Source organism: Myxococcales bacterium, assembly GCA_022184915.1.
Classification (GTDB): domain Bacteria; phylum Myxococcota_A; class Polyangia; order Fen-1088; family Fen-1088; genus JAGTJU01.
In genome coordinates, this window is record JAGTJU010000003.1 from 115344 (window position 1) to 173014 (window position 57671).

General features: G+C 62.4%; 45 protein-coding genes, 1 pseudogene and 1 CRISPR repeat array (2 of these 47 cut by a window edge). Of the genes and pseudogenes, 27 read left to right on the top strand and 19 right to left on the bottom strand.

What is annotated here, in order from left to right:
* The 5 genes from KA712_11980 to KA712_12000 all read left to right on the top strand — a co-directional run.
* Positions 1 to 863: the 3' end of a metallophosphoesterase gene (locus KA712_11980; protein ID MCG5053672.1), read on the top strand. 994 nt of this gene lie to the left of the window's left edge; only the last 863 of its 1857 coding nucleotides appear in the window; its start codon lies off the left edge, out of view; its stop codon occupies positions 861 to 863.
* Between the two features lie 211 nt (positions 864 to 1074).
* A complete protein-coding gene (locus tag KA712_11985; GenBank protein MCG5053673.1) occupies positions 1075 to 1920 on the top strand; it encodes a hypothetical protein in 846 nt (281 codons plus the stop codon).
* 654 nt (positions 1921 to 2574) lie between these two features.
* Positions 2575 to 3876: a hypothetical protein gene (locus KA712_11990; GenBank protein ID MCG5053674.1), complete on the top strand. Its 1302-nt coding sequence runs from the start codon at positions 2575 to 2577 to the stop codon at positions 3874 to 3876.
* A complete protein-coding gene (locus tag KA712_11995) occupies positions 3869 to 7600 on the top strand; it encodes a hypothetical protein (GenBank protein MCG5053675.1) in 3732 nt (1243 codons plus the stop codon). Before KA712_11990 ends, KA712_11995 begins: the two co-directional genes overlap by 8 nt.
* 4 nt (positions 7601 to 7604) lie before the next feature.
* Positions 7605 to 8933, top strand: a complete 1329-nt coding sequence (locus tag KA712_12000; GenBank protein ID MCG5053676.1) for an ankyrin repeat domain-containing protein — start codon at positions 7605 to 7607, stop codon at positions 8931 to 8933.
* Positions 8934 to 9058: 125 nt separating this feature from the next.
* On the opposite strand, the gene KA712_12005 is transcribed toward KA712_12000, so the two are convergent.
* Positions 9059 to 9427: a hypothetical protein gene (locus KA712_12005; GenBank protein MCG5053677.1), complete on the bottom strand. Its 369-nt coding sequence runs from the start codon at positions 9425 to 9427 to the stop codon at positions 9059 to 9061.
* 814 nt (positions 9428 to 10241) lie between these two features.
* On the opposite strand from KA712_12005, the gene KA712_12010 reads away from it, so the two are divergent.
* The 6 genes from KA712_12010 to KA712_12035 all read left to right on the top strand — a co-directional run bounded on the left by KA712_12010 (position 10242) and on the right by KA712_12035 (position 16977).
* On the top strand, positions 10242 to 12035 hold the full coding sequence (locus KA712_12010) for a hypothetical protein (GenBank protein MCG5053678.1): 1794 nt from the start codon (positions 10242 to 10244) through the stop codon (positions 12033 to 12035).
* A gap of 312 nt (positions 12036 to 12347) precedes the next feature.
* Positions 12348 to 13304 (top strand): PEGA domain-containing protein, encoded by a 957-nt coding sequence (locus KA712_12015; protein ID MCG5053679.1) that lies wholly within the window; start codon positions 12348 to 12350, stop codon positions 13302 to 13304.
* The gene (locus KA712_12020; GenBank protein MCG5053680.1) at positions 13301 to 13750 is read left to right on the top strand and encodes a hypothetical protein; all 450 of its coding nucleotides are present in this window, start codon (positions 13301 to 13303) and stop codon (positions 13748 to 13750) included. Before KA712_12015 ends, KA712_12020 begins: the two co-directional genes overlap by 4 nt.
* 5 nt (positions 13751 to 13755) lie before the next feature.
* Positions 13756 to 14577, top strand: coding sequence for a collagen-like protein (locus tag KA712_12025; protein ID MCG5053681.1), 822 nt, complete (start codon positions 13756 to 13758; stop codon positions 14575 to 14577).
* Between the two features lie 34 nt (positions 14578 to 14611).
* The gene (locus tag KA712_12030) at positions 14612 to 15718 is read left to right on the top strand and encodes a DUF4185 domain-containing protein (GenBank protein ID MCG5053682.1); all 1107 of its coding nucleotides are present in this window, start codon (positions 14612 to 14614) and stop codon (positions 15716 to 15718) included.
* A gap of 242 nt (positions 15719 to 15960) precedes the next feature.
* Positions 15961 to 16977: a hypothetical protein gene (locus tag KA712_12035; protein MCG5053683.1), complete on the top strand. Its 1017-nt coding sequence runs from the start codon at positions 15961 to 15963 to the stop codon at positions 16975 to 16977.
* A gap of 679 nt (positions 16978 to 17656) precedes the next feature.
* Here KA712_12035 and KA712_12040 read toward each other — a convergent pair.
* From KA712_12040 to KA712_12085, 10 genes and pseudogenes are all read right to left on the bottom strand, one after another.
* Complete coding sequence (locus KA712_12040; protein ID MCG5053684.1) at positions 17657 to 17914, bottom strand: RHS repeat-associated core domain-containing protein; 258 nt, start codon at positions 17912 to 17914, stop codon at positions 17657 to 17659.
* Positions 17915 to 17982: 68 nt separating this feature from the next.
* On the bottom strand, positions 17983 to 18327 hold the full coding sequence (locus KA712_12045; GenBank protein ID MCG5053685.1) for a hypothetical protein: 345 nt from the start codon (positions 18325 to 18327) through the stop codon (positions 17983 to 17985).
* Positions 18328 to 18337: 10 nt separating this feature from the next.
* Positions 18338 to 20869 carry an RHS domain-containing protein gene (locus tag KA712_12050; GenBank protein ID MCG5053686.1) on the bottom strand — a complete coding sequence of 844 codons (2532 nt, stop codon included), beginning with the start codon at positions 20867 to 20869 and terminating at the stop codon, positions 18338 to 18340.
* A gap of 49 nt (positions 20870 to 20918) precedes the next feature.
* Positions 20919 to 21509: pseudogene (locus tag KA712_12055) on the bottom strand (DDE-type integrase/transposase/recombinase).
* A gap of 251 nt (positions 21510 to 21760) precedes the next feature.
* Complete coding sequence (locus tag KA712_12060) at positions 21761 to 22282, bottom strand: hypothetical protein (GenBank protein ID MCG5053687.1); 522 nt, start codon at positions 22280 to 22282, stop codon at positions 21761 to 21763.
* 132 nt (positions 22283 to 22414) lie between these two features.
* A CRISPR array of direct repeats spans positions 22415 to 22664; the repeat unit is 36 nt; unit sequence GTGCTCAACGCCGATGGGCATCACTGGGGCGGGCAC.
* Between the two features lie 218 nt (positions 22665 to 22882).
* Complete coding sequence (locus KA712_12065) at positions 22883 to 23137, bottom strand: hypothetical protein (GenBank protein ID MCG5053688.1); 255 nt, start codon at positions 23135 to 23137, stop codon at positions 22883 to 22885.
* Positions 23134 to 27534 (bottom strand): RHS domain-containing protein, encoded by a 4401-nt coding sequence (locus KA712_12070; protein MCG5053689.1) that lies wholly within the window; start codon positions 27532 to 27534, stop codon positions 23134 to 23136. The genes KA712_12065 and KA712_12070 overlap by 4 nt, the downstream gene beginning before the upstream one ends.
* A complete protein-coding gene (locus KA712_12075; protein ID MCG5053690.1) occupies positions 27534 to 28955 on the bottom strand; it encodes a hypothetical protein in 1422 nt (473 codons plus the stop codon). The genes KA712_12070 and KA712_12075 overlap by 1 nt, the downstream gene beginning before the upstream one ends.
* Positions 28956 to 28962: 7 nt before the next feature.
* Positions 28963 to 31872, bottom strand: a complete 2910-nt coding sequence (gene vgrG, locus KA712_12080; protein ID MCG5053691.1) for a type VI secretion system tip protein VgrG — start codon at positions 31870 to 31872, stop codon at positions 28963 to 28965.
* 228 nt (positions 31873 to 32100) lie between these two features.
* Positions 32101 to 32433, bottom strand: coding sequence for a hypothetical protein (locus tag KA712_12085; protein ID MCG5053692.1), 333 nt, complete (start codon positions 32431 to 32433; stop codon positions 32101 to 32103).
* 138 nt (positions 32434 to 32571) lie between these two features.
* Here KA712_12085 and KA712_12090 point away from each other — a divergent pair, with 138 nt between their 5' ends.
* The 10 genes from KA712_12090 to KA712_12135 all read left to right on the top strand — a co-directional run bounded on the left by KA712_12090 (position 32572) and on the right by KA712_12135 (position 43462).
* Entirely contained in the window at positions 32572 to 32910 is a 339-nt protein-coding gene (locus tag KA712_12090) for a hypothetical protein (protein MCG5053693.1), read from the top strand.
* On the top strand, positions 32907 to 34181 hold the full coding sequence (locus tag KA712_12095; protein MCG5053694.1) for a hypothetical protein: 1275 nt from the start codon (positions 32907 to 32909) through the stop codon (positions 34179 to 34181). Before KA712_12090 ends, KA712_12095 begins: the two co-directional genes overlap by 4 nt.
* Positions 34181 to 35839: a hypothetical protein gene (locus KA712_12100; GenBank protein ID MCG5053695.1), complete on the top strand. Its 1659-nt coding sequence runs from the start codon at positions 34181 to 34183 to the stop codon at positions 35837 to 35839. Before KA712_12095 ends, KA712_12100 begins: the two co-directional genes overlap by 1 nt.
* The gene (locus KA712_12105; GenBank protein ID MCG5053696.1) at positions 35836 to 36951 is read left to right on the top strand and encodes a radical SAM protein; all 1116 of its coding nucleotides are present in this window, start codon (positions 35836 to 35838) and stop codon (positions 36949 to 36951) included. The genes KA712_12100 and KA712_12105 overlap by 4 nt, the downstream gene beginning before the upstream one ends.
* Positions 36948 to 37907, top strand: coding sequence for a radical SAM protein (locus tag KA712_12110; protein ID MCG5053697.1), 960 nt, complete (start codon positions 36948 to 36950; stop codon positions 37905 to 37907). Before KA712_12105 ends, KA712_12110 begins: the two co-directional genes overlap by 4 nt.
* The gene (locus tag KA712_12115) at positions 37904 to 38857 is read left to right on the top strand and encodes a radical SAM protein (protein MCG5053698.1); all 954 of its coding nucleotides are present in this window, start codon (positions 37904 to 37906) and stop codon (positions 38855 to 38857) included. The genes KA712_12110 and KA712_12115 overlap by 4 nt, the downstream gene beginning before the upstream one ends.
* 32 nt (positions 38858 to 38889) lie before the next feature.
* A complete protein-coding gene (locus KA712_12120; GenBank protein ID MCG5053699.1) occupies positions 38890 to 39669 on the top strand; it encodes a hypothetical protein in 780 nt (259 codons plus the stop codon).
* Positions 39670 to 39797: 128 nt separating this feature from the next.
* Positions 39798 to 41756: a hypothetical protein gene (locus tag KA712_12125; protein MCG5053700.1), complete on the top strand. Its 1959-nt coding sequence runs from the start codon at positions 39798 to 39800 to the stop codon at positions 41754 to 41756.
* Positions 41757 to 42430: 674 nt separating this feature from the next.
* Positions 42431 to 42601, top strand: a complete 171-nt coding sequence (locus KA712_12130) for an SEC-C domain-containing protein (GenBank protein ID MCG5053701.1) — start codon at positions 42431 to 42433, stop codon at positions 42599 to 42601.
* 93 nt (positions 42602 to 42694) lie between these two features.
* The gene (locus KA712_12135) at positions 42695 to 43462 is read left to right on the top strand and encodes a nucleotidyltransferase family protein (protein MCG5053702.1); all 768 of its coding nucleotides are present in this window, start codon (positions 42695 to 42697) and stop codon (positions 43460 to 43462) included.
* Between the two features lie 308 nt (positions 43463 to 43770).
* Here the strand turns inward: KA712_12135 and KA712_12140 are convergent, their stop codons facing one another.
* From KA712_12140 to KA712_12175, 8 genes are all read right to left on the bottom strand, one after another.
* Positions 43771 to 44163, bottom strand: coding sequence for a hypothetical protein (locus KA712_12140; protein ID MCG5053703.1), 393 nt, complete (start codon positions 44161 to 44163; stop codon positions 43771 to 43773).
* A 95-nt stretch (positions 44164 to 44258) separates the two neighbouring features.
* Positions 44259 to 44777, bottom strand: coding sequence for a hypothetical protein (locus KA712_12145; protein MCG5053704.1), 519 nt, complete (start codon positions 44775 to 44777; stop codon positions 44259 to 44261).
* Positions 44662 to 45069 carry a hypothetical protein gene (locus KA712_12150; protein MCG5053705.1) on the bottom strand — a complete coding sequence of 136 codons (408 nt, stop codon included), beginning with the start codon at positions 45067 to 45069 and terminating at the stop codon, positions 44662 to 44664. Before KA712_12150 ends, KA712_12145 begins: the two co-directional genes overlap by 116 nt.
* Positions 45070 to 45177: 108 nt before the next feature.
* Complete coding sequence (locus tag KA712_12155) at positions 45178 to 46146, bottom strand: hypothetical protein (protein MCG5053706.1); 969 nt, start codon at positions 46144 to 46146, stop codon at positions 45178 to 45180.
* 100 nt (positions 46147 to 46246) lie between these two features.
* The gene (locus KA712_12160) at positions 46247 to 46717 is read right to left on the bottom strand and encodes a hypothetical protein (protein ID MCG5053707.1); all 471 of its coding nucleotides are present in this window, start codon (positions 46715 to 46717) and stop codon (positions 46247 to 46249) included.
* 137 nt (positions 46718 to 46854) lie between these two features.
* Positions 46855 to 47757 carry a hypothetical protein gene (locus tag KA712_12165; protein ID MCG5053708.1) on the bottom strand — a complete coding sequence of 301 codons (903 nt, stop codon included), beginning with the start codon at positions 47755 to 47757 and terminating at the stop codon, positions 46855 to 46857.
* A gap of 102 nt (positions 47758 to 47859) precedes the next feature.
* On the bottom strand, positions 47860 to 48810 hold the full coding sequence (locus KA712_12170; protein MCG5053709.1) for a hypothetical protein: 951 nt from the start codon (positions 48808 to 48810) through the stop codon (positions 47860 to 47862).
* A 1804-nt stretch (positions 48811 to 50614) separates the two neighbouring features.
* Positions 50615 to 51550, bottom strand: a complete 936-nt coding sequence (locus KA712_12175; protein MCG5053710.1) for an SDR family oxidoreductase — start codon at positions 51548 to 51550, stop codon at positions 50615 to 50617.
* Positions 51551 to 51720: 170 nt separating this feature from the next.
* On the opposite strand from KA712_12175, the gene KA712_12180 reads away from it, so the two are divergent.
* The 6 genes from KA712_12180 to KA712_12205 form a co-directional block, all read left to right on the top strand.
* Positions 51721 to 52854, top strand: a complete 1134-nt coding sequence (locus KA712_12180; GenBank protein MCG5053711.1) for a Gfo/Idh/MocA family oxidoreductase — start codon at positions 51721 to 51723, stop codon at positions 52852 to 52854.
* A gap of 104 nt (positions 52855 to 52958) precedes the next feature.
* Entirely contained in the window at positions 52959 to 54215 is a 1257-nt protein-coding gene (locus KA712_12185; GenBank protein ID MCG5053712.1) for a glycosyltransferase family 4 protein, read from the top strand.
* A gap of 45 nt (positions 54216 to 54260) precedes the next feature.
* The gene (locus KA712_12190; protein MCG5053713.1) at positions 54261 to 55325 is read left to right on the top strand and encodes a glycosyltransferase; all 1065 of its coding nucleotides are present in this window, start codon (positions 54261 to 54263) and stop codon (positions 55323 to 55325) included.
* 347 nt (positions 55326 to 55672) lie between these two features.
* A complete protein-coding gene (locus KA712_12195) occupies positions 55673 to 56317 on the top strand; it encodes a class I SAM-dependent methyltransferase (protein ID MCG5053714.1) in 645 nt (214 codons plus the stop codon).
* 284 nt (positions 56318 to 56601) lie between these two features.
* Positions 56602 to 57513, top strand: coding sequence for a glycosyltransferase (locus KA712_12200; GenBank protein ID MCG5053715.1), 912 nt, complete (start codon positions 56602 to 56604; stop codon positions 57511 to 57513).
* A protein-coding gene (locus tag KA712_12205) for a glycosyltransferase (GenBank protein MCG5053716.1) crosses the window boundary here: on the top strand, positions 57510 to 57671 show its 5' portion. 825 nt of this gene lie beyond the right edge of the window; only the first 162 of its 987 coding nucleotides appear in the window; it begins with the start codon at positions 57510 to 57512; its stop codon lies off the right edge, out of view. The genes KA712_12200 and KA712_12205 overlap by 4 nt, the downstream gene beginning before the upstream one ends.

Consider the following 57671-nt stretch of genomic DNA (forward strand, 5'->3'; position numbering starts at 1 on the left):
GCGGCCCCTTTGACGGCCCCAGCATCTTCCGTCGCCAAACATCCTGGGCGGCCGAAAACCTGGGGGCCCTCTCGACAATCATTCTCGTCAACGTGGGCGACATCGTCGAACGGAATGACGATGCCGAGTGGGCCGTCGCCGCCGGCGCGTTTGGTCTGCTTCCCCCAACCCAGCCCTTGCTTCTTTCCACGGGCAATCACGACCATGGACTCAACGGCGCGGGGGTCCCCCGCGGAACGAAGTTCGATCAATACTTCCCACTCAGCCGCTTTGCTGGCATGCCCACGTTTGGTGGCGCCCTCGATACGGCAGAGAACAGCTACCATCTCGTCGACATCAATGGCGAGCCTTGGGTGGTGCTGGGCTTGGAGTGGGCGCCCCGCGATACGACGTTGGCGTGGGCCAAAGGCGTGCTTGCCGCGCACGCCAACCGCCGGGCCATCGTCACCACGCACGCCTATATGTACTTCGACGAGACTCGCTACGACTTCCAACGCCGAAGCGCCTCCCAAGCCTGGAATCCTCACTGGTACTTTGGCCCCACGGCCGAGGGCGCCGCCATCAACGACGGCCAAGAGATCTGGGACGAGCTCATCCGCGTCTCACCGAACGTGCGCATCGTGCTGAGCGGACATGTTGCCAAGGATGGGCTTGGCCGCATGGTCAGCAAAAACGACGCGGGCATCGAGGTGCACCAGCTGGCCGTCAACTACCAAGAGCGCCCCCTCGGCGGCGGTGGGTTCCTCCGCATCTTCGAGTTCCTCGCCAACAGAGCCACCGTACGAGCCCGCTCCTACTCTCCCCATCTCAACACCTACCTGACCGACGACCAAAACCAGTTCGAGTTCACGATAGCGCCCTGAGTGGGGGACTCGGGGGGCGGGTCCTCTGCGAAACAACGTAAGCCACCTGTCGGAATGACCCCAGCAACTTCTTTCCAGAATGAGCCGACAATAGGGATTGGCGCCCGACGATGCCCTTGAAGGTCGACCTTGATGCGGCCATCACGTACCTTGCACAGAGAACTGCAGATGCTTCGACAGGTCCACACGCCTGATTGATGGGAGCTTCCGTATGGCCATACGCATCGAAAACATCTTCGGCTCGTTCGAGCTGCGGCGCCCGGTGAGGCCGGGCGAGGACAGTGCCGTGTCATTCAACCTTCCCGACAGGGCGCTCGAGCAAGCATTGCGACAGGCCGTGGACTGGCATCCCGGTGCGGCATGGGACCTTATCGACCAGCTCGGAGAGTTCAGTCCACGGATCGTGGCCGCCCCGGAGTTGATGGTAGGTGTCCTCGTGGAAGCGCTCCGCTGGGGCAGGTTGGTCCTTGCAGGTGAGGGCAACTCGGAATCAGACGATCCCGCCGATCGTAGCTGGGCCGCCTACGACACCTTCGTCGCCCTCTTCGGCCGCGAGTTCCTGGTCGGGATGCGCGCCCACCGGCTCGTCAGTCGCGAGTCCGCCATCGAGATTCGTCGCGGGGCGGACTACGACGTCGTTCCAGCGGCCGAGGCGCAGGCGATTGTCACGAACTCCGTCAAGACCAGCCGAAAGCCCATGGCCGCTCCCAAGCTCGAGTTGCTGACGAAGAGCATCGTCGACCTTCGAGCCCCCGCAGGTCAACTTGGTTTCGTCCTATTGCGTGCTCCTTCCGTCCAGGCAAGTAGACGGCTTTCGTCGGAGGAGGCAATAACTCCGGAGAAGCTAAAGAAGCTCGCCGCCAAGCAGTGGATAGAAGTAGAGATTGTCGATGAGGATGGACTGCCCTATCCGATGGATTTCGAAATGCGGTTGCCAGGTGGAGAGGTCAGGACCGGGTGCATCGAAGACAGCATATTTAAGCTCGACGGTATCCTTCCTGGTGACTGCCAGTTGCTGATCGAGTCAAATAACGATGCGGAGAGGTGGCGTCGTTGAGCGGAGGCTTTGCACGAGCAGGCGCTCACCTGTAGTCCCAGGCTGGCATGCCTATGATCTCCTGCACCAGCACCTACTGCCCCGCCCCGTTCCACTCGCACGCCCACTGCCACTCGGCCCCCAGCGTCTTCACCAGGTTGCCTTCCACGTCATACGCATACGCGGTACGAGCCCGCTCCTACTCGCCCCATCTCAACACCTACCTGACCAACGACCAAAACCAGTTCGAGTTCACGATAGCGCCCTGAGTGGGGAACTGGGGGCGGCCGATCCTCTGCAAAACAACGTAAGCCACGTTTCGTTCTGGCGCAAAATTAGCTACCGGGCAGGGCTCTTCGGGTGAAGAAGTTCGCCGCCGAATGGAACCGCGGAGATGCCGCCAGCCAACTTCGCAGGTATAAACCTGAGTCGTCCGCCTGGTAGCGCGTCCTTCAGGAATAATCCCAGCAACTTCTTTCCAGAATGAGCCGATAATCGAGATTTGGCGCCCGACGATGCCACAAGGAGGAAGCCCAGCTGCAAGTGCCTTCTGTGTTTTTGTTCTGCTTGCGGCAGATCTGTTGAAGGCAGCCTTGATGCGGTCATCACGTACCTTGCACAGAGAACTGCAGATGCTTCGACAGGTCCACACGCCTGATTGATGGGAGCTTCCGTATGGCCATACGCATCGAAAACATCTTCGGCTCGTTCGAGCTGCGGCGCCCGGTGAGGCCGGGCGAGGACAGTGCCGTGTCATTCAACCTTCCCGACAGGGCGCTCGAGCAAGCACTGCGACAGGCTGTGGACTGGCATCCCGGTGCGGCATGGGACCTTATCGACCAGCTCGGAGAGTTCAGTCCACGGATCGTGGCCGACTCAGAGTTGATGGTAGGGGTCCTCGTGAAAGCGCTCCGCTGGGGCAGGTTGGTCCTTGCACGTGAGGGCAACTCGGAATCAGACGATCCCGCCGATCGTAGCTGGGCCGCCTACGACACCTTCGTCGCCCTCTTCGGCCGCGAGTTCCTGGTCGGGATGCGTGCCCACCGGCTCGTCGGTCGCGAGTCCGCCATCGAGATTCGTCGCGAGGCGGACTACGACGTCGTTCCAGCGGCTGAGGCGCAGGCGATTGTCACGAACACCGTCAAGACCAGCCGAAAGCCCATGGCCGCGCCCAAGCTCGAGTTGCTGACGAAGAGCATCGTCGACCTTCGAGCCCCCGCAGGTCAGCTTGGTTTCGTCCTATTGCGTGCTCCTTCCGTCCAGGCCGCGAGGCCCATTTCCGTCGAGGAGGTAGTCACCCCCGCAAAGCTCAAGAAGCTTGCTGAGGAACGGCTGAAGGAGCCCCGGTGGCTCGCTGAGGAGCCTGTCGGAAGCCACGAACGGTCCGCGGCGACCGCATCCATAGACGATGAAGTCTACGTGCGTGTGACCACTTCGGGCTTCTCGAAGGGTACGGGCGTGACGTTCGTCATTACGGACGCAGCCACCCAGGATGTGGTCGAGGTCCTTTCGGGCTCCGTCGGTGACGGAGACACACCAGATATGGCTCACGCCAGTTGGCGGGTGCCTGAACACGTCGAAGCCGGCCGAGTGGTGCCGGACACACACGAGTTCATCATTTCAGCCGAGGCCGCGGGTCAACGGACCGAGGGGGGGTGCCTCAAGATCGTGCCTTCGATCTGGGAGATTCTACTGCAGTTCGATCCTGATGCGCCCGGGGCTAAAGACGACGAGCTCATTCTCCTTGACGGAGAGGGGAACGAAGTTGAGCGTGTGGGGCCTGCCGAGATGACGAAGCAGGGACGGGATTGGGTGCTAGTGAAGTTCAAGAATACGCGCCGACTGCGCCGCTACACGCTCATTCGGGATCATGGTCCCGACGAGGGCTGCGGTCCTGACGTTCTCTTTTGGGACATGTCGCCCGACGAGTTGGAGAACGAACAAAAGGAACTCACTCAGGGCGAAGCTCATGGCTGAAAAAGCACAGTTCGCTCGGCATTACCTCATCTCGGCCTTCCTGCATGGCGAGACCGGCCTGCCGATCTCAGGGACGCTTCGTCCCCTAAAGTATCGCTACTTCACCTTCAAAACGCCTCACGGCGTTTCTATGGTCGGAACAGATGACCGCGGGCTGACGAGCAGCGTCGACAAAACATTCAAACAGCTCAAGGAGATAAATCTTCCTGCGGCGAAACCGTGGGAAGTGAATCTCGCACCGCCTGGGCTCTTGCGACAGGCATACATCGCCCTGGGTGAAGGTTGGCAAGCCGAGCTTGTAAAACTGCTCCAGCAGGACAATTTCGATCACGCGCTCAAAACACTGCCGGCCAAGTTCGTGCGTAAAGATCTCCACCCAGAAGAGCTGGAGTTGCAGGAAATCAAGGCACATTTCAAAGATGGTGAAACCTACCAGGCGCAGATCGTCCCGTGCACTCGCTTGCTCTCTTTTCTAATCCCAGAAGATGTTCTTCAGGATGCGCCGTCGACCTTGAGCGTCTACAACGTCGCGGATCCAGATGAAAAGGTGGCCTTCTCTCGGGCACCAAATCCCGTTCACCTGGCGATTGGTCACAAAAGGCCGGCATCCTTCATCTCCTATTCGTCATCTGGGAGTCACCTCAAGCCGGGGACGTACGTCGTTGACTGCCCGGCATCGGCCTTTCGTCCAGATTTGCATCGGAGGTTCGATTCTGGGGCTAAGCTCAAGCGTTCTTTCGAGGTTGCGTTCGCCACAACGAACCTTTTCAGCGAGTTTGACTTCCACGTATTCGACCTTCCGTCAGTCGAGTCCGCTCTGCTCATAGACTTCCCGGAGAGATACCCCCACATTCTTACTCCCGAAGCGGTGAGCTCATCTGTTCCCACCGAGCCAGAATATGCGGCTGCCGCGCCGGCAACGCTAAGGTTCAAAGCCTCCTTCGCCGTAGCCTATGAAAAGCAGAAGATGGCTGTCGGTGCCATCAATGCAGAGCTCTCCGAGAATGCCAAGACAGTTGTAAAGGCCGCTTTGGAATCCGTTTCAAAGGCGGCCTTGGCCGAGGGCGATCAGAAGGTCGCCTCAGCCATCCTGTCCTTGCACACTGTTTACGAGTCGGCGAAGGAGACCGCCGAGAAGTGGAAGAAACTGAGGATCGCCAGCGAGAACGCCAAGGTGCTTGGACTCGTGGAATCCATGGTCGACGGCAACCTACTTCAGCGCCTGTTTCTAAGAACGAAGTGGCGAGATGCCGTCATAGATGCGATTGGGAGGACGGCGGATCGGGCGCACGACAATAGACTTGGTAACTACGTCGTCCGCTTCAAGGACAAAATCAATCCGGTCACGCTTAAAACCCTGGTCAAGTCAACAGCGTCGTCCAGACAGTCCGTACTCGACCAGATGGTGGGCGGAGGACAGCGGTCGTCAAGAGCACTCTCCGCACTCGATACGGCTGTAACCCTCGAGCAGACCATAGCTCTGTGGAATGAGCTCTGGGAAAAGGCGGGTGATGTTCGAGTCGCGAATGAACGCTTGTCTCAAGGGACACGAACCTACTCGAGAAGGTTCGGGAGCGCTCCTTGCCTGCCCGCCATCGAGCGTGTCGTGGCGCTACGGAAGCTGGCAGACGCAGAGCGTTTGGCTTACGACGAGAAACAGAAAGAAGCGCTCAAGCGTTCGATAACTCTTGCGCTAAAGGCGGCCGTGCACGTTCCGATCGCAAGCGAATTCGCCCAAGTGGCGTTGTTCGCGGTGGATACGTGGGACGCCATCTCCACGGTTGCCACCGAGATCGACAAGCTCATCGACTCGCATCTGTGGAGGCATCGGTCTGTGAACGCTCGGAACAGGGAAACGGCTCAGCTCCATGCCGCCCAGTGTGAGGCGATTGCCGAGATCAGGTCATCGAACCCAGATGCCGACCCGGCGGTTCAGCTTCGCTTGAGGACAATGGTCCTCATCGGATTGGTGCGTCTGATAGAGCGCTGTGGAACTCGGTTGCCGGATGAGGGCAGGTTCAAGAGGAAGGTAGAGCAGTACAGAATCTCCGAGTACATAGAGAACTTCATCACATCAGGTAAGAAGGTGTCGGTGCCAGTTCTCAGTGGCGTTCCTCTCGACGAGTTATGGCTATATGTCGCCGGGAACAAAAATCAAAGATGGACCGACGAGATTTACCAGGAGAATTTTCGCCATGGCCCGCCTCGGTGGCCCACGATGCTTCCGGAAATTCAGAGACATCTGGCGTTCCAGAGGTTCTTTCCCGTGCATGGCGTGGAGTCGAAGAATGCATTCGAGTTGGCGAAGGCATTCTCGCTGAACTTCGCGGGCGTTCTCGACCACGCTCTCTGTTATACGGAGGTGTACGTTCGCAGAAAGCCCGAAGACCCGTGGATTGCTCTGAAACAGGCTGATTTTGCGATCACACCGGTCACCCCTATTCGGGTGTGTGCCATCTTCAAGAGCAAGTCGGATCTCACGGGTACGCCCGTGTCGTTGCAGCTTCTTCGCCAAGAGCTCGTATTCTTCGAATCCGAAGGTCCTGTTTACAAGAGCGCACTGGAAAGAACGAGCTTGGGGGACAATGGCGCTGTCGCTGGAAAGTTCTACCTTCCTGGCACTCCCGAGGCACGGTACGCGTCGGACGACAGCGCTTATGCTTGCATCTTCTTTCCCTTCTACAACTTTCACGGTCACACCATTCAGGGCTTGAAGCCCTTCGGAGCGTTGTCGGTTTCAAGCTGCGCAGAGCTCAACTACACGTTTCGTCTGAAGGTGGGCGATGATGAAAAGACAATCAATATCGGGGGCGAAGGTAAACTCGTCAAGCTGGAGATCCCCATTCAGGTTCCCATGTTCGTGGACATGATCCTGGACAATGACTTTCAGGAGAATAGAACCTCAGCGGCGAAATACGGGAACCTGGTCCTGTCCAACGACAACAAGGACAAGGCGGGCATAGTCGGGGCGTTTGTGCGAGCAGGTGGACCGACGGCGTCATGGCATACGGCAATGCGATCCGCTTCTGATACCCCATTCTTCGCGAACCGGGTCGACGCGTACGATCGGGCCGTCCCTTGTGACTGGGGCGAACCCCTTGAGCTCGTTGTTGTGGCGTACGCGCGCTACCTCAACCAAAAGTCAGGATGGCCTGTCGACCACATTCGTTTCCCTGCATGGCTCCAGTTGAGCCAAGAAAAGGGCGGCATCCTGAAGGGGCTGCGGGAATTGGCCGACGCGATGCCTGCAGGCCCCGCGTATGGCGTCACGTTGTTGTCAGTAGACCTGGAGAGGCCTGTACGGGAGGTTACAGCCATGAGGCTTTCCCAGACGCTGCGAGATCCGAGACTACTCGGCCCCAAAGCACCGAACCTGGCTCGGGATAAGGACGGTCTCTTCCGGCTACCGTTCCCTGCCTATCTGTTCGTTGCACATGTGACTTTTGTGTACCAGCTGGAGAACCAAGATGGCCGCTTTTCCGTCATTCCAGGGCTGCGTCCATTTTCCAGCGACTACCCCACTATGACGGCCGAGACATACCGACTCCGATTGGTAAGCCCGGATCCTGTCTCGTTCGATACGAAAGACGACATGGCGATAGCCATGAAGCCGATCCCGAGGGATGTCTGGAGGGGCACTGCCTTCGCCGGGCATGCGGCCCTGATCTCCGGCGAGGTAGCCAGAAAGTCATTAAGCATCGAGCGCGCTTTGCTCACGAGGTAGACATATGCCGACGAAAGAAGAGCGCGAAGATGAAGATGCAGTCCGAGCCTTTCGGCCAAAATTCTGGTGGCTAACTCGCCGTAGGGTGGCGAGCGTTGGCGTGTTGGCGCTGCTCGTCGTCGTTCTTTGTGCCTACCTCCGCGGTCTTTACCGCAACCGCCACCAGATGATTGCGGACGCTGCGTATGCAGGTGATCTCCGACGAGTAGGGACCCTGCTTCGATGGGGACTGGATCCGAGAATGACTCGACCCCCGGCAATCAACATCGCCATCGAGGCTTGCAATTTCGACATGCTTAAGCTACTCGCCGACAGTGGCTCCGAGTTGAGGAGGACCTGGTACAACCCGGTCAGCTTAGTGGCGCACAAGTCTGCCGATTGTCCCGAGACTGCAATTAGAATGCTCGACTATCTCGTCTCTCGGGGCGCAGACTTGAACCTGCCTAGGGCCAAGGACAACCGCACTCAGGACTCCGTTCGGTCTTTGTTGCGAGTTACGTCGCCGGAAGTCTTGCGGTACTTCCTCGCGAGAGGGGTTCCTCCCGTTCAGTCCGACGACGTCATCTCGTTGCTGGATGTCCGAGCCCTTCGGTGTGAATGGAGGCTGATCCTCGAAAGCGGAGTCGATGTGAACTGGCGAGGGCCCTACGGGAATACTCCGCTTGCAGAAGTAGAGAGAGCAGAACGCGAAAATATCGATAGCGGATGTGAAATGAGCGATGTTGAGTATGCCCGAGTTCTTCTAGAGAACGGGGCCGACCCAAACATACCGGATAACGAGGGGTTGACTGCCCTTGATCATGCCTACGAGCGTGATGTCCAGAACGTGGAGTTGATTGCACTGCTTGAGAAGCACGGGGCGAAGAGCACTCGGTTCAAGGGCGCGGCTGAAGCTGCATCTCAATCACGATCCTTTCAACGCAGGGACCTCATTCGAACGTATTCGCAGCAGTTGTCGCCTCCCGATAGCCTGAATGGACTCAAGTGTGACTTCATATTCCGCGGTCAATTCGGAATGGAGACGCTGATCAGCGAAGACAGCTGGGTCCTTCCCCTCGGACAAAAGCGAGAGTTCGACGCAAACTGCAATGTCCCTTCATATCTCCACTTCGCTGTGCTGCGGAGGGATCAAACAAAAGACATTCCGATGAGCCTGAACAACCGCTCGAACAGAGGCCGAATATTCGTGCAGTTCTCTGAGCGCGCTCGAAATGAAGAGCTTGTCGTCTATCATTCTGCATCGCCTATCGATGACCTGGGGGAGGCATTGAGAAAGGGACAAGCCTACCCATTTCGACGGATAGACCTCACCGTGTGGGAAGGAAAGGACTGATTGCGGCGCCCCGTCCAAGCGCTACCTGCCCTCGCCATGAATTTCCCTAGACTTCGTTGTCGAACTCTGATCTTTCCGTGAGATGTCACCATTGCTTCAATGGCAAGGAATGGCGAGTCACCCGCTCAGGAATTTTGGTAGACAACCTTCTCCCACTTACGCAAATCGCGTTTGCCGCTTGCGATGTGGCCGTTTCGACTCCGCGGAATCTCCGTCCAGTTCTCGACCCTAGGCTTGAGGTCACTTTCTACCACTTGCCATAGGCCACTCGCCTCGAAAAGGGCAATTGCGGCCGCCAATTCCTTGGCCGATAACAGTACGTGCTGTTGACTATCAAAATACTCGACCATGGTGGCTAGAGGGACGTTGTTTTTCCCCTGAGACAATCGGGCCGATGCAACAAAAAAGCGGAGCATGGTTTCCCGGTCGATGTTCGAGGATGATCGGTCAAGGGAGGCCAAAGCTTCTTGCGCGAGTTTATTGTAGACTGTCAACGCTCTGGGACCTGTCGAATGGCGGGTTCAGCGGCACAATCGCATCTGCAGAGGTTTCCAGAATGACGTGATCGAGCTCGGCGAGCTCCGACGCTCGGAACTCCGAGAGCCTTCGTGCGAGAGACCGACGTGTGGCAAGCGGTCGAGCCCAGTGAGCCGACGCGCGACCGGAGCACCCTCAAGTCGACGCACATGGCGGAGTCGGCGGCCGCCGACGAGCAGTAGCGCGACCACAAGCAGAACCAAGCCCTTGAGCGGAAGGTCGCCGCACCAAACCCGGCGTCGTGCCCAGTCGGCGAGTCGCTCGCACAGCCTGCCATCGTGGTGGACGTACCGACAAACAAGCTCGAGGCCGGCGAAAGACGCCATCCTCATCGCCAAACTCGATGCGAAGATTGCCCTTGATCCGGGCCGCAAAACCGAGTTTTCCTATCCTCACTGGAAGTTACCTTTCGTCGCGCGGCCTTTCCAGACTTCGACAATCCGAAATGACCACAAAGCGTGGGCACTTCCAGTGTTTCTAACTCTCAGTCCGGCTCCAGCAACGTCCCTTTGGGGTTAGTTCGGAAGTGGCTCTGGATGTCTATGGTGATGGACGCATCGTCATCTGTCGGAAACTCGATGGGCGAGCCTCAGTAACGCAAGGAATGTTTCGCTGATGTTCCGGATTGGAGTGTTGAGCCTGGTGATCGTAGGAGTTTCCTTTGGGGTGTCCTGTCGAAGGAAGCTTCCCGGCACTACGCAAGAGACCTATGAACAGCAAGGTGTAGCGCCTACCCTACCATCGCTTCAACCGAATGCGGGCATTCGGCTCATGGATTTGTCAGTGGGGCAGCATCTGAACTGCGGCGTAACGCTAGACGGGCGAGTGCTAGCCTGGGGTGTAGGCGACTATGTTGAGATACCCAACTTCACTGTGAAATGGATCCTTTGCCGCGACGAAGGCTTTACCGCTGTGGCCGAGGACGGAACGAGTTATCACGGCAATCCTGAAGTTGTGACGAGCTTGGTGAATGGCCAGATCCCGTTGCGAGAGTTCTCTGGTTCAGCAATCACGGCCGACGCATTCGGCGAGATGGATGTTTGGGATATGGATCTTGATGGGACGACCTACTCTGACATGTCGAACAAAACGATCCTCCCGTTCAAGTTCAAGAAGATTGCCGGAGGTGACTGGGGTGTCTGTGGCATTCGGACGGACGACTCGATGTTCTGCGAAGTCTCCGAGCCTCTTGCGGGAAAGTTTGTCGACCTTGCAGTTGGCTGGAGACACTTGTGTGCAATCGACACAAAGGGCGCCGTGACCTGCCATGGCTCGAACACTCACGGGCAGGCGACACCACCCAAAGGCGAGTTCATGCAAGTGAGCGCCGGACGGTTTCACTCATGCGCCATTTCCGACACAGGGGAACTGTCGTGCTGGGGCGCGGGTCACGGTGCCAACGACTGTCGCGAGCCTTCATGGAGTTGCGGCCAGAGCGTTGTTCCGAAGGGCAAGTGGTCTCGGGTGGGAGCAGGGGCGTTCCATACTTGTGCTCTGCGAGATGACGGCCACATCGTCTGCTGGGGACGCAATGATCGGGGACAGGCCCGCGCGCCGCAGGCTCCCGAGGTCGACGAAAGCCCTCTTCGCTGCGGACTTGGCTCCGACGATCCCGACGGCGTTGCCCCACTGCTCTGTTGGAACAGCACGGAGAGTGCCGCCGAGGCGCCGTTCGAGCCGAAGGTGGTCCATATGGAGGGGGGCGAGAGCAACTTCTGCGCGCTGTTGGAAGACGGTCGCGTTGCCTGTATGCGAGGTCCGGCCGATAACGGAGAACCGTTGCCGCGCATGAGAGTGCCAGACCTTCGCTTCTCGACGATTCACGCGGACGACAAGCTTGCTTGCGGGCGAACGCATGAGGGAAAGCCGATTTGCTTCACGGTTGCAGGCTGGGCGCTACCCCCGTGGAACCCCGATGCAGTCGACGTGTATCCTGCGTCGCTAGCCACGCTTTCCCTAACGAAGGACGGATTCATTGATGCCAGGGGGCACGATTGGGCGAAGATGGGCGTCCCCCCGGGCAGCTACAAGAAACTCTGCGGAGGAGGTCAGTGGACGACGTCTACAACGAATCCACAACCGATCAATCGAAGAGGCCTATTCGCCTGTGGTTTGTCGAAAGACGGGGAAGTCCATTGCTGGGGCGACGCTCCTCGGCCGATCCTCGGCCGGTTCGAGGATATCGCATGTGGGAACGCGTTCGTCTGCGGCGTGCAACATGATCGGCATGCCCTGTGTACCGAACGAACCGGGGAACCGAAGAAGGGCGCAGCCGGCTCTCGTTTCCGTCAGATCTCTGCCTCGGGATACGAGGTGGAGGGCGCCCTGGAGGAATTGGACGACAACGGGTACGGCGTAGATGGTGTCCCGATGACGTTCGGGGAGATCGTGCCCGACACGCCCAAGGGCCCCTATTCGACCGTGTGGCTGGGCGCCAACCTGCACTGCGGGCAGCGGGATTCGCGAACCGTGTGCTGGGGCAAAGGAAAGGATCTCTTGAGAGCGCCTGCAGCAGTTCAAAGAACACGTGGGACAAGTGCGGGAAAGGCAAAGAAGTCGCCGTGAGCGGAAAGAGACGGTCGGCGCCTGGAAACTAAGGCGAGGTCGATGACCATACGGCTATCGGCCCCGTCGCTGACAGTAACTCGAAGGGTCAGCAAGTTGATGACGACGGTGCCCCGAACAACAGCTCGAATCGCGGAACAGATGAAAACTCGGGAGCGACCCTAGCCGGGTCTACCGGCCGACCTGTGACCCCCTGCGCGCTTCCCTTCGCGCCTCAAAGGTGCTTCCCTCCCCCCATTCGCTTTTTCACGGACTTGCATCTCCTAGCATTTACTGCTCATTTGTGATAGACGCGATGCTCTGAGATTCGTCATGAGGTTCCTGCTCGTTTCCGCCACGGTGCTCGCCGTTCTCGGCGCCGGCTTCCCACCTCGGGTACATGCCGCTGGCCGAGAGGAGCTCTTCATACGAAAGGGCGTCGAGCTGAGGCGAAAGGGCAAAGACCAAGACGCCCTGATTCAGTTCCGCCGCGCTTACGATATCGGCCGGACACCGAGAGCCGCCGCCCAACTTGGACTGTGCGAACAATCGCTTGAGGACTGGCTCGCAGCCCAGCAACACCTCGCAGAAGCGCTCACGGCGGAGTCCGACCCCTGGATCGCTCAGAACCGAAATGTTCTCGAGTCGGCCCGCGCCGAAACCGAGGCGCATTTGGTACGCGTCCGGGTAGATGGCACGCCAGACGGAGCGATGGTGGTTGTCAATGGAGAGGTTGCCGGCCCACTGCCAAGCGTATTGCCCATGTTTGTATCTCCGGGCGCGGTTTCGATCACCGTCTCGGCCGAAGGTCACGAGCCGTATCGAGAGACCAAGATGGGAACCGTTGGGCAAACGCTCGACTTCAGCGTCAGCCTTCCTCCGATGGGGAAGAGGCCATCTCTTCCCCCGAACGACGTGGAAATGGCTAAAGATGAGCCGCTCTCCCAGACGACCCAGTCCACGGAGACGCACAGGTCCGTTCAACCTCCGGCTTGGCCTGGCTGGACAGCTGTGGCCGCAGGCATCACCCTGATCGGAACTGGAGTGGCATTTGGAGCCAAGGCCTCAGGTGACGCGAGAGACGCCAGAGAATCACCAGTCTACGACGACGACTTGGTTTCTTCAGCCAATAGCGCTCGGACCCTCCAGTGGGTCTTGCTTGGAGCAGGTGCAGCGACTACGGCGGCCGGGGTGGCGCTACTACTTCGATCCAAGTTTGACGAATCAACAGACGTATCCGTTTCGCCTCGAGCCGGAGGCGGGTTGCTTCACTGGGGAGGTCGTTTTTGACTAAGCAATCAATTTTGGCGGCGGGGATCTTCATTGTTTCTGCGTGCAGCGTCGACGTAGCTCCGGAAAACGGTCGACAGGCATGCTCGGAAACTGCAACCAAGCGCTGTGCAGATGGCTTCTATTGCGCGATGGATGGTTTTTGCTGGCGTGAGGGCACCGGGCCCAACGAGACCTCTACCGTAGACGGGAGCCTGCCCGAGGACGCCGCACCCGTTTTGGGAGTGGCCGATGCCATCCCACCTGACGCATTCGTGCCACACACCTTCATTCCTTCTCCTTCCGGCAGGGCCGTCGTCCCAGGTGGCGTTCGGATGAAATCGACCAACTATCGCGCAGTGGTCACGGTCGGACAGGCACCAGGGGGCAATCGCACCTCGAGGAGTGCGAACTATCAATTCATCGGCGGTTTGGTGGGGTCCATTGGCGACCTCGAAAAGGAGTGACTTTCATGAATTCTCGGCTTTCGCTCTATGCGTTCGTCTTGTTTGGACTCACGGTGACGGCAATTCCTTGTGAGGTTGTAGCGGCGGTGCCGCAGCGCCTGACACAGCAGGGTCGACTTCTGGACAGTGCGGGGGTACCGATTGAGGGTACGGCCAGACTGCGTTTCGCCGTCTACGCAGAGCCAACCGGGGGAATGGCGCTCTGGGAAGAAACCTTTCAGGTCACGCTCGACAAGGGATACTTTTCCGTTCAGCTTGGCTCCACAATTCCATTCGGCGACAACGTATGGAATGGCTCTGTCCGCTACATCGGCCTACGGGTCAACGACGACGCGGAAATGGAACCGCGCGAGGAAACGGCCTCCAGTCCCTACGCTTTGGTCTGCGGTAACGTGTCTGGGAGCATTACTCCGGCGAGCGTAAGCATTGCAGGAAAAACCGTAATCGATGCGACCGGGAAATGGGTAGGCGATCCCACGACACTTCAAGGCCCCCCAGGGCCAAAGGGCGACCCAGGAGCTGCCGGGCCCAAAGGCGACCCAGGCCCGGCCGGCTTGACAGGTCCTGCAGGTCCCAAGGGCGACCCGGGCACTCCAGCACAAAATACGTTTCTGAACTGCTACGTGCAGGGCACGGACACGGCGACGCCCTGGACGGCAACCTGCCGCAGCGGTTATCTCGTGACGGGAGGCGGCTGCAAGGTGAAGGACAAGTTCGCGAGCTACGCGGTCAAGTTCAGCTACCCGGCTTCTGCCACGAGCTGGGCATGCGACGCCAACGAAGGTCTGGAGAGTGTCTATGCCGTATGCTGCAAAATCGGCGCCTAGGCAGATTACGGTAGAGATGCGGTTGTATCTATGTTTGGTCATCGCGGGGGCGATCCCGGCCTGCGAGCAAAACGCCGCTACGAAGGGCGACCCCAACTCTGATGCAGCCGCGTCTTCCTCCGAAGACGCCTTCGGTGGTCTCACTAACGACGGTGGAAGAGACGGGACCATTTGCAGGACCTTCGCCTTCGCCAAGAAGGATTTCGTAAGTCGCACTGGCTACAACTGGGCCGACAGTTGGATGATGTCCTGGGCCGCCGATGGAAAGACCTACACGAGCTTCAGTGATGGAAAGGTCAGTGTAGAAGCCCCAAAGGTCACGAACGCGATCCTTACGATTGACGACGACCTGCCCAATCTAACCGCGGCCTCCTTTCGTACCGTTTCCGAAGACGCAATGGGCGTGGGTATGCGGAACACGTGGAGCCACTACAACATCAGCACCATCTTCGTAGGTGACACCCTGTACGTTGGGATGGTTGATTTCAGCTATAACGGAGGCATCGCGCGGTCTGACGATGGAGGTCGCACACTCCAATACGATCGAAGTCGTCCGATGTGGCCTGGCTCCGCAGTCACGCGCTTCGTCTACCCGTCGTTTCTACAAAACGGGCGCGGTTACGAGGGCAACACGGACGGCTACATGTACGTCTACGGAACGGACGGTAGGTGGGGTGAGACCAACGCACTCCGCGTCGCGCGGATACCAAAGACAGCCGACTTTCGTGACGTCACGCAGTACCAGTACTACGATGGAAGCGGGTGGTCGGCATCTCTCGACAAGGCACTCAACGTCTTGGGTCCTTCGGCTGAACTGGGCGGAATGCAGTCCATAGTGTTCAACCCGCACTTCAACCGCTATTTTCTGATCACGTTCAGTAATCCTGGCAATGTGGGCGGGCCGGCACACATGACTGTCTTCGACGCTCCCGATCCCTGGGGGCCCTTCTTTGAGTGCGGGGTCATCTCGAGAAAGGACGCCCTTTTCAAGGAAGTTCCTGGCATCTTGCATGAGATCTACAACCCAAGCTTCAACGCGAAATGGATCGATGAAGACGGTGGTATGTGGATCTCGTATTCAAGCTGTTGCGAGGACTCTCAGTACACGTTCCAGTACGGAAAGATTAGCGTCGAACGATAGTCGTCGTTCATCTCGCGCAACGCCTCAGCCTTTCAGCTTTCGGCCAAGACATGACCCACGCGTTCCGCACCCTCGTCGACCTTATCGTTGGCATGGTTCCTCAATGGTACAGAGCGGAGGATGGCCCACACAGATACCAGCTGCGAAGCGCTGACCAGTCAGCTTGGTTTTTTAGTCGACGCCCCCTCACGCCAGACCTCGTACATTTGCTTGAGTGGGTCAACAGCCGGCTCGAGACCTGGATGAAGCAGTTCCCCGATCCGATCACTCCTTCCTCCCTCTCTCATGTATCGGGAGAAACGGCTCTTCAGTGGATGAAGATCAAGTCAGCGGATGTCGAGTGGCCACCACTGATTGCTCACCTTGAAGAGCTTGGAACAAAGACACATGAGAACAACCCCATCACCCGGAACTATATCGTCTCGCCGACTAAGAAGGGCGAGCACCGCATCACGGCTTCGTCCGTCGTAAAGGCGTTCTCAGGACTGGCTGGCAGCGGCTACACCTATTTCCAAATCGACAACTCGTTGAGGCTGGTCGACTATCGGGAAGTGCTTTGGAGCGAGGTCAAAGAGCCCGAGGATTACAAGCTCCACCCAGACTTTCTCCATCCATTTTCGTCGCAACTGCGACACGGTGAGTTCTCCGCGCACCTTACGACGCGCAAGGATATCGTCGTCATGAATGACTGCGGTCTAGTGGCCTCGAAGCGCAGAACTTCGTGGCACTTGTATGATGTACTTACATTCAAGAACTTCATCGCCGATGTCATTGACTCCTATCGTGTCGGTTGCAACTTGTTCGACATGGTGTTTGACCTCAGCTATCGGCGACACGGAGCACTTCTAATTTTCGACCCCGAGGGCGCAGTAGCGAAGAATATCGCCAACCGAGGATCTCTCTTCAGCTCTGGTGTCGAAGTTGACGCGCCCAGGGAAATACTGAGGCACGCAGTCAACGGAATATCGCTCAGTTCTGCCTCCCTCAAGGCAAGGAAAAAGCGGCTTCTGCTAGAACTTGCAAGCGTCGATGGGGCCATTCTCTTCGACGAACGATCGGTATTGGGATTTGGATGCATAGTCCAGTCGCATCCGTCCGCGGGGTCTCACGATGGGGCACGCACCACGGCCGCCCATTCTGCATTTCTGTGGGGAGGGAAACCGTTCAAGATTTCGGCGGATGGGGACATTACGGTCTTGTTCCACAGCCCGGACAAGGATGGCACAACTCAGCACAGCGCAGAGACTACGTTCCTCTGACCCTTCGGTGACGGATTCGCAACGCGTTGAGCTATATCAAACGGGCCATTGACCCGAGAGACAACATCATTTTTCCCCTTCAAGATGCTCTCGAAGAAGCGCTCGTTCAATTTCATGCAAGTACCCGGTGTGATCTCTGTTCAACGTCCTCGAACGACTCTAGAGGCGTCATTGTCGATCTCAGATACTGCCGTGACATGGCGCCATTACTTCGATGACAAGGAATGGCAAGTCACCCGCCCAGGGATTTTCAGGGAGTTTGGTAGACGATCTTCTCCCACCTACGCAAATCGCGCTTACCGCTTGCGATGTGGCCGTTTCGGCTCCGCGGAACCCCCATCCAATTTTCGAGCCTAGGTTTGAGTTCGCTTCCTACCACTTGCCATAGACCACTCGACTCAAAAAGGGCGATTGCGGCCGCCAATTCTTTGGCCGATGACGTCAGGTGCTACTGATTGTCAAAATACTCGACCAACGTGGCTAGAGGAATGTTGTTTTTACCTCCGGACAATCGGGCCGATGCAACGAAAAAGTGAAGCATGGTTTCCCGGTCAATGTTTGTGGGTGAGCGGTCGCGGGAGGCCAAAGCTGCTTGCACAACATTATCGTAGCCTGTCACTTGATTCTCCTGGTCTGACCCACTCGAAGACCGGCAGTTTCTCAACGCCAGTCGGTGTGCTTACCGCAATCTCGCCAGCGCTGCTGCCGGTTCAACCCTCGCTTTCATGGATTCACCAAGAACGATTGGCCGCGGTACGGTTGCCTTGCGGCACGACAGAGCTAAGGGATCGAAACTTGTAGTCGGGTCCTCAATGTAGGCGGCCGAACGCATCCCCCCCAACAACCCGATCGGATCCCGTGAAACGTACTGCCCCGCCTCCGGCGAATAATACCGAAACCGGTTGTAATACAGTCCGGTCTCCTCGACGAAACACATCCGCGGCCATCACCATCAAGCCTTGGGGATTGTGCACCGATGTTCTTGAACAGCATTGGCCCTAACACCTACTCCCAATGAGCTCTCGTGTTGTTCTCCTTAAGCCATTTCTCCAGTTTGGGTGCGATTTCATCTCTTTGCTGAGTCGTCATCGGCTCTTCCTTTTGGAGAATCCACGTAGCCGACGACCAGTAGAGCAAGATGTCGAATTCGGTATCGCCAGAGATTTCGTAGTAGATTTCGAGCACATGATCGCTTCTCTTGAGGTAAAGGCATCCGTCTCGCCCGGACTTCCGCCACGTGAATCCATCGCGCAGCTCAGCTACTCGATTTGCCTGCCAACGTTTCCGGTTCATCGCACTTTTTTGTGCGGGAGTCAGCTCTTCAGGAGGCAGGAAGACGTAGGTGGCCATAACGATTCCTTCAGTTGATAGCATGCACAATGATGCGCACGCTTGGGTTGCTGTTCAGTATAGGCTCCTCCGTCCGCTTCCACACGCTCGTAGGAGAAGGCCCCTTTTTCGCGTCGACGAATACATGGACGTCTCCTTCCTGTTCGGATGCTCTCTTTGCGAATATCCGTGACCTCTTGTCCCAAGCAGGTTGGACCTCTAGCCAATCCGAATTCTTCGAGTGCCGCTCAAGCTGATTGCCCTTACCCGTCATCTCCAATGTCTTTCCATTGTTGGTTCGGGCCCAATCTTCGGCGGCCTTTTTGACATTGGGATTTCCGTTACCGGACCAAAACACGAAAGTCTTCTTGCAACCTGCAAGACCGAACGGATCCGACCACGCCAGCGGATCAGGCACGTAGCTCGTCAACGCTATTCCGCCATCCAACCCAATCGGATCCCGCGACACATACTGCCCCGCTTCGGGCGCGTAGTACCGAAACCGGTTGTAGTACAGCCCCGTCTCTTCGTCCTCGTACTGCCCCGGCCACCTGAAGGGGCACGCCGCCTTCACGCCTTGAACGTCTCGTTGATCCCCCCACCCGCCGATCTGCGCCTGCCACACCACGCGGCCGAGCTCGTCCACCATGCTGGTGGGCACGCCCAGGTGGTCCGCGACGATGCTGAACTTATCGTCGCCCACGAGCTTCGCCATCGGCGTGAAGCTCTCGGGCTCGAATAGCCATGTGATGGGCTGCTGCGAAGTGCCCTCGGCCGCCGCTGCAACCTGAAACGGCTTCGCACCGGCCGGTGGTCCTTGCGCGGGCTGCGACACCAACAACGCCGCCTGCTGCGCCTCAGCCGCGGCACCCCCACCCTCGACGCGCGACACCTCCCCCTCCACCTCGACCCGCTCCGCCCACTCGTGTAGCGGCACGTTGCCGTCCCAGATCCAGCGCGTGCGTTTTCCCTTCCACTGCTTCCACACACGCCGCCCCAGCGCATCGTATCCAAACGTCACCGCCGTCCCATCCGGCCGCACCACGCGCACCAGACGCCCCGCCCCGTTCCACTCGTACCTCCACTCGCCGTCCGGCCCCACCTTCTTCACCAGGTTGCCCTCGACGTCGTACGCATACGTGGTCACCCCCTCAGCCCCCCGCGCCTCGAGCAGCTCGCCGCTCGGTCCGTACTTGCGATCGTTACGCTCCCGCGTGCGGAACAGGTTGCCCACCGCGTCCGGCATGCGCAGCTCCCGCAGCGTCCGCTCCGCGCTGTCCTGGAACGTGGCGCTCACCAGGCTTCCCAGCGCATCGTGCTCGAACGTGATCGGACCCGACACCGAGTCCAAGATCTGCTTCAACCGGTCATTCGGCTCCCACTTGTAAACCCGCGCCCGCACCTCCTGCCCGCGCACCTCCAGGCTCTGCCGCACCGGCCGCCCCAGGTTGTCGCGCTCCCAGCGCGCACTGACCCCGCCCGGCAGATGCCGCGCGATCTCCAACCCCACGCTGTCGCGCTGGAACTCAGCCTCATAGGCCCGCCCCCCGGCCCCATCCACATGGGCAAACTCGAAGGGCAGGTCGTGCCCTCCCGCTTCCACATACGCCGATAACCCCAGCACGTCCCCCATCCCATTGCGCCGGATCGTGTGACGGAGCCCCTTCGACGAGCGAATGCCGGTGCGGAAGCCGGCCCCGTCGAATGACGACGCCACCCATTCTTCCCCCTGCACCTCCTTCGTCACCCGCCCCAGCACGTCCCGCTCGAACTTCACCACCACGTCGGCATTGCCAGCCACCAACATGGCGCCATCCACGCGGTACGCGAAGCTTTCTTTCGTTCCGTCGCTGTGCTCGACCTCCACCACCCGTCCCGCCACGTCGTACGTGTACCCGATCGTCTCGCCCTGCGGCCGGATCACCTGCTGCACCCGCCCTACCGGATCCCGCAGGTACGTGCGCTTCCGCCGGTCGAAACCCCACTCTTCTTGCACCAAGCCCGTTGGTCCCAGCACGAACTGGTACACCATCCCGTGTTCGTTCTGCACCCCCAGAAGCTGCTCTTCCGTGTCGTACGCGAAGCGCACCGCCGTGCCCGCCTCTTCTCGCTTCCGCAGCCGGTTCATGCCCTGGTACGTGAACCGTACGTCGTGGTGCACGTCCTTCGCATGCACCACGTTGCCTTCGGCGTCGTAGGCCAGCCTCCGCTCGTTGCCGTCGGGTTCGCGCACCCGCACCAGCCGTCCCAGCGCATCCCACTCCCGGTGTTGCACGTTGCCCTTGGCGTCTGTCGCGGCGACCACGCGGCCCCACGGGTCGTGCGCCCAACGGGTCGTGGTGCCGTCCGGCGCACGCAAAGACGACAGATTCCCCTGTGCGTCGTACTCGAGGCGGCTCTGCTGGCCCAAGGCATCCGTCACACCCACCAGCTGGGGCCCTTGCCACTCGAACTGTTGCGCGCTGCCCAGCGGATCCCGGCGCCCCACCAGGTGCCCCAGACCGTCGTATGACCAATGCCACGCCGCGCCCTGCGCATCCACCACCTTCGTTGGCAGACCCAAGGGCCCATGCCTCGAGGATGGCGATGTCGAGTCCTTCGTGGCGCTGGGAGGGCGTCACGAACCGGATGCCGCTGTGCCGATGTTCCTCGTTGTACCAAGCCACAAATTCATCCACCCATGCTTGCGCAGCCTCCAGGCCCACGAAGGGACCGTCAGGGTAATTTGGACGGTACTTGAGCGTGCGAAAGAGAGATTCCAAGAAGGGGTTATCGTCGCTGACGTGCGGTCGACTGAACGCCGGTACAATGCTCAACGTCTGTATGGTCGCGAGCAGCGTCTTGCCCTTCATGGCGTTGCCGTTGTCGGCGTGGACGACCAGGCCGCCTCGTTCGATTCCCTCACGACGGCAGGCATCGTCGATGAGCGCGGCAGCAAGGACATCGCTCTCGTTCTCGTGCACCGTGGCGGCCACGACCTTGCGACTCCACACATCGACGACCATGTACAGAAGCCAAAACTTTCCTTGAATCGGTGAGCGAAGATTAGTTATGTCCCACGACCAGACTTGCCGGGGCCCAGTGGCACGATGTTCGGTGGGCCGCCGGACCTTTCGAGGTCGGCTCTTTCCCCTGTGTGCCAGAAGCTTTCTGCGCTTGAGAAGTCGGTACATCGTGCGCTCGGAGGCCTTATAGATACTCATGTCAGCGAGATTCGCGACGACCTGGTGAGGCGTCAGGTCCACGAATTCCGCAGAGGTGAGCAACGTGAGAATGTCTGCCTCATCGGCGGGGCTCAGCGCGTTTTCGGGTTTGGTCTTGGGACCACGTCTTGCATCTTCTGCATCAGGATTGACGGCCCAACGCTGAATCGTTCGTGCATCAATACCCAGTTCCTTACAAGCGCTCTCCAGGCGGGCCCCCGACGCCACGGCTTCCTCCACCAACGCGCTGATCACGGCTCGTTCCTCTCGTCCGTGCCGTCGGCCGCGTCCCCCCAGAGAGCATTGGCTTTTTTTCGCAGCACCAGCAGCGCTGCCGTTTCGGCCAACGCCTTCTCCTTATGCCGCAGCTCCTTCTCAAGTTCCTTGATCCTCTTACGCTCCCCCTTGGACTTCCGCCCAGAGCCGCGCGACTCAAGTGCCGACTCTGCGCTCTGCTGCCACTGCGCGAGTTGGTCCTGGTACAGACCACGGCGCCGCAGATATGCGCCCAACGCTTCCCCTTTGAGATCCATCGTCTCGACCACCGCGCGCAGCTTCTTCGCGGGGGTCCAGTCCTGAGCTCGTTTGCCTTCTTCCGGCCCCTCGGCGGCGGCAGGCGTGCCAGTGCCTGACCGGGCTCGAGGCGTTGGCTTCGTCTCCTTACCCATGGCCTGCACGCTAGCTGTCTCCCGCAGCCAGCGCGACAGCGTCGGTTGTGAAACCCCGGTTTCCTCGGCCAGAGCCATAGCGCTGATGGCCTTGGGGCCCAGCATCCGGCGCACCATCCGCGCCCGGAATGTATCTGAATACTGCATTGCGTTCTGTCATCGCCTTCTCGCCCCCCTGGTTCTGTGCTTGAAATGTTGGATAATCGAGCCAACTGCAGGCGGCAACTACCCTGTCACAGGGCGAACGCCGATGGGCATCACTGGGGCGGGCACAGTTGATCCCCTGATATGGCTTGCCGGTGGTGAGGCTGTGCTCAACGCCGATGGGCATCACTGGGGCGGGCACGAACACGAGCCAGAAGTCTTGGGGAACAAGTGACGTGCTCAACGCCGATGGGCATCACTGGGGCGGGCACGCTACGCAGTTGCTCACCCCATTTACAGAAGCATTGTGCTCAACGCCGATGGGCATCACTGCGGCGGGCGCTCGACAACGCGACGATCGACAACTCCGTCGCCTAAATCTAGAGCTTCATTTACGACGTCGACGGCGGTGACGGTCCACGTTTGATCGAGGGCATCAAGGTCCCCGCCGGCATATCGCATTGCCAGGGCATACAAGACCATAGGTTATCGCCGCGACATCTTCTTTTCTCAGAGCGGACAGCTCGCTCCTCTGAAGTCGAAACCCGGGGTTCATTCCTGTCACTCGAGCTCTACCTTGAATCTCACGCTACCTGCCCATTCCTCAACTGCACTCAATACCTTCTCCTTTTCGTCGGCCGTCATTGCCGCCGGCGTCGGATCGCTCCAAGAATGGATAGACGACGTATATACAACGTAATCAGGCTCGCCTTCCACATGAGCAAGCCCCTCACCGTCGAGTATTGTTCGACGGCCGTCACTTGCTTCGACGGTTAAATGCCCAGGTGTCACGTTCGTAACTAGGTATTTGGTCATCTCTCGAAAAGCACTTTCTCTGAGCCAGTAGCGGGATCTATTTGAACAAGCCTCGTCACTTTCTTGTTGTCAATCAACACGTTGAGCTCGGATTTCTGCCAAACGTTTCCTTGTCGAAGATCTTCGCCTATGACTGCGTGAACCTCGCCCGAGGCCCCTCGGGCATAAGATGCCGAGGCGTCGTTCCATGCCTTCTCTGACGCAGGGTCAGCTGGATCATACTTTGGCATCGTGATCCCGCGGTCCTCGATAATCTTCTCAAGTGTAACGCCGCCGCGTGACTCAGCAATGGCGCGCGCATTTGCTTCGCCGCCTTTCCCTCTGGTTCGCCCTGACCAGAAATAGGCTTGGTTCGGTTTGGTCGCAAATCGATGATCTTCGCACGAGAGTCCGAGAGGATCGATGTCCGACAGTGGGTCCTTAACGTACCCATGCCTCTCAAGTCCCCCCAACAACCCAATCGGATCCCTCGACACATACTGGCCCGCCTCCGGTGCGTAGTACCGAAACCGGTTGTAGTAGAGCCCCGTCTCTTCGTCCTCGTACTGCCCTGGCCACCGGAAGGGGCAGGCCCCCTTCACGCCCTGAACGTCTTTTAGGTCTCCCCACGTCCCGATCTGCGCTTGCCACACCACGCGTCCCAGCTCGTCCACCATGCTGGTGGGCACGCCCAGGTGGTCGGCGACGATGCTGAACTTGTCGTCGCCCACGAGCTTCGCCATGGGCGTGAAGCTCTCGGGCTCGAACAACCACGTGATCGGTCGCTCAGCGGTTCCTCCTGCAGCCGCCGCTTGCTGAAACGCCTTTACGCCCGCTGGAGGCCCCTGCGCGGGCTGCGATACCAGCAACGCTGCCTGCTGCGCCTGTGCCGCGGCGTCGCCTCCCTCCGCCATCGCCCCATCCCCCTCCACCTCCACCCGCTCGACCCATTCGTGTAGCGGCACGTTGCCGTCCCAGATCCAGCACGTGCGCTTGCCCTTCCACTGCTTCCACACCCGCCGCCCCAGCGCATCGTACCCAAACGTCACCTCTGTCCCATCCGGCCGCCGCACCTTTACCAGACGCCCCGCCCCGTTCCACTCGTACCTCCACTCGCCGTCCGGCCCCACCTTCTTCACCAGGTTGCCCTCGACGTCGTACGCGAACGTGGTCACACCCTCGGGCCCGCGCGCCTCCAGCAGCTCGCCGCTGGGTCCGTACTTCCGGTCGTCGCACTCCCGCGTGCGGAACAGGTTACCCACCGCGTCCGGCATGCGCAGCTCCCGCAGCGTCCGCTCCGCGCTGTCCTGGAACGTGGCGCTCACCAGGCTTCCCAGCGCATCGTGCTCGAACGTGATCGGACCCGACACCGAGTCCAACATCTGCTTCAACCGGTCATTCGGCTCCCACTTGTAAACCCGCGCCCGCACCTCCTGCCCGCGCACCTCCAGGCTCTGCCGCACCGGTCGCCCCAGGGCGTCGCGCTCCCACCGGGCGCTCACCCCGCCGGGCAAATGCCTCGCGATCTCCAAACCCACGCTGTCGCGCTCGAACTGCGCTTCGTACGCGCGCGCCCCCGCCCCATCCACGTGCGCGAACTCGAAGGGCAGGTCGTGCCCTCCCGCTTCCACATACGCCGATAACCCCAGCACGTCCCCCATCCCATTGCGCCGGATCGTGTGACGCAGCCCCTTCGACGAGCGAATGCCCGTGCGGAAGCCGGCCCCGTCGAATGACGACGCCACCCATTCTTCCCCCTGCACTTCCTTCGTCACCCGCCCCAGCACGTCCCGCTCGAACTTCACCACCACGTCGGCATTGCCAGCCACCAACATGGCGCCATCCACGCGGTACGCGAAGCTTTCTTTCGTTCCGTCGCTGTGCTCGACCTCCACCACCCGTCCCGCCACGTCGTACGTGTACCCGATCGTCTCGCCCTGCGGCCGGATCACCTGCTGCACCCGCCCTACCGGATCCCGCAGGTACGTGCGCTTCCGCCGGTCGAAACCCCACTCTTCTTGCACCAAGCCCGTTGGTCCCAGCACGAACTGGTACACCATCCCGTGTTCGTTCTGCACCCCCAGAAGCTGCTCTTCCGTGTCGTACGCGAAGCGCACCGCCGTGCCCGCCTCTTCTCGCTTCCGCAGCCGGTTCATGCCCTGGTACGTGAACCGTACGTCGTGGTGCACGTCCTTCGCATGCACCACGTTGCCTTCGGCGTCGTAGGCCAGCCTCCGCTCGTTGCCGTCGGGTTCGTGCACCCGCACCAGCCGTCCCAGCGCATCCCACTCCCGGTGTTGCACGTTGCCCTTGGCGTCTGTCGCGGCGACCACGCGGCCCCACGGGTCGTGCGCCCAACGGGTCGTGGTGCCGTCCGGCGCACGCAAAGACGCCAAATTCCCCTGTGCGTCGTACTCGAGGCGGCTCTGCTGGCCCAAGGCATCCGTCACACCCACCAGCTGGGGCCCTTGCCACTCGAACTGTTGCGCGCGGCCCAGCGGATCCCGGCGCCCCACCAGGTGCCCCAGGCCGTCGTATGACCAATGCCACGCGGCGCCCTGTGCATCCACCACCTTCGTTGGCAGACCCAAGGGCCCATGCTCGAGCTTCAGTTCGGCGCCGTCGGGGCCTACGATCGAAATGCAGTGGCCTTGCTCGTCGAAGACCCAGCGCGTTTGGCTGCCATCCGGCAAGATCTCCGCCGTTTGTTGGCCCGAGGTTTCATCGTACGCGTACTTCGTTTCCGCGCCCGTGGCATCGATGATCGAGACGACCTGACCCGTTTCGTCTTGCTTGTAGACCGTCACGTGGCCGAGGGAGTTCTCCACCACCGTGGTGCCTTCGGCATACGTGATCTCGTGGTCGTAGATGCCGTCGTCACCCCAGGTCCGCACGCAGCGGGCGCCTTCGTCGACGCCGTCGTACACGAAGTAGAACGACAGGCCGTTGCGGTTCGACTCCTGCACCATCAGGTGACACTGGTAGGCGTAGCGCCAGGTGCCGCCCAGGGCGTCGGTGGCAGAGGTCAGGTCATCGTTGGCGTCGTAGGCATACGTCACCACCGTTTGGGGTGCCGCCTCGGCGGTGGGCTGCACCGAAACTTTCTGCAACCGTCCCCCTCGATCGTGGGTCAACAAGACCTTGCGCCCCGTGCTGTCGACCACGTGCTCGAGAAGCCCTCCCGCATCGTAGGCAAAGCGAATCGCCGCGCCGTCGCGACGACGTTTCTCGATCGCTTTCAGCTCCGGCGTTCCCGCGACCGGACCAAAACTCCAGATGAGCCCGTCCGCCGTTTCCAGCTCGAACTTCTGGCGGCCCACGCAGCGCAGGGTGCTGCGCTCGATCGGGTGCCGCACGCTGGTCCCGACTTGGAACACGTGATCCGGTAGTTCCCAGGTTGAAAACTCGATCTCGCGCCCATCCTCTGCGCGCAAAACCATGGCGCCCCGCTTGGGGTAAAGCGCCACGTCCAAGCTGTGGAACCAGCCATGTCCGAGCGGCCCCCGCCGGTACGAAAGCGACGTATCGTAGACGCGCTCGAAACGTAGGGGCAAAGGCCCCGGCAACTCGAAGTCCACGTTGTCTGTGAACATGCGGCCCGTGGCCACGTCTACGGGGTGTCCCGTGACACGACACACCTTGCGGTTCCACATCGACCGCAGGCCCTTGTCGTCCTTGCGACAGCGGACCTGAACGACGGCGCTCAGATGCTTCCAGCGCAAGCTTCGCTTTTGGTGCTTGCGAAACTGCTTGAAGAGCTTGCGCTTGAGCTTCGCGGCGACCTTCTGCAGCTTGCCCTTTGCCCAATCTTTGATCTTCTGGGCGATGAGCTTCAGGTCGGGCACCGGAGGCCGCGGCACCAGCACCAAGGGGCCCTTCGGGATGGCCAGCACCGTCGATACGGGAGCCCGCCCCGTGGGGTCGAAGCAGCTCATCGCGATGTCGCCCAGGCGCACCACCATGGCGTCCTCGAACGCCACCATCAGCCCCCCGAAGAGCAGCTCCGCGTCGTTTGAGGGCGGCTTCTGGAACGGACCTGGCACGGGAGGGTGTGGCACCAGCAACTTCACGCCGTCGCCCGTGTGGGTCACCGGCAGCTGGTTCACCTGGACCTTGCCTTTGCCGATGTTCGCGAACTCGCCCAGGCTCTCGGAGACGATCTCGTCCTCCATCGCGGAGATCTCTTCCTCGAGGGCGTTGCCCCCCTGAAAGAGCTGCTTCACGGCCGCTTTTCCCAGCCGTTTGGGCGCCTCCTTGATCATCTTCTTGAGGATGGCCACGGGGTTTCCCGGTGGCTTCCACACGACCCCCACGAAGGGGAACGGCAAGGGCGTGGGCACGGGGCCCGCGGGGGTCGGCACCAACACGATGTGGATGTCGAGCCCGATCACGGGATCGAAATGCGTGGAGACAAGCATTATGCCGTCTGCCCTTCTGCCGGTTGTGCCTCGGCCGCCGCCGCTTCGAACGCTTGGCGCAATGCTTGTGTACGCTGGGCAAACGAGCCGGCTTCCCCCGCAGACCCAATCCTGCGCGCGAGCGCCACGCCTTTATCTCCTATCTCCAGCACAGAGGATCCCGTGACATCCTCCGGTTTGGCCTGTTCGGCCGTGAGCAACGCCTCGCTCCAGCTGGCAAGCGCGCGCCGGTGGTCGCCTAGATCGGCAAGCAGCTGCCCACCCAAACCAAACGATTCGATACCCAAAGCTGGCGCACCGAGCTTCGCCCCCGACCGCCCCCCCTCCACGTAAGCGGCGGCCGCCTCGGGCCGCCGCTCGAGCTGCATGAGGGCCCCTGCACGGGCCATGGCCGATTGTACCGCCACCGCGCCCCACCCTGCCGCTTTGGCGCGCGTTTCAACGTCTACGAACACGTCCAAAGCCAGCTTGGGCTGTTTGGCCATGAGTCCGTAGCTTCCGAGAATGAGATCGAGGGCGGCGGTCTCGGGCCCCATGTCGAGCGCGGCCGTGGTCTCGCGCGCTTCCCGCTGCTTCTGCAGCGCCTGGGGGTAATCGCCATCGCCGGCCGCAAGCGCCGCGCCCATCACCGCCAAGCGGAGCTTGTGCATGGCCGCCGCGTCGCCGGCTCCTGCGGGTAGGCTCGCGGCCAGGTCGGGCGCGGGCGGATTCACAGCGGCCACAGCGTTCTTTCGGCGCGGAGGCGGCACGGACGGGCCCACGCCTCCCGCAAGTTGCGCGGGATGTGCCCCCACGGGAGCCGCGGCCATGGCCGCCACAGCCGCTTTCATCTGCGCGTTTTCAGCGGCCGCATCGTTGGTAATCTGGGCGAGGGCGGCTTGTTTGGGCTGTGCCTCCACGAGCGGCTTTAGGCCCGAAGGGCCCAAGCTCACCACCATCCAGCGGATGGCTTTGAGCGACGCTTGCCCCATCAAAGCCATCAGCTCCTGAGTCAGCTGGGTGGGCGTCTCGACTTCAAGGGGTGCAAGCACGACCACCATGCCCTCGAAGTGGGGCGCGAGGGCCGCAAGCGCCGCTTGTAAGCGGGACGCAAAACCCACGATGTCTTTGCGCGGCGCCTGAGGCAAAGGTGGCAGGGCGGGGAGCTTTTCGCGGGCGAAGGCACCCTGAAGCGCCTCCCATTCATCCTCGAGTTCATCATGGCGTGCGTCCCAGAAGGCGTCGTTGGCCATCCAAGGCGATTCGAAGATCGAGACCACGACGGGCGCTTGCACGAGCAAATCCAGGGCCTCGACCTGCTCGAGCACATCCTTGCGTAGGTCTTCCTCGGTCTCGATGACCAGAAGCTTCTGTTCGGGCTGATTGGCGAATGCCAAGAGCTCGTCATGCAGCTTGCCTAAAGGGGAAGCGACGGCGGCCATGGTGACCTCAACCCACCTTGATCACGGGCCCCATCAGCGTCACGCTGCCGAGCCCGGAAACATTCACCACCGCTCCCTTCACGTCAACGCCCGCGGGAGACAAAGCCACCGCGTTCGTGCCGGACTCCATCTTCGTTCCCAGGGGCCCCGTAATGGTCACCGTCCCGTCGGGCGTCAACGTAATTGAGGCCGCGCCGCTCTTGATGCGCACCTGCTGCTTGCCCTCGAGCTTCATCGAGCCGTCTTTACCCATGGTGATCGTGCACGCGTCATTCGTCACCACGATGTCCCCCACGGACTTGATGGTCACAGCGTCCTTGATCATCATCATGTTGCCCTTTTGGGTCAAACCGATGTGCTCTTGAGCTGACACGTTCAGCTGTTTGTCGATGCTGACCGTTCGCGTGGCGTCCTTCACGTAGAGGTTATCGTCCACCTCGACGGTCGCCTGCCGTCCCCCGTGCAGATTCTCCGTGCGCAGCTCGACCACGTCCAGCGTGTCCGTCTTCTTCACCTCGATGCTGCGGGTGTCGAGATAGTACTGTTCATCCTTCTTCGTGACGGTGGTCTTTCGCTCTTCCTTGATCGCGATGTCCTCGTTCTTGTGAACGGTCACGCTGCGGTCATGGCCCACCGTGATCGCCTGATCGTGCTTCACGAACACGGTGTGGTTGCGCTCGGCCTGGACGTGCAGTTCTTCTTTTCCCTTGCGGTCCTCGAAGCGGATTTCGTTGAAGTTGTTCGGCCCTCCATTGGGAGAGCTGTGGGTCTTCATGCCCGACTGCGTGGCGTTGTCCGGCAGCTTGTAGGGCGGCTTGTTTTTCCCGTTGTAGAGGCGGCCCACGATCACAGGCCGATCGGGATCTCCATCCATGAAGTCAACCAGAACCTCCTCCCCCACGCGCGGGATCTGAACGCCGCCGAAGCCACTTCCCGCCCACGGCGTGGACACCCGGACCCAACAGGAGGTGTTGGCCTTGTCGGGATTGCCGTACCGGTCCCAGGGGAACTGGACCAGCACGCGTCCGAGACCGTCGGGGTCGGTATAGATCTCTACCCCCGGAGGGCCCGTGATGATGGCGTTCTGTGGTCCCGTAATCTTCGGCTTGGTCGTGGCGCGCTGGGGTCGGTACGCGTTCCGTGCGTCAAGTGCGGTAAAGCGACAGATATAGGTCGTTTCGTGCGTGGCGGCCCCCACAGAGGCGTATTCACCCGAGTGGACCTCGACCGCCGTGGAAATGACGAGATGGTCGTGGTCGCCGAACTTGTCGGCGGGATGCCCTGTCAGCGCGAAGGTACACCCAACCTGGACCCCTCGTGCGTTGCCCTTGGCCAGCGCCACTTCCCACTGCGCATGAATCTCTTCGGCGCGCAGCTTCGCGAGAGCGTCAGCGGCGGAAACATCGTGCTCCTGCCACTTCGCAACGAGATCGGGATAGTGATACCGGGAGAAGTGGCCCGGGGGATCGTACGCGAGCTTGATTTCGCTCGGGCGCACGGCGATGAGGGGCTCCGGCCACGGCGCGTAGGTGAAATCGGCCACCGCAGCATCGCCTGTCTCTACGTTCTGGTGAACCGACCATGCCGTCACCGCCTCGACGTCGCGGTCCGTTCGTCTGTCGGGCAGGTGAAACGGTATCTCTTCATAGCCAGGTACGGGCTTGTGCCCGATGATGCCATCCGCAAGCACGAGCTTGTGCTCGCCATCCAGATGGTGAAAGTAGTAGTGGATGCCCTCCTCTTCGAGCAGCCGGGAGATGAACTCGAAGTCCGTCTCGTTGTACTGCACACAGTATTCGCGTGCCTTGTACATGCCCCCGAATTGCTCTCCCGAAAGCTGCTTGTTCTCCTCGTCGAGCGAGATGTGATAGTCCTTCAGGATCTCCTGAACGACGTCGGGAACGCTCACGCCCTGCCAAACCCGACAGTCCTGGTTGCGCGTGAGCAACCAAAGACGCGGCCTCAGCACCGCTCTATACAGGCAGAGCTCCCCCTCGATGCCCACGAAGTGAAACGCAGCCACATAGCCGTTGAAGTAGCGTCGCTCCGCAGGGACTTTGGCCGGCAACGGCTTTTCGAGGCTCACCGTCATGTACGAGCCCAACACTTTGTCCATGGGGACGTTCGGGCTGCGGCTGAGCAGCTCCAGCTTGTACTCGAACAGGGTGTTCATGCCCTCGGTGCCCTCCATGCTGCGAAACAGCAGCTCGTGAGGTGTGCCCTTGAGGCCCGTACACGAAAGTTGGACCTCTCGCTCGTCGACCTGCATGGCCTGGATGCGCTCTTCCAGGCTCGGCGTGCTCGATCCCCGAAAGAGAGTGGGAGAGGCGGGGCGGCTCGGAGCAGGTGCGGGCGCGGGCGCCACCACGGCAGCAACGGGTGCAGGCTTGGGCGCCACAGGAGGCGGGGCGGCTGGTGATGATGCCGCGGGTAGAGGGGGTGTCGGCGGGGCCGCAGGTGTTTTGGGGGGCGCGGGAGGCGGGGATGACTTCGCCTTGAGAGCGTCTGCCTTTTTCTGCGCTTCGACCGCTTTTTCGGCTGCCTCGTCAGCTTTCTTCTGAGCCTCGGCCGCCTTCTTCTTGGCGTCTTTTGCCTCTTCGTCGGGATCCGAGGGAAAGAACGTATCTTTGATCCCTTCGCCGATGTCCTCGATCTTCTTGGTCAGGGCTTTGCCGACCTCGGTGTCGAGCAGCTTGTCCTCGACCCAATCTTTGGCCTTGTCGAGTGTCTTCTCCTTGATCTCGTCGGCGATGGCGCCGAAGGGAATCAGTTCAGCGGCGCTGATTAAAAGCTCGATGCCCTCCCTCACCATGCCCGCCCGCACCAAGCTCTCGGCCGCGCCCGCGATGACCCCCGAGGCCGCCCTCAGGTTGACGCCCTTGCTCAAGTCTGTGAATGCACTCTTGAAATCAACCATGGGGCTCCGTCAGCTCCTGTTAGGTTCGGCTAGCACTCTGCATCGCTGCGTCGGGACATGCAACCCAGCTCAGGCGAGGGATCTGGGTCAGGATCGAACGTGCTCGGGGAGGGTTATCGGCTTGGGGCGCCGGTTGTTGCTAGCTTTTTCGATCAGGGCGGGACTCGGCCAACGACGAACGAGCGCCTCGTGCCCGCGGGCATCGAGGCGCTCGAGACGTTCGCCCACTTACAGCTTGCCGTGGAGCCCGTGGCCGCGTTCGGCCTGACGGGCGCGGTGCTCTTCGGCCGCGGCCTCTTGCTTGAGCTCCTGGATGCGGCGGGCTTCGTCGGGGGAAAGCTCGACGGCTTCGGGGGTGTCGTCGCCCTCTTCGGCCGGCGTTCCGGGGGCGTTGGCCACGGCCGCGCGGCGCGCGGGGATGCGTTTGTTGCCTTCGGCGGCGTCGGCGGCTTGCTCGGCTTGGCCTCGCGGCTCGCGGCCCACGGCGCCGCCGGGCCATGAGGTTTTTCCCGCCGGATGCCGCGCGCTCCGTGAACGATGTTCCTTGTCTGCTTCCGCCATCTCGTCCTCCTGCCCGTTGGGGGTGTCTGCCGGGGGAGACTGCAACCTCGAGGCCACTTTGCGCTCGTGGGGGTCGGGGGCGCCCGGCCGGCGCGCCGCTTCGCTTCCGCGCGGTGGTTTTGCGTTACTATGCGTCGCATGACCGAGGCTGAGGGATGTGACCTGCTCTACCGCGTGTTCACGGCGCGCGGCTACGAGATCGCACGCAACGTTCCCGTGTCGTTAGAGGGCGTGTCGTTTTCCGCCGACGGCTGGGACGCCCGCCGGCGCGTGGGCTTCGAGTACCTCACGCACGCGTCTCGAGACCACGTCGACCTGAGCGCGAAGGAGCGCGAAGGGCTCGAGGCGTTGCTCGAGGCGGGGAAGGTGTTCGTGTTCGTGGTCGACGAACTCGACGTGGGGGCACCCGCAGATCTGGAGTGGGCGGCTCAGCGTTTCCTGGATGCGGTCGAGGCGCGCGTGGGGAGGCCTTCGTGAGCGGCGTGGTCGGGCCCACGCAGGTGATCTTGCGGGCCCGCGCGCAGATGCCCGTGCTCGAAGCCGAGCGGGCGGCTTTGCGGAAGGCCCACGCAGAACACCAGGCCGACGTGACCACGTTGGAAGGCGAGGTCGAGGCGGCCTGGCGCTACCTGGCCAGCGTGCTCATTCCTGAGCTCACGCCGGCCGTTTGCGATGCCGCCGCGCGCAGGCTGGCCTTCCCGAACATCAGCTGGGCGTCCCTCGACGCCGGGCGCGTCGCCGAGCAGCGCCGCCTCAACGACGAGCTGGCCGCGGTGGACGCGGCGCCGGTGTACCAGAGGCGTGAGGCGATCCTCAACGAATGCGACATTCACCTGGCAGAGCTGGCTGATGCCCTGGCACCGCTCAGGCACAGTCTGGATCGCTTCGCGGGCCAGCCGCGGTGGGACGTCCTCCTGGCGCGCGGCTACGGCAAAGAGGGATACCTCGGCAAGTGGTGGTCGCTGTCCTACTACCAAGACTGGAAGCACGCCGATCTGGCTGTGGAGGCCCTGGGGCCTGTCACGGGTGCCACGACCTTCGCCGAGCTGATGAGCGTCTACGAAGCCGAACAGCAGGCCTACGACGAACTCGCGCGGGCGCACGCGGGCTTCGTGGTGCGACGTGACGAGGTGAACGCGCTCGTGGCCCGGCGCCAGGACGCTTTGGATCGTCTGGCCCACCTGACGCCGCGGCTCTTGGCGCGCGCGCAGGGGCAGCTCATCGAGCATCTGCGTCCACTGGCGGGCGAGGAGATCACGACACGTTTGGCCACGGATGAAACCTGCGCGCTGGCGTACAAGCGCGTGCTGGGCGTCGAGGCGAAGCTCGCGTATTTGAAGCAGCTGCACGACGAATGGGTGGCCAAGCCCCTGCGCCAGGTCGAACGAGCGTTCGAAAAGAACCGCCGCGATCTCATCAAGCTCAGCCGGCCCAAGAACCATCATCTGCGCTTCGACGTGGCCGACCTCGAGCGGCGCTTTGCGGACCGTTCAACCTCCTGGAACAAGCGCTGGAATAACTACGACGAAAGCCGACGCTCGATCCTCGTCTTTCATGACTACCACCTTTACGATCCCTACGGGGACATGCTCTGGTGGTCGCTGATGACCCACGATCATTGCAAGCCGCGCTTCATTCCCGAGGTGGCCCGCCATTACGAACGCCGGCACGGCACGCACGATGACGCGGTGGTGGCGGTGGCGGCAGGTGAAGACGGGCATTTCGACACCACCGGGGATTACTCCTGATGAGCGGGCTGCCAAAGTCACTTTCGTTCGTGAGCTACGCCGTCAACGGGCATGGTTTGGGGCACCTCGTGCGGATGGTGGCGATCAACCGCTGGCTGCGCCGCTACGCTGCGTACGCGGGGGTCAAGACGCAACACTGGTTCCTCACGACGTCGGAAGCCGATTCGCTGCTGCACCGGGAGGGCTTCGCGGGCTTCAAGCTGCCGAGCAAGTCTGTGGTGGGTGAGGCGGGCATCGACAAGCTCGATTATCTGGCGCTCGCCAAGCAGTGGGTCTGGCATTCGGTGGCGCTGCTCCGCCCCGACGTGCTCCTGGTGGATACCTTTCCCAATGGCTCGTTTCACGAACTCATGCCCGTGCTGGATCTTTGCCGCCACAAGGCGCTGGTGTTGAGGCCCGTGCGTCCCGCGTTCGCAGGCCCTGCGTTTCGTGCGGTGGCGAACCTTTACGATCGCATCGTGGTGCCCGGCCATCCCCACGAAGCCGGCGGCATGCGGCAGCTGGGGCTCGATCCCCAGCGTTTGCGCTTCGTGGGTCCGGTGATGCGGGGCGAGCGCTTCGAGGTCTACGACCAACAAGAGGCCCGGGCCCGGTTGGGCGTGCCCGAGGCGGCGCGTTGCTGGCTGGTCTCCGCAGGGGGAGGCGGCGACGAAACGGCCGATGCGCTCTACGCGCGGATGGATGCGCTCACGGCCTCGGCACCCGATACGTGGCTGGTGTTCGCCGCGGGGCCCCTTTACCGCGGGCGGCCCCGGGGGGGGGCACGGCGGGTCTGGTGGACCACACCGGATCTCGTGGCGCACCTTCCGGCGTTCGATGGCGCCGTGGCGGCGGGCGGCTTCAATACGGTGCACGAGCTGCTCTTTGCGGGCATTCCCACGGTGTTCGTGCCGCAAGACAAGATCGCCGATGATCAGCTGGCCCGTGCGCACGCCTTCGGCGAAGCGGGCGCCGCGCGGGTGGCCTCGCTGGAAGGCGACAGCCTGGCCCAGGCGCTCGAAGCCTTGCGCGATCCGCAGCAAACGGCCGCGCTCACCGCAGCCGCGCACAGAGTCGTGTCCCGCAACCACGCGCGGGACGCGGCTGCCGAGGTGCTGGGGCTCGTGTTGCCCGAAGACCTCATCGAACGCGCCCGCGAGGATCTTGCGGACGAGCTTTTGACCCAGGCGGCCCGCCAGGGCCTTGGCGCAGAAGATCTGTGTGAGCTTGCCCGCGCTTTGCCGGGGGGCGAGCCGGATCTGCCGCTCGAGGTGGCGCTGGATCTGTGGAAAGCGGCCCAGGCGGCGGGTGCCACACTGGCGGCCACACAGAACTTGGTGAGGCTTTTGGCCAGCAAGGGACGCAAGGGGCCCGTGGCCGATCCGGGGGCGCTGGGGCTGGCGTTGACGGAGCTGCTCGAGGAAGACGACGTACGCCACCAGGGCTCGGCGCTGAGCCTTCTTCTGCGCGTGTGGCCCACCGATCGGGGCAGTGACAGCGTGGGCCTCGCCCAGGCGCTGCGCGGGCTCATCAAGCGGGCCGCCACGCAGGGGGTGGATGTGTTTCTGCTGGCCCGCCGCGCCCAAGAGGCGCTCGACGCCGGCCGCGCCGAAGACTCACAGGGGCTGCTCGTGAAGCTCGAAGCCAGCTTCACCCCGCAGCAAAGGTGGCAGGCGTGAGCGCCCCCGGCACGCAGAGGCTGGCCAGCCTGGATGATGGCATCGTGCGGCTCGGGCCGCAGACGGTGCACATCGACGTGACCAACAGCTGCAACGTGGATTGCGTCACCTGCTGGGACCACAGCCCTCACTTGCACACGCCAAAGCCCACCGCGTGGAAGCGCACGCGGGTCGAGCCAATGGCCGTGCGCGCGCTGCTCGACGACATCCAAAGCCTGGGCGGACTCGAGGCGGTGATCGTGTCGGGCATGGGCGAGCCCTTCACGCATCCCGAGATCTACGACATCCTGGCCGATCTCAAGACCCGAGGGCTGCACGTCACGATCATCACCAATCTGCTCGCCGCGGATCCCGAGCGCCTCATCGCGCTTGGCATCGATGCTTTGCTCATAGGGGTGCATGGCGCTTCGGAAGCCTCGTATCTGGCCTTTCATCCGTCCTGGAACCCGCAGCACTGGCAGCGCCTACACGACAGTTTGGCACGCCTTGCGGCCGCGGGTCGGCGCGACAAGCACGTGCACGTGATCTGCGCGCCCAACGCCCACGAGCTGGTTGCCATGATCGAACAGGCCGCTCGCTACGGAGCCGAACGCGTGAACTTCAAGCTGGCGTCCCTGCGCAACGGCACCGAGGCCGTGGCGCTCACCGAGGCGCAGCGGGCGCGTTTGCTCGCCCACGACGTGGACGCCGCGCAAGCGCGCGCGGAGGTGCTGGGCGTGCCCACCAACCTGGAAGTGCTCCGTCGCCAGCTGGCGCTGGGAGATCTCGCCACCGCTCCCTTCGAAGAGACCGGCTGTTTCATCGGCTATCACTACAGCCGCATCACCGTGGACGGGTCCGTGCTCTATTGCTGCAACACGCGGGTGCAGGTGGGCACCCTCGCGCAGGCCCCGTTTTCGGCGTTGTGGAAAGGGGACGCGTGGCAGGCGCTGCGCGCCCAGCTGCGCAGCGGCCAGTACTTTCCCGGCTGCGAACAATGTGGCAAGTGGAACCAGAACGTGAAGCTCTCCGCGCGCTTCCGCGCGGTGTATGGCGAAGACCGTTGGCGCCAGGCGGCCGGGCACGGCCCGGCAGCGGCCCCCGTTCCGCTTCGGCTGAAGGTGCTGCCGTGAAGAGCCTGCCCGTGCTGCCGAGCGCGCCCGAGCCGTCCCTCTCGGGTTTTGCCCCTACGCCGCCCTGGCCTCACGTGCCCACCGTGGAATGGCAGGTGTGCGGGCAGTGCAACTACGATTGCAGCTACTGCATTCAATCGCGCAAACACCGCGTGGGTTACCCAAGCGCCGACGAGCTCGGCCGGGCGCTGGCGTTTTTGCGCACGTTGCCCGGCACCTGGGAGATCAAGATGACCGGGGGGGAGCCCTTTGCGTCCCCCTTGTTTCTGAGCACGATCGTGCCCGCGCTCGCCGAGGTGCCCCACAGGATCTCGCTGCTCACGAACCTCTCGGCGCCCGTGCGGCACCTCGAAGCCTTCGCCGCCCGCACCTATGGCCGGGTGGAGATCGTCTCGGCCAGCTTGCACCTCGAATTCACGACCGTGGCCACCTTCGTCGCGCGCCTGCGGGCGCTGCGGTCCGCCCTGGCACCCGAGGCGCGGGTGGTGGTGAACAGCGTGCTCGTGCCCGATCGCCTCGCCGAAGTGGCCGAGGCCAAACGGCACGTGGAGGCAGAGGGCTTTCGCTTCTTCCCGCAGCTCATGAAGGTCAAACACGGCGTTTACGCCTACAGCGCGGCCGAGATGCACGAGGTCAGTGCCATCGTGGGCGACCTGGACACCGCCGCGCGCCTGCGCAGCGCGAACCTGGCGCCCTCCTACGAAGGCCGCACCTGTTACACGGGCGCGCGCTACTTCGTGCTGTTGCAAAACGGGGAGGGCTGGTCCTGCCGCTCGGCCCGGCGCCATGGCCAAGGCTATCTTGGCAGCGTGGCCGATGGCTCCCTTCGTTTGCGGGAAGGCCCCGTACGCTGCGCCTACTTTTTGTGCCCGTGCGCGGTGCCCGCCAACCGCGGCATGATCGAGGGCGTGCCCGCGCGGCTCATGGACGCCCCCGCAGGAGACACGGATCCGTGAAGCCACCGGCTCTTCCGCCCCTGCCCGCAGGCCGGCCCGTGTGGCCCGCCCCACCGCCCCCGGCCGAGGGTGTGGTGTCATGGAACATGAACACCACGTGCAACTACCGCTGTACTTATTGCACCCAGCGGTTTCTCGACGACCGAGGCCGTTGGGCACGCGATCTGCCCCGCTTCATCGAGGCCTTCTGCCGCTTGCCCGGGGCCTGGGAGATCAAGCTGTCGGGCGGAGAGCCCTTCATACACCCCGGTTTCCTCGACGCCGTGGCGGCGCTGGCCGCCCGCGGATTCCGCGTGGGCGTGGTCACCAACTTCTCCGCCGACGAAGCCACCTTGGGCGCCTTCCTCGACGCCGCGGGGCCGCAGCTGTCCCTGCTCTCCGCCTCGCTCCATCTCGAGTACGTGGGCGATCACCCGAAGGCCCGCAGCTCGGTCGAGGACTTCATCGCGCGGGCGCGCTTCGTGAACGCCCGCCTGCCCGGTCGGGCTTCGCTCTGCGTGACCTGCGTGGCCACGCGCAACAACCTCCCGCTTTTGCCCACCCTGCGCACGCGCTTCGCGCAGGCGGGGCTCGTGTTCAAGGTACAGCCTGAAAAACAGGGCCGCGAGGTGGTAGCTTACACGCCTTCCGAACGCAGCGTGCTCACCCAGCTGGGCGGCCACAACCTCACGGGTCACATCGCCCCCGATTTCGGCGGCCAACCCTGTTGGGCCGGCGCGCGCTACTTCATCGTCGACGATCGGGGCAACGCCTTCCGCTGCTACCCCGCCCGGCGCTACCGCACCGAATCCATGGGCAACCTGCTCGACGAAAGCTTTCGCCTGGCCGATGCGCCCAGCCCCTGCCTTTACCGCTACTGCAATTGCACCGTGCCCATCGCGCGCGGCATGATGCCGCACGAAGCAGCACACGAAACCGCGCACACGCCTTCGGCGCACGAGTTGCCCTGACCCGCTCCACGCCCCGCTTTCGAGGATACGTCGTGAAATACAAAACCTTTCGCAACCTGGTGCTGAGTGGTGTCGTGCTCTTTGGCGGTGGCCTCGTGTACTCGTGGGCCGCGCGCCCCAACGTCCCCCCCTCGCCCCCCCAGCTGCTGGACGAGCAAACCGCCCAAGGGGCAGCCCCTCGGGTCGAAGAGCCCGCAGAGCCCGTGGCCGAGACTCATGAGCCGCCCGCGGTGCGCTTCCTTCTGTCCACGCTCGGCCAGCCCGCCCGCAGCGACAAGCTGAAAGACGCCCTCGGCCGTTCGGGCCCCAAGGTCAACGTGTACAACGAAGGCGGCATCTGGGCCCGCGCAAAGGTGGATCTGGATCGCGACGACAAATGGGACGAAAAGTGGAACGTGGAGGCGGCCGGACTGAAGCGCCGTGTGTCCAGCGCGGATGACGACCAAACCTACGACCAGGAGGCGTTCTGGCACGACGGCGCCTGGACGGGCCAGGCCGGCGCCCCCTCCGTACAGGCGGCGGGAAAAGCCCCTGGCGCCGCCGCGGATCTCGCTGTGCTGGGGCTCTTGAAGCAGCCCGTGAAGCCCACGCTCAAGGACGCCGCGCGCGGCCAGCCCTACAAAATCAACCTCTACAGCGATGGCGGCACACGCTGGACCCGCGCCAAGGTGGACCTGGATCGCGACGAAAAGTGGGACGAAAAGTGGACCTTCAAGTCCGACGGTCGCATCGAAAAGCAGATCGCGCCCACCGACGACGAGCGCTACGACCAGACTCTGGTCCGCAAGGGCAACGTCTGGGTGCCCAAGTAATCAAAGAGCCAGCGGCCCTCTCCAGGTCCCCGGCAAGGCGACCACAGGGTCGTTGGCCCGACGCATAACGAACGGATCGTCCGCTCTCGGAGGACGCGAGACGGCACTCCGTGCCATAGTGCGGCTCCGTGCTGGGTCGCATCCGAAGACGGCTCGTTTTTTCCCTCGAGCGCTTTTTGCTCGGGGGCACTTACTACCGCCTGCTCTTCGTGGCGGGGCTCATCGCCGCCATCAGCCTGGTGGGTGGCCTCATCGTGTACCGCTACGACCCGCGCCACTCCGAGGCGCTCGCCAACGAGGTCTGGTGGGCCTTCTTGAGGCTCACCGATCCCGGCTACCTCGGCGACGATCAGGGCGCCTTGCGCCGGGTGGTCTCGACGGTGATCACGGTTTTGGGGTACGTGCTGTTCCTGGGCGCGCTCATCGCCGTGATGACCCAGTGGCTCAACACCAGCATTCGCCACCTGGAGCAAGGGCTCACCCCCATCGCCAAAACCAACCACGTGGTGATCCTCGGCTGGACATCTCGCGCCCCGGAGATCTTGCGGGAGATCCTGGCCTCCACGAGTCGTGTGCGCCGCTTTTTGCGTTTACTCGGTGCACGCAAGCTGCAGATCGCCATCCTCGTGCCCAACGTCGATCTCGACCTGGCGGCACAGCTGCGCGAGCGGCTAGGCCCCCGTTACCGACGCACCCAGGTGATCTTGCGTTCGGGCTCGCCCCTGCAGATCGATCACCTCCGCCGCGTCGACTACGCCCGCGCGGCGGTGCTGATCTTGCCGGGTGACGATCAACATAGCTCGGAACAACAGGTCGATCACGATGCGCGCACGATCAAGACCATGCTCACCGTCAGCCAATACGCGGGCGTCGACAGCAAAGGCCCCCTGCCGATGATGGTGGCCGCCGTGAACAGCACACGCGTGGTCTCGGTGGCCGAAGCGGCCTACGGCGGAGGCGTGGCGCACGTCGTGGCTTCTGACGACATGGTGGGCCGCCTGGTGGCCCAGAACCTGCGCCATCCAGGCTTTAGCTACGTGCTCGACGAGATCTTGAGCCACGATCACGGCTCCGAGATCTACATCAAGGAAACCACGGGGCTCGTGGGACGTGCCGTTGGCAGCCTGGCCCACGCGTACCGCGATGCGATCGTGCTGGGACTGCTCCGCGGCAGCCAAGATCCCGAGCCTGTGCTGAACCCGGATCCCCGCATGCTCATCGCGCCGGGTGATCGCCTGGTGGTGCTGGCCGCCGATTACGAGCTGACCCCCTCCAAGCGCCCCAGCGTCACCCCGCCCACGCCAGCGCCCCGCCCTCCTGAAACCAGCACGGCGCCCGAGCGGCGCTTGCTCATTTTGGGATGGAACTACACGGTACCCACGGTGCTCCGCGAGCTGGATCGACACACCCAGGAGCGCGTGCACGTGGATCTCATGTCCACCGTGGGCATCAAAGGTCGCGAAAAGCGCTTGCGACAAAGCGGCCTTCAGCTCGCGCGTTTGCAGCTCGAGCACCTCGAGGGCGACTACGCCGTGCCGGGCGATCTGGCCGGGCTCGACGTGTCCAGCTACCGCAACATTCTCATCCTGGGCAGCGATCGTTTCAGCACGGCCGAAGACGCTGACGCCCGCACCCTGCTCGGCCATTACCTCGTGCGGGAAATGCTGGAAAAAGCCCCCCGGCGCCCCCACGTGCTCGTCGAGCTCCGCGATCCCACGAACGCCGACCTCTTCGAAGACGACGACACGGAGGTCATGGCCACGGGCGAGATCTTGAGCCACGTCATCGCCCAGATCGCCTTGCGCGGAGAGCTGCGCAGCGTGTTCGATCTGCTGCTTGGCCCCGAAGGCCCCGAGGTGTTGTTCCGGCCCGTGAGCGAATATGCCCTGCCCGAGACCTTCACGTTCTCGCACCTCATCGATCTCACGGCCGCCCAGGGCGAAACGGCGCTGGGCGTTCGGCAGCGCCGCACCCCCGGCAACCACGGCGGGGTCATCTTGAATCCCCCCCGCGATCGTGCCTTCTCCCGCTCGGCTTGTAGCGCGGTGGTCGTGCTGACCACCTGGCCGGGTGCCGAGCCCCCCTAGATCAGTGCGCGGCAAGCCCGCAAATCATGCAACGGGCCATCCGCACACCCCCAGCTGGCGCCCCTCAATCCAGGTGGTAGACCCCGCGAGCCATGTCCAAGATCACCGTCGTCAACCCTCACCATTGGCTGGATGCCGATGGCGACATTCCGCCGTCCGGTCCGGTGCGCGCCAAGGCCATCCGCGTCGCCCAGTGCATCGAGTCCGGCGGGCTTTTGGAGCGCAATCAAGGCCGCCTCACCCTCATCCCTTGTGTGTTTCGACCCAAGCGGGTCGCTTGCCCCGGGTTCTTGCTCGTGATCAAACAGCCCGATGATTCCCTGCTCGCGCTCTGCAACGAATGCCGGCAGGAAGAGTTTCTGATTCACAGCTGGAAAGACACGCTGTGGGCCGATGGACCTTTCGACGGCGTCGACCTTTCGCCCGTGGATCCCCATCACCCAGACGACGTCGACGAAGCCCCCGCATCAAGCGATGACGACGCGGCCTGGGCAAGCGCAGAGCTCGACGGTGAACTGCATGTGGCGCTCGGGGCCCTGGGGTCGTCGCTCTCCGTGGCCGAGCTGCGGGCCCTCATCGCCACCAGCCATCACCCGACAGCCGTGATCCAGCACCTGCTCAAAGGGGGGCGCCCCCCCTCACGAAGCGCGCTCGAGACCTTTTTGCCCCTTCTCATGGAAGCCTGGAACTCCACGCCCCGCCCGGACCTCGGTGGCCATAGCCCCGACCAGATGCCTTCGCCCCCACCCGCCAAGGCCCGGGCCGAGCCCCCGCGCAACGCCCCATGCCCCTGCGGCAGCGGCCAGAAGTACAAACGCTGCTGTCTCGCCAAAACCCCGAACTGAGCCGTGTGCGGGCAACACGCCCTCTGCGCTGACTGCGTGGCAGAGCGCTGCAAACATCTCCTCCCGTCGCGGGGCATGCGCTAGCCTCTCTTCGTGTCCCTCGGCCGCCCCACCCCAGCCGCGCACTTCGCCGCCGCCGCGCTTTACGAGCACCGGCTCGGCAATCTCGGGAGGTGCTTTGCCGCGTGCGGGCTGTCGCCACTCATCGTCAAAGGGCAGTCCGTCTCCGATCTTGCCTATGGCGAGCTCGAACCCCGGCTGGCCAGCGACGTCGATCTGCTCGTCAGCGACGACGAGTCTGCGGTGTGCCAAGCCCTGATCCAAGCGGGGTATCACGAGAGGACCGACCCGCAGCGCAGGGTCTCGAGCCAACTGCTGGGAGAAAGACCCTTCGTCACCAAGACAGCCGCGTTGCCGCCGCTCGTCGAGGTCCACAGGTTCCTGGACAAGGGCATCCTTCGCCCCGTGGACTACGCGGGCATCCACCTGCGCGCCCAACCCAGCGGCCGAGAAGGATTCCACTATCCTTCACCCGAAGATCTGCTGCTCCTCCTGGTGCTTCACGAGGCCGTGTCCCTCAAGCCTTCGCACGCGCGCACCTCACGCGACATCGCCCGGTTGCTCGCACGCGCCAAACCCGACATGGCCGTGGTGCGGGAGCGAGCACGCGCCTGGGAGCTCACCCGCGCGCTCGAGGCCATCCTGGCGGGGCGCCCCCCGGCGGGCGCCTGCACCCCGGGCCTCGCTTACCTGTGGAGCCAACGCAAGTGGCACGATCGCCAGAGCACCTGGGCCAAGGGCCTCCTTCGTTATGCCCTCGCCCGCGGCCGCGACCGGCTTGGGCGCCGCCTCGGCCGCTGATTCTGCCGCCGCGTTTCCCACGGGTCCTGCGATGTAGCGTTCCGCGCGACGAGGCTCGCAGGCTCGCGCCGACACGAACGGATCTCTGTTTCGAGCGTCAGCGGGGGCTGCCGCTGGGGTCCGCCAGGGCCGCTTCGGCCGATTCCGCCGTCACAGCGGCGCGCAGCCACCGGCCCAGCTGCTCGAGGTCGGTGCATCCGAAAATGCGTCGCCGCACGTCGGGGCTGACGCTGAACCCGCGGGCCTCGAGAACCGTTAGCAGCGCCGACGCGCTGGCGTCCCGCTGTCCCCGGGCCTCGCCTTCGGCATTACCATCGGCCTTGCCGCGTGCCTTCGGCCTTGGCGCGACGCAGGCCCTCGTCCTGGTATTCGTAGTTGATTAAATTCATCTTCAACGCCTCCCTGGCCGGCTCGCTGAACACGGCCAGAATCAAATCATAGTACACGTGGGCTGCGGGGTCCCTGGACGCGTAGCTGGCCGCCACCGCCGCCGTCGCGATCGCCACGCTGCGTTTCCAGTCCCCGTCGTAGGCGTGCGCCAGCGCCGACACCACCGCCAACTCGGGAAACCGGGCGGCCTCCTCGACCTCGTCGATCTTCGGCACTTCCTTCGGCCCGAACACGAACGCCCTCACCTCCCCCGATAGAGGCCCCGTGCGCATGGGCCGCCGCGCCCAGGCCGCCACGGGCATTGCACCCATGCAGGAACAGCCAGCCCGGAGGGTGCGGTTGACAGTTGAGGCGGGGTTTTGACTCAGTGAGTGCGCCGCTCAGGAACAATTCTCTGTTTCGAGCGTCAGCGGACGCTGCCGCTGGGGTCCGACAGGGCCGCTTCGGCCGATGCCGCCGTCACGGCGGCGCGTAGCCACCGGCCCAGCTGCTCGAGGTCGGTGCATCCGAAAATGCGTCGCCGCAGATCGGGGCTGACACTGAACCCGCGGGCCTCGAGCACGGTCAGCAGCGCCGATGCGCTGGCTTCCCGTTGTCCGCGCGCCTCGCCTTCGGCCTCGCCTTCGGCCTTCCCCTCGGCCTTGCCACGGGCCTCGCCTTCGGCCTTGCCACGGGCCTCGCCTTCGGCCTTGCCGCGGGCCTCGCCTTCGGCCTTGGCGCGACGCAGGCCTTCGTCTTGGTATTCGTAGTTGATTAGGTTCATCTTCAACGCCTCCTTGGCCGGCTCGCTGAACACCGCCAGTATCAAATCATAGTACATGTGCGCCGCGGGATCGTTGGACGCGTAGCTCGCCGTCACCGCCGCCGTCGCGATTGCCACGCTGCGCTTCCAGTCCCCGTCGTAGGCGTGCGCCAGCGCCGACACCACCGCCAGCTCGGGAAACCGGGCGGCCTCCTCGACCTCCTCGATCCGCATCCACCGATAGCTGCACTTCCACCACCACCACGAACACCGTGCGCCCTCCCGCCTCGAACCGCAGCACACAATCCGCCGCCGCCTCGGGCGCCAGCTCAGATCCCAGGTCCGCGCTGTCGGAGACCACGGTGTCGAAGGCCGGCAGCGCCGAAGGCGTGGCGGCGCGCAGAAGCTCAACCGCAAGCAGCGGGTGGCTTCGCAGCAACTGCACCAGCGCCTCGTGCAAGAACGAAGGAGGCATGCTGTCTCTTCGGTCCACCCGGTGCCGAAGTTGCGAGCTTTTCTCGCCGGAGGACAGCCGCCGCACACACGAGGTCAACCGCGGAAGGCTGGCGCGGAGACAAGATTCTCAGCGGGGGCTGCCGCTGGGGTCCGCCAGGGCCGCTTCGGCCGATTCCGCCGTCACGGCGGCGCGTAGCCAACGGCCCAGCTGCTCGAGGTCGGTGCATCCGAAAATGCGTCGCCGCAGGTCGGGGCTGACACTGAACCCGCGGGCCTCGAGCACGGTCAGCAGCGCCGATGCGCTGGCTTCCCGTTGTCCGCGCGCCTCGCCTTCGGCCTCGCCTTCGGCCTTCCCCTCGGCCTTGCCACGGGCCTCGCCTTCGGCCTTTCCGCGGGCCTCGCCCTCGGCCTTGGCGCGACGCAGGCCTTCGTCCTGGTATTCGTAGTTGATTAGGTTCATCTTCAACGCCTCCTTGGCCTGCTCGCTAAACACCGCCAGTATCAAATCATAGTACATGTGCGCCGCGGGATCGTTGGACGCGTAGCTGGCCGTCACCGCCGCCGTCGCGATCGCCACGCTGCGTTTCCAGTCCCCGTCGTACGCGTGCGCCAGCGCCGAGACCACCGCCAGCTCGGGAAACCGGGTGGCCTCCTCGACCTCCTCGATCTTCGGCACTTCCTTCGGCCCGAACACGAACGCCCTCACCTCGCCCGACAGAGGCCCCGTGCGCATGGGCCGCCGCGCCCAGGCCGCCACGTGCTCGAAGGGCGTGATTACCACCAACGCGACGTCGCAGCGGTGCCGCCGGTGTGCCCCCGCAAGGTATGCGGGCCACGCAAAGCGTTTGTTCGCATCCACCGATAGCTGCACTTCCACCACCACCACGAACACCGTGCGCCCTCCTGCCTCGAACCGCAGTACGCAATCCGCCGCGGCCTCGGGCGCCAGCTCAGATCCCAGGTCCGCGCTGTCGGAGACCACGGAGTCGAAGGCCGGCAGCGCCGAAGGCATGGCGCCCCGCAGAAGCTCCACCGCCAGCAAGGGGTGGCTTCGCAGCAGCTGCACCAGTGCCTCGTGCAAGAACGAAGGAGGCATGCTGTCTCTTCGGCTCGCAGCCGCCGAAGTTGCGAGGTTTCGCTCAGCGCTCGGGGGCTCGGGTGGGGCGATGATGCGCTCCGAGGCAGCCTCCGTTCTGTTAGGGGACAGACAGGGCCGCCTTGGCCGATTCCGCCGTGGCAGCGGCGCGTAGCCACCTGCCCAGCTGCGCGAGGTCGTTGCATCCGAAAATGCGCCGCCTCTGTTCGGGGCTCACGCCAAAGCCGCGCGCCTCCAGAACCGTCAGCAACGCCGACGCACTCGCTTCCCGCTGTCCCAGGGCCAAGCCCCGGGCCTCGCCACGGGCCTCGCCACGGGCCTCGCCACGGGCCTCGCCACGGGCCTCGCCCTCGGCCTTGGCGCGGCGCAGGCCTTCGTCCTGATACTCGTAGTTGCGTAGGTTCATTCTCAACGCCTCCCTGGCAGGCTCGCTGAACACCGCCAGAAGTAGATCATAGTACACGTGGGCTGCCGGATCCTTCGACGCGTAGCTGGCTGCCACCGCCGCCGTGGCGATTGCCACGCTGCGTTTCCAGTCGCGGTCGTACGCGTGCGCCAGGGCCGACACCACCGCTGCACCAGCGCTTCGTGGAAGGGCGATGGCATCGCTGACTCTTCGGCCTCGCCCGCGCCGAAGTTGCGAGGTTTCGCTCAGCGCTCGGTGGCTCGGGTGGGGCGATGATGCGCTCCGAGGAAGCCTCCGCTCTGTCAGGGGACAGACAGGGCCGCCTCGGCCGATTCCGCCGTGGCAGCGGCACGTAGCCACCTGCCCAGCTGCGCCAGGTCGTTGCATCCGAAAATGCGCCGCCTCTGTTCGGGGCTCACGCCAAAGCCGCGCGCCTCCAGAACCGTCAGCAACGCCGATGCACTCGCTTCCCGCTGTCCCAGGGCCAAGCCCCGGGCCTCTCCACGCGCCTCGCCCTCGGCCTTGGCGCGGCGCAGGCCTTCGTCCTGATATTCGTAGTTGCGTAGGTTCATTCTCAACGCCTCCCTGGCAGGCTCGCTGAACACCGCCAGAAGTAGATCATAGTACACGTGGGCTGCCGGATCCTTCGACGCGTAGCTGGCTGCCACCGCTGCCGTCGCGATTGCCACGCTGCGTTTCCAGTCGCGGTCGTACGCGTGTGCCAGGGCCGACACCACCGCTAGCTCGGGAGAGCGCGTGGCCTCCTCGACGTCCTCGATTTCCGGCACCTCGTTTGGCCCGAACACGAACGCCCTCACCTCCCCCGATAGAGGCCCCGTGCGCATGGGCCGCCGCGCCCACGCCGCCACGTGCTCAAACGGCGTCAGCACCACCAACGCGGCGTCGCAGCGGTGGCGCCGGTGTGCCCCCGCAAGGTATGCGGGCCACGCAAAGCGTTTGTCCGCATCGATCGACAGCTGTACCTCCACCACCACCACGAACACCGTCCGGCCTTCCGCCTCGAAGCGCAGCAAACAATCTGCCGATGCCTCCGGCGCCAGCTCCGAGCCCAGGTCCGCGCTGTCGGACACCCCGGTGTCGAATGCCGGCAGCGCCGAGGGCGCGACGGTTCGCAACAGCTCCACCGCAAGCAGCGGGTGGCTTCGCAGCAGCTGCACCAGCGCTTCGTGGAAGGGCGATGGCATCGCTGACTCTTCGGCCTCGCCAGCACCGAAGTTGCGAGGTTTCGCTCAGCGCTCGGTGGCTCGGGTGGGGCGATGATGCGCTCCGAGGCAGCCTCCGTTCTGTCAGGGGACAGACAGGGCCGCCTCGGCCGATTCCGCCGTGGCAGCGGCACGTAGCCACCTGCCCAGCTGCGCCAGGTCGTTGCATCCGAAAATGCGCCGCCTCTGTTCGGGGCTCACGCCAAAGCCGCGCGCCTCCAGAACCGTCAGCAACGCCGATGCACTCGCTTCCCGCTGTCCCAGGGCCAAGCCCCGGGCCTCTCCACGCGCTTCTCCACGCGCCTCTCCACGCGCCTCTCCACGGGCCTCTCCACGCGCCTCGCCCTCGGCCTTGGCGCGGCGCAGGCCTTCGTCCTGATATTCGTAGTTGCGTAGGTTCATTCTCAACGCCTCCTTCGCAGGCTCACTGAACACCGCCAAAAGCAGATCATAGTACACGTGGGCTGCCGGATCTCTGGACGCGTAGCTGGCTGCCACCGCCGCCGTGGCGATTGCCACGCTGCGTTTCCAGTCGCGGTCGTACGCGTGTGCCAGGGCCGACACCACCGCCAGCTCGGGGGAGCGCGTGGCCTCCTCGACGTCCTCGATTTCCGGCACCTCGTGCGGCCCAAACACGAAGGCCCGCACCTCTCCCGAAAGCGGCCCGGTCCGCATCGGCACGCGCGCCCAGACCGCCACGTGCTCAAACGGCGTCAGCACCACCAAAGCGGCGTCGCAGCGGTGCCGCCGGTGTGCCCCCGCAAGGTATGCGGGCCACGTAAAGCGTTTGTCCGCATCGATCGACAGCTGTACCTCCACGACCACCACGAACACCGTCCGGCCTTCTGCCTCGAAGCGCAGCAAACAATCTGCTGCCGCCTCCGGCGCCAGCTCCGAGCCCAGGTCCGCGCTGTCGGACACCGCGGTGTCGAACGCCGGAAGCGCCGAGGGCGCGACGGTTCGCAACAGCTCTACCGCAAGCAGCGGGTGGCTTCGCAGCAGCTGCACCAGCGCTTCGTGCAAGGGCGATGGCATCGCTGACTCTTCGGCCTCGCCAGCGCCGAAGTTGCGAGGGTTCGCGCAGCGCTGCCGTGCGCCTGGCCCATGACCCGTTCGACGAGCGCCGTCGAAAAGTCCCGCAGCACGGAGCCTGCGAACCGGATCAGCGTGGTGCCCGCGCAGAACCGCCATCGCTAGCTGAAGCGTCGCGCAACGACCGGGCCTCCCGGTGGTCTTGAGGGAACAGCCCGTCACGCCGCCCCTCCGCAAATCCAGATGCCCTAACCGCGCATTCGCCCCGCCGCATGAAACCCACTCCCTCCCTGGCCACTTGTCGTTGCCTGGCGCTCGTAGACCCTGTAGACAGGGCTCTTGTGCGCCTGAACGAAGCGAGGAGAGGCATGCGGCTCTGGCGCCGGCAGCAGTGTTCGAGAGCGCCGTATCGCAGTCGCGACTTGCGTGCCCGGGCTGCGAGCGCACCACCTTGACAGCAAACCAAAGAGCAGTGGGTATAGTCGTCAGCATCTCCCCGCCCACACCGATGAAGACGAGGGCGAGGGCGGTCGCGGAGTTCCAGGGCGAAGGCGAGGCCCACTGCCAAGAGCGAGCCCCCAATACGACCGCGGCTAGGCTCAGCAGGAGCCCCATGAGGCCAGTCTCAGCAACCCAGGCCACGTACTGATTATGCGCGGGACGCGCCCTGGCCCAGTTGCCATAGGTATTCATGGTGGGGACGGAACAGACCCGCTCGAAGTTCTCAGGGCCCACCCCACCAAGCGGCTGTTCAGTTGCACACGCCACACCCGCGCCAGCTAAGTACGCATAGAGGGTCAGATGGTACCGAATACAAATTGGGCCAGCGTCGAAGCGCCGAACGGGTGAGTGCAACGCTCCCCGTCCCCCGTCGCTATAGCCAGGATGAATCTGGGAGATCTGGAATTTGTGCCCTGCCCACTCGATTGATAGAGGCTTCACATAGAGGAGAGTTAGTCCCATGCCCGCAAGCGTGATCACCACAGGGATACGCGCCGCTTTGCGGTGGAGTACAGCTGCCGCGACGAATACGGGAGCGGCGAGGGAGCTGACCGAGAACGTGCTGATGACCAGCAGCAAACCTGCCGCCATCGCCAGACCGCGCACCAAACGGGACGCGCCCCTCATGACAAACCCGATCGCCAGGAAGGACCACGCCCCAAGTGAAGCAGGGTTTCCAACCATGCCGAGATATCGAGGCAAGCGCCCAACACTCTCGTGAGCCCCAAGCAGAAACCACGGGTAGCGAATCAATGCAGGTACCGCCAACGACACGGCGAGAATGGCCAGGTTGATCGTGAGGAAACTCATTCCTGCGTACGCGAACGCCGTTTCGAGCTGCGGCTTGTCTGGGTGGGCGAACGTGGCCAGGAACAGGAGCAGGATGAGAGTAAAGCGCGCGATGAAAACGAACCCGTCAGGGTTTGTCGAGGACCAAAGCCACGCGATCACAGGCCCCAGCCACAACAGAAGCGCAACACCAATTGGGATTCCCATCGCGCGAAAGGAGAAGGAGGTTGCTCCTCCCCGGCTCAGCAACATCGCCATCGAGGCCAGGCAACCAAGAATGACAGCGCCTCCGAACCCGACGCCCAGGAAGACGCCTCCAAGCCGGACGGAGCGGCCAATGGTGCTAAGCAGCCAGGCACCCGCAAGGAGCCAGGCGGTCACGGTTGGGTTGAGCCAGCTTGCAAGGCGCTTCCCGGCGGAAGGCAGGGAGTCACTCTCTGTGACAGGGACGGATGACACGATCGGCGTAATCCGATGCGAAGATCCGGTCCACGCCGTGGCCCCGTGAGAAACCGACTCAAGCACCCACGCGGCGCCTGAAGTACTCGATCGTCGCTGCCAATCCGTCCTCCAGCGAAACCGCTGGCTCCCAGCCAAGCAATTCTCTCGCGCGCGTGATATCGGGTCGCCGTCGTACCGGGTCGTCCTTGGGGAGGGGACGATGCTCAATTTTCGACATAGAACCAGTGAGCCTAATTACACTCTCAGCAAGCTCTAGCATTGTCGACTCGCGCGGATTGCCCAGGTTTACGGGCGCCACTCCATGCTCACTGGCCATCAGGCGCACGAAGCCTTCCACCAAGTCCGAGACAAAACAGAAGGAACGGGTTTGGAGTCCGTCACCGTAAACCGTGATCGGCTCGCCCTTGAGAGCCTGAACAATGAAGTTCGAGACGACACGTCCATCGGCCTGGTGAAGACGGGGTCCGTAAGTATTGAAAATCCGGGCGATTCTCACCTGGGTCCCATACTGACTGGCGTAGGAGACCGCGAGAGCCTCTGCGCAGCGCTTACCTTCGTCGTAGCAGGCGCGCGGACCGATGGGGTTCACATTGCCCCAATAGTCTTCCTTTTGGGGATGAACGGCCGGGTCTCCGTAGACCTCGGAAGTTGACGAAATCATCATGCGAGCGCCACACTCTCGCGCCACGTCCAGCATGTTCAGAGTCCCCTCAACCGAGGTCCGGATAGTCCGGACGGGGTTACGCTGATAGTGCACAGGCGAAGCGGGGCAGGCGAGGTGGAAGATCTGATCAACCTCCATCGTTAGCGGCTGCTGGACGTCGTGCCGGTGGAGCTCGAAACTGGGATGGCTCAGTAGTGATGCCACGTTCTCACGGGTGCCCGTGAAGAAGTTGTCGAGACAAATGACCTCGTGTCCCTGCGACACGAGTCGTTCGCAAAGGTGAGACCCCAGGAACCCGGCTCCGCCTGAAACAAGAATGCGCCACATGACTGCGACAGGGTACACGCGAGGAGAAACTCTCGCAAAGAAGGCCGGGGGCAGCCGGAGCCTGGTCCTACCCTCAGCCAACGAAATTTACGACCGAGACTTGCAATTCGGCCCACGGTCTGAAATCCTGCGGTCCGCAGGCGAGGGCCAATGCCTGATATAGTCCGCACATGCTGTCCGACGCCCGAAAGTTGGGCCGATTTGCGCAAATTTACGGCCTACGGAAAACGGCCTTTAAAGCGCTTTCCAGGCAAGAGCCGCTTCCTTCCTTCGTCAGATTGCCTTCCTTCGCGTCACCTACGCGAAGGGACGTCGGCGTCATCGGGTGCGGTCAGTTCGCATTCGCTACGATAGGTCACGAGCTTACGAAGGTGCAGGGCAACCGTTTTTCAGCCTGCTTCGATCCCCGTAAGGATCGCGCTTCCAAGTTTGGCCACTTCTACGGCTGCGAGGTCAAGGGAAGCCCCGAGGAAGTCATCCACGACCCTTCGGTGAAGTACATATACATCGCGTCCAATCACGCTTCGCATTCCGACTACGCGGTTTCGGCGCTCGATGCCGGCAAGACTGTGTACGTTGAGAAGCCGATAGCTGTGACTCATGACCAACTCGCCAAGCTGTATGCAGCCCAGCAACGCGGGCAAGAGCGGCTATTCTTCGGATACAACCGACCATTCTCAGGCGCGATACGAGAATTACGGAAGGTTTGTGCGGGGGCGGCCCACGAGCCAATGACGCTCTCGTGCTTCGTTGCCTGCCACAAACTTCCGTCGGATCACTGGTATCGTGAGCCCACCGAAGGTACCCGGATCTGTGGCAATGTCGGCCATTGGCTCGATCTCATGACTCACATCCGTTCTTGGGGGGATTTGGAGGACAGCTGGCAAATCACGATCGCTTACAGCAACGTGCACCAGATCGACGAGAACATGACACTATCGCTTACGAGTGAACGGGGCTCTCTCGTGAACATCACCATGACGGAGCGTCACGAGCCTTTCGAGGGCATCAACGAGCAGCTTTCTTTTCAGATGGGTCCCCACATGGCCCATATCGACGACTTCAGGTCCATGACGCTGCGCACCGCGGAAAATTTTTCGCGTCTTCGCTTTTGGCCGAAAGACGTAGGTCATCGGAGCGCCATCAACCAGCCCTTCCAGGAAACCCGGAGAGATCCTCAGGAGGTTTTCCGCTCCTCATTACTCATGCTCAGGATTAAGGACATGGTCTGTGCACGAGAGCGTTTCTCCGCGTTTTCTTTCGACCAGGCGGCAAGGGCCACCTTCGGCCACGCGTTGGACTAAGAGAGTAACAGGAGGAGACATAGGAATTTTCATGGCCGCTGCCCCCGCCGGTCACGATTTTCGTACGGCAGCATAGCGGCCGCGCTAAAGTCTGGACCCAAGAGATGGTGGGGTTAGTTGGCCCAAAAACGACGCAAGTACCGGAGCCGCAAAATGGGGCCTATGTAGCCACCGCAGACCGCTTTTTCGGAGACCACCCCGGAGGGGCGTACAGAATCGCCTGGGAGCTAGCCCGTTCGGTTGCGAGGGGAGGCGAACAGTCTATTTTGCTCGCCGGTTCCCTTCCGAAAGATCCCCCAGAGGGCGTGTCGCATGTGGACGGGGTTGACATCATTCGCTACCGCTACGACCAATCTGCGCCCAGGTCTCTTCGGTTCCACATCGGCGTAGCGAGTGCGCGCCGGGCCCTCCGCAAGTGGCTTCCGGCAAGCCTCAGGGGTGTGGTCATTCACGGACATAGCCTCATCCCTTCAGTAGCAGCGGGCGCAGAGATAAGGCACCCGCGGAGGCGGGTCTACACGTTGCACTCCTCCGTCGTTCACGAGCAGGAAATCAACTGGGAGGAGGACCTACGAAACAAGGGTCCTTTCAGCCAAGCTGCCATCCAGGGCCTCAGGGCAGTGGAACACAACCTCTTGAAGAGGCAGGACGGCATTCACGTACTCTCTCAGTTCATGAGAGAGCGGCTCGAGACAGTCCACCCACTGGATACGAGTGAGAGAATCTCCGTAATCCCCTGGTGGGTCGATCCTGCCGCCTTCGGACCACGGCTCGCACCTGCCGCGGCGCGGGCTCGACTCGGGGTTCCCGCAGAGGGTCCGGTGATCCTCAGTGTGCGACGACTCGTGAAGAGGATGGGCTTGGACACTTTGATTCGGGCGGTCCAACGAACCGATTCGCCAGCGGGATTCAGGCTGGTCATCGTCGGCCAGGGCCCGGAAGAGACTGCCCTGCGCGAACTCGCCGCGAGCCACGAAAATAGTCGTTCGCGTACGATCTTTCTCGGCCGGGTCACTGACGAAGCGCTCGAAGCGGCTTACGACGCAGCCGACCTGTTCGTCCTACCTACGCGTGCCCTCGAAGGCTTTGGAATCATCACGGTCGATGCCTTGGCCAGGGGATGCCCCGTTCTGGGGACAACGGCAGGCGCCACTCCAGAAATTCTGGCCCCTCTCTCTCAGAACCTTTTGTTCGAGCCCGACAATGCGGACCAGCTGGCCGAGAAGCTGAACCACTGGCTCCAGGGCGGGCTGAATATTCCAAGCCGAGCCACAATACGAGAATATGCACAGCGATACTCCCGGACTTGCCTCGAGAGCCGCATGCGGGAGCTAATCTTCGGCCCCGGACTGGACACCTAGGGCATGCGGTTACTCGTCGATGGTGTTTCTGCCGTAGGAGGGGGCTTGACCGTGCTCGAGTCGGTGGTTTCTGCGGCCAGCTCCCATGCCGACATCGAAGAGGTTCTCGTTGCGGTTTCGGTCCCCGAAATCGCGGAGAGACTTCGGTCGCAACGTGTCCGACCAATCCTCATCAAGCTTTGGCGGCCAAACCTCGTATTTAGAACACACTGGCTTTCTGCCGGATTCGCTGAGCTAGGAAAACAAACCGGCGCAGATGCGTCCCTCTGCCTCGCCGGCGGAGGGGCCGCCAACAGCTCTGTCCCAGCTTTCGTCTTTCTTCAGCAAGCCCTTCTATTCGACGATACTCCCAAGCATCTATTCAACGCAGTCCAACAGGCTCGTTTAGGGTTCCTAAGGCCACTCGTATTCGAATCGGCCAGGAGTGCTCTGGCCGTATTCGTACAGACACAGACCATGGCCGAAATGGTCCGCGCTCAGGTTGGCCTTCCTGAAGAGCGGATTCATGTCTTTTTCCCAGCGCCCTCGAACCCGGTCGTTCCAAGCGCGACGGACGCTACCTGCCTCCAAGGCATGCGCGACACAGAGCCGGAGCGCCGGTTCCTTTACGTCGGCTACGACTATCCCTACAAGAACCTGGGGGTCCTGCAGAAAGCATTGGAACTATCTGCGGCCAGAGATAGCCGCCTGCGCGTGTTCGCTACTTTGCCTCGGGCAGTTGAAAAGCGATTCCCCGCACTCACATGCGTTGGGGAGCTTCGCAAAGAGGACCTTTCAGCTGCCTACCAAGTGGCCAGAGGCCTAATAATGCCCTCGCTTTGTGAGACTGTGGGACTTCCCCTGATTGAGGCAATGCGCCACGGGGTCCCTGCCGTTGCAGCGGACCTCCCCTACGCACGAGAAGTCTGCGGGCCTGCAGCTTCATACTTCGATCCTTACTCACCAGCCGAATTGGCCACTGCCTTGTCTCTGTTGTCCACGAATGACGAGCTCTGGCGAGAAAAGTCCGCAATGTGTAAAACTCGGGCGGAAAACCTTTTGGGAAATGAGCCGTATAAGGCCATGATCTCAACCCTTTGCACAATCCTAAGCCGGCCGAGCAAACGATGAACCCGCCCTCGCCTCCACGCGAGTCTTCCTCCTGTCCTGCCTGCGGAACGATGGAGGTGCCTCGCGTCGTCCAGGAAGCCAGATTTCCCGATGACGGAAAACCCAGCACATCGCCCGGAGAAACTTGGGCATATCAGCTCGTGTCCTGCAGCCGATGCGGTCACGGTCGGCTTGAACCCGACACACCCACTTGGGTCCTTGAAAAGCTGTATTCCTCAGAGTTTCACGCCTACCACAACCCATTGGACGGCAAAGCAGGTCGGGGACGCAAGCTCAAGATGCTACTGGCAAGGTCGAAGGCCGCGCTTCGGGGCTCCCGTTCAAAGGCTCGTGCCCTGCCAGCTGCCGTGGTTGCCCTGAGTGAATGGGCCGTTGCCAGGCAGGTACCTCTCACTACAGAGATTCCTCTCTCCTTCCCCCAATCTTCAAGAATTCTCGACTTTGGTTGCGGATCGGGTTGGTGGCTCGAAGCCATGCGAGGAGAAGGCTACACCGAACTCGCGGGATGGGATTTGGACAATCCTTCACTTGACCGCCTTGCTTCACGCGGCATCAAGGTTTGGCGCGAAGAGGCCGAACGCCTGCCGGACAGCCACTTTGATTGTATCCGCCTCGAACACGTTCTCGAGCATGTCCCCGAGCCGCTCGGTCTATTAAAAACACTCAGTCAGAAGCTGAAGCCCGGCGGACGCTTGGTCTTGGCTGTCCCCAACTATGGTTCGTGGTCAGCCCAAGTCACCGGTCCAGGTTGGGATTACCTAACGCTGCCTTACCACGAGAACCAATTTACGCCGAAATCTCTTAGAACGATCCTCGAGCGCGCTGGGCTCTCCGTCGGCACACTGAAGACTCTCCCTATATGGGAAGTGGCGGCCAAGGCAATCACGTCGCGGTCGAGCGCTCCAGCAAAGCTCGCAAGGTCTGCCTATTTTGTTTGGTCGACGTTCAAAGACAACGGAGACGTTGTCACGGCGGAGGCCATCCGACTGTGACAGACCGCCTGCTCTGCGTTCTCGACCACCCAACTCAGTACGATCCTCCCCTCTGGCGGGCAATGGAGCGCTCGTGTGAGGTGAAGCCCCATGTTCTTTACCTGCGTTCGACGGCGCCGGACGATCCCGAAATCGAGCAAGCTGTCGGTTGGCAAGGAGATACAAACAGTTACCTGACCCAATCCGTAGCGCTGAGCGACATAGCTGATTCAATCGTCTCGTTGACCCCGAGACCACTGGCTGTGCTTACAGCCGGATGGACGCGGCCATCGACTGTCCAGGCCATGTTGGGGTCGCGCCGTGCGGGCATTCCTGTCATCCAGCCGAGTGACAAAACGCTTAATGAACGGTCTCCCACTGGATTGGCAAGAACGGCCCTTACTGTCTTTCACGCTAGTCGCATTCGCAGTGTCCAAGGCTTTTTCACAACGGGGCTCCTTGGCACAAACGCCCTGAGAAGCATCGGTGCATCTGCGGAGCATATCGTGCCAGGGCTTTATCCGATCGATGTCAACCATTGGCAGACGCAAAGAGCTGCTTTTCGGAGCCGCAGCCTTTCCTACAGGCAGACCCTGGGAGGAAAGTTCATCGTGTTGGCTGTTTCCAAGTGGAGCGAACGCGAAAACCCGCTGCAAGTTGTAGATGCTTTCGCCGAACTTCTTCTGACGTGTCCCGAATCGCGTCTTGTCTATGTTGGTGACGGTCCCTTACGAGACAGAGTGAGAAGGCGGATCAAGGCCCGCAAGCTCGAACCATTCGTCACACTGCCAGGGTATGTGCCTTACGATGAGCTACCCTTGTACTACGGCTGCGCTGACGTATTCGTACACGCACCAGAATGCGAACCTTGGGGAATCAGCGTTCTTGAAGCGATGGCCTCTTCAGTTCCTGTGATTGCAAATACAACGGTAGGAGCTGCCGCTGACCTAGTGATCCCTGGAATCACTGGCGATCTGTCGTATGCCGGGTCTTCGTCTAGCTTGGCAGCTGCGCTACGCAGGATGCACACCTGGATGGAACATCGGCCACTGGGAGCGAATGCCTTGGAAAGGGTGCGGCGATTTGACGTACACAAGGCAGCAGAGAACTTGCAGGATCTGTGTTGGAAGTTGACTAGCGGCAAACCTGCCCATGACGATTTCTCGAAGATCTTGATCTCTGACCTTCGGAACGCGTTCGGGCGGTGGCCGACATGAAGATTAGCGTCGTTTCGGAATTTCGGGCCGGATACTCTGTAGGATTGGAGCAGTCGTATGCCAGGGCGTTTCAGCGGCTCGGTCACTCAACCACGCGCCATGCTACCCCCTCTTCCAAAACGAGAATAAAGGGCCTGCAGCAGGTCGTGGAACTTTCG

Excerpts from the sequence above, each read along its gene's own strand:
- KA712_11985 (MCG5053673.1), top strand. The coding sequence starts at position 1,075 with ATGGCCATACGCATCGAAAACATCTTCGGCTCGTTCGAGCTGCGGCGC.
- KA712_11990 (MCG5053674.1), top strand. The coding sequence starts at position 2,575 with ATGGCCATACGCATCGAAAACATCTTCGGCTCGTTCGAGCTGCGGCGC.
- KA712_11995 (MCG5053675.1), top strand. The coding sequence starts at position 3,869 with ATGGCTGAAAAAGCACAGTTCGCTCGGCATTACCTCATCTCGGCCTTC.
- KA712_12000 (MCG5053676.1), top strand. The coding sequence starts at position 7,605 with ATGCCGACGAAAGAAGAGCGCGAAGATGAAGATGCAGTCCGAGCCTTT.
- KA712_12010 (MCG5053678.1), top strand. The coding sequence starts at position 10,242 with ATGGATTTGTCAGTGGGGCAGCATCTGAACTGCGGCGTAACGCTAGAC.
- KA712_12015 (MCG5053679.1), top strand. The coding sequence starts at position 12,348 with ATGAGGTTCCTGCTCGTTTCCGCCACGGTGCTCGCCGTTCTCGGCGCC.
- KA712_12025 (MCG5053681.1), top strand. The coding sequence starts at position 13,756 with ATGAATTCTCGGCTTTCGCTCTATGCGTTCGTCTTGTTTGGACTCACG.
- KA712_12035 (MCG5053683.1), top strand. The coding sequence starts at position 15,961 with ATGAAGCAGTTCCCCGATCCGATCACTCCTTCCTCCCTCTCTCATGTA.
- KA712_12040 (MCG5053684.1), bottom strand. The coding sequence starts at position 17,914 with ATGTGTTTCGTCGAGGAGACCGGACTGTATTACAACCGGTTTCGGTAT.
- KA712_12045 (MCG5053685.1), bottom strand. The coding sequence starts at position 18,327 with ATGGCCACCTACGTCTTCCTGCCTCCTGAAGAGCTGACTCCCGCACAA.
- KA712_12060 (MCG5053687.1), bottom strand. The coding sequence starts at position 22,282 with ATGCTGGGCCCCAAGGCCATCAGCGCTATGGCTCTGGCCGAGGAAACC.
- KA712_12065 (MCG5053688.1), bottom strand. The coding sequence starts at position 23,137 with ATGACCAAATACCTAGTTACGAACGTGACACCTGGGCATTTAACCGTC.
- KA712_12070 (MCG5053689.1), bottom strand. The coding sequence starts at position 27,534 with ATGCTTGTCTCCACGCATTTCGATCCCGTGATCGGGCTCGACATCCAC.
- KA712_12075 (MCG5053690.1), bottom strand. The coding sequence starts at position 28,955 with ATGGCCGCCGTCGCTTCCCCTTTAGGCAAGCTGCATGACGAGCTCTTG.
- vgrG (MCG5053691.1), bottom strand. The coding sequence starts at position 31,872 with ATGGTTGATTTCAAGAGTGCATTCACAGACTTGAGCAAGGGCGTCAAC.
- KA712_12085 (MCG5053692.1), bottom strand. The coding sequence starts at position 32,433 with ATGGCGGAAGCAGACAAGGAACATCGTTCACGGAGCGCGCGGCATCCG.
- KA712_12090 (MCG5053693.1), top strand. The coding sequence starts at position 32,572 with ATGACCGAGGCTGAGGGATGTGACCTGCTCTACCGCGTGTTCACGGCG.
- KA712_12100 (MCG5053695.1), top strand. The coding sequence starts at position 34,181 with ATGAGCGGGCTGCCAAAGTCACTTTCGTTCGTGAGCTACGCCGTCAAC.
- KA712_12130 (MCG5053701.1), top strand. The coding sequence starts at position 42,431 with ATGGAAGCCTGGAACTCCACGCCCCGCCCGGACCTCGGTGGCCATAGC.
- KA712_12140 (MCG5053703.1), bottom strand. The coding sequence starts at position 44,163 with ATGGGTGCAATGCCCGTGGCGGCCTGGGCGCGGCGGCCCATGCGCACG.
- KA712_12150 (MCG5053705.1), bottom strand. The coding sequence starts at position 45,069 with ATGCCTCCTTCGTTCTTGCACGAGGCGCTGGTGCAGTTGCTGCGAAGC.
- KA712_12155 (MCG5053706.1), bottom strand. The coding sequence starts at position 46,146 with ATGCCTCCTTCGTTCTTGCACGAGGCACTGGTGCAGCTGCTGCGAAGC.
- KA712_12165 (MCG5053708.1), bottom strand. The coding sequence starts at position 47,757 with ATGCCATCGCCCTTCCACGAAGCGCTGGTGCAGCTGCTGCGAAGCCAC.
- KA712_12170 (MCG5053709.1), bottom strand. The coding sequence starts at position 48,810 with ATGCCATCGCCCTTGCACGAAGCGCTGGTGCAGCTGCTGCGAAGCCAC.
- KA712_12175 (MCG5053710.1), bottom strand. The coding sequence starts at position 51,550 with ATGTGGCGCATTCTTGTTTCAGGCGGAGCCGGGTTCCTGGGGTCTCAC.
- KA712_12180 (MCG5053711.1), top strand. The coding sequence starts at position 51,721 with ATGCTGTCCGACGCCCGAAAGTTGGGCCGATTTGCGCAAATTTACGGC.
- KA712_12185 (MCG5053712.1), top strand. The coding sequence starts at position 52,959 with ATGGTGGGGTTAGTTGGCCCAAAAACGACGCAAGTACCGGAGCCGCAA.
- KA712_12200 (MCG5053715.1), top strand. The coding sequence starts at position 56,602 with ATGTTGGGGTCGCGCCGTGCGGGCATTCCTGTCATCCAGCCGAGTGAC.